At 43.8% G+C, this 57,671-nt stretch carries 27 protein-coding genes (2 of these 27 cut by a window edge); 15 read left to right on the top strand and 12 right to left on the bottom strand.

Features of this window, described 5'->3' with window-relative positions; all coding sequences use genetic code 11:
• On the top strand, positions 1-16,879 hold the 3' portion of the coding sequence (locus A136_RS18500) for a retention module-containing protein (RefSeq protein ID WP_017063611.1). Its footprint begins 1,046 nt before the window's first position; only the last 16,879 of its 17,925 coding nucleotides appear in the window; its start codon lies beyond the left edge, outside the window; the stop codon is at positions 16,877-16,879.
• A 74-nt stretch (positions 16,880-16,953) separates the two neighbouring features.
• Here the strand turns inward: A136_RS18500 and A136_RS18505 are convergent, their stop codons facing one another.
• The 5 genes from A136_RS18505 to A136_RS18525 all read right to left on the bottom strand — a co-directional run bounded on the left by A136_RS18505 (position 16,954) and on the right by A136_RS18525 (position 22,596).
• On the bottom strand, positions 16,954-17,718 hold the full coding sequence (locus A136_RS18505) for a transporter substrate-binding domain-containing protein (RefSeq protein ID WP_029235150.1): 765 nt from the start codon (positions 17,716-17,718) through the stop codon (positions 16,954-16,956).
• A 247-nt stretch (positions 17,719-17,965) separates the two neighbouring features.
• Positions 17,966-19,732, bottom strand: a complete 1,767-nt coding sequence (locus A136_RS18510) for a sodium:solute symporter family protein (RefSeq protein WP_017061487.1) — start codon at positions 19,730-19,732, stop codon at positions 17,966-17,968.
• 861 nt (positions 19,733-20,593) lie between these two features.
• Entirely contained in the window at positions 20,594-21,220 is a 627-nt protein-coding gene (locus A136_RS18515; protein WP_017061486.1) for a bifunctional 4-hydroxy-2-oxoglutarate aldolase/2-dehydro-3-deoxy-phosphogluconate aldolase, read from the bottom strand.
• Between the two features lie 73 nt (positions 21,221-21,293).
• Positions 21,294-22,226 carry a sugar kinase gene (locus tag A136_RS18520; protein ID WP_017061485.1) on the bottom strand — a complete coding sequence of 311 codons (933 nt, stop codon included), beginning with the start codon at positions 22,224-22,226 and terminating at the stop codon, positions 21,294-21,296.
• A gap of 34 nt (positions 22,227-22,260) precedes the next feature.
• Positions 22,261-22,596, bottom strand: a complete 336-nt coding sequence (locus A136_RS18525; protein WP_009846518.1) for a cupin domain-containing protein — start codon at positions 22,594-22,596, stop codon at positions 22,261-22,263.
• Positions 22,597-22,929: 333 nt separating this feature from the next.
• On the opposite strand from A136_RS18525, the gene A136_RS18530 reads away from it, so the two are divergent.
• The 9 genes from A136_RS18530 (at position 22,930) to A136_RS18570 (ending at position 41,626) form a co-directional block, all read left to right on the top strand.
• Positions 22,930-25,128, top strand: coding sequence for a heparinase II/III domain-containing protein (locus A136_RS18530; protein ID WP_017063613.1), 2,199 nt, complete (start codon positions 22,930-22,932; stop codon positions 25,126-25,128).
• A 2-nt stretch (positions 25,129-25,130) separates the two neighbouring features.
• Entirely contained in the window at positions 25,131-27,284 is a 2,154-nt protein-coding gene (locus A136_RS18535; RefSeq protein ID WP_017063614.1) for a heparinase II/III domain-containing protein, read from the top strand.
• A gap of 525 nt (positions 27,285-27,809) precedes the next feature.
• The gene (locus tag A136_RS18540) at positions 27,810-28,529 is read left to right on the top strand and encodes a FadR/GntR family transcriptional regulator (protein ID WP_017063615.1); all 720 of its coding nucleotides are present in this window, start codon (positions 27,810-27,812) and stop codon (positions 28,527-28,529) included.
• A 724-nt stretch (positions 28,530-29,253) separates the two neighbouring features.
• Positions 29,254-31,032: a sodium:solute symporter family transporter gene (locus A136_RS18545; protein WP_017061477.1), complete on the top strand. Its 1,779-nt coding sequence runs from the start codon at positions 29,254-29,256 to the stop codon at positions 31,030-31,032.
• A 218-nt stretch (positions 31,033-31,250) separates the two neighbouring features.
• The gene (locus A136_RS18550) at positions 31,251-33,329 is read left to right on the top strand and encodes a DUF4962 domain-containing protein (RefSeq protein ID WP_017063616.1); all 2,079 of its coding nucleotides are present in this window, start codon (positions 31,251-31,253) and stop codon (positions 33,327-33,329) included.
• Between the two features lie 541 nt (positions 33,330-33,870).
• On the top strand, positions 33,871-34,752 hold the full coding sequence (locus tag A136_RS18555; protein ID WP_004733521.1) for an NAD(P)-dependent oxidoreductase: 882 nt from the start codon (positions 33,871-33,873) through the stop codon (positions 34,750-34,752).
• A 1,032-nt stretch (positions 34,753-35,784) separates the two neighbouring features.
• Positions 35,785-37,656, top strand: a complete 1,872-nt coding sequence (locus A136_RS18560; RefSeq protein WP_017063617.1) for a methyl-accepting chemotaxis protein — start codon at positions 35,785-35,787, stop codon at positions 37,654-37,656.
• A 237-nt stretch (positions 37,657-37,893) separates the two neighbouring features.
• A complete protein-coding gene (locus tag A136_RS18565) occupies positions 37,894-39,636 on the top strand; it encodes a polysaccharide lyase family 7 protein (RefSeq protein ID WP_017063618.1) in 1,743 nt (580 codons plus the stop codon).
• A 421-nt stretch (positions 39,637-40,057) separates the two neighbouring features.
• The gene (locus A136_RS18570) at positions 40,058-41,626 is read left to right on the top strand and encodes a polysaccharide lyase family 7 protein (RefSeq protein WP_017063619.1); all 1,569 of its coding nucleotides are present in this window, start codon (positions 40,058-40,060) and stop codon (positions 41,624-41,626) included.
• Between the two features lie 932 nt (positions 41,627-42,558).
• Here the strand turns inward: A136_RS18570 and A136_RS18575 are convergent.
• Entirely contained in the window at positions 42,559-44,391 is a 1,833-nt protein-coding gene (locus tag A136_RS18575) for a hypothetical protein (RefSeq protein WP_017063620.1), read from the bottom strand.
• Positions 44,392-44,583: 192 nt separating this feature from the next.
• On the bottom strand, positions 44,584-45,444 hold the full coding sequence (locus A136_RS18580) for an oligogalacturonate-specific porin KdgM family protein (protein ID WP_017063621.1): 861 nt from the start codon (positions 45,442-45,444) through the stop codon (positions 44,584-44,586).
• Positions 45,445-45,982: 538 nt separating this feature from the next.
• Between A136_RS18580 and A136_RS18585 the strand changes: the two genes are divergently transcribed.
• Positions 45,983-47,020 carry a polysaccharide lyase family 7 protein gene (locus A136_RS18585; protein ID WP_017063622.1) on the top strand — a complete coding sequence of 346 codons (1,038 nt, stop codon included), beginning with the start codon at positions 45,983-45,985 and terminating at the stop codon, positions 47,018-47,020.
• A 258-nt stretch (positions 47,021-47,278) separates the two neighbouring features.
• Here A136_RS18585 and A136_RS18590 read toward each other — a convergent pair whose 3' ends face one another.
• The 3 genes from A136_RS18590 to A136_RS18600 all read right to left on the bottom strand — a co-directional run bounded on the left by A136_RS18590 (position 47,279) and on the right by A136_RS18600 (position 50,468).
• Positions 47,279-48,646: an MATE family efflux transporter gene (locus A136_RS18590; protein WP_081326300.1), complete on the bottom strand. Its 1,368-nt coding sequence runs from the start codon at positions 48,644-48,646 to the stop codon at positions 47,279-47,281.
• A 148-nt stretch (positions 48,647-48,794) separates the two neighbouring features.
• Positions 48,795-49,517, bottom strand: a complete 723-nt coding sequence (locus tag A136_RS18595) for a FadR/GntR family transcriptional regulator (protein WP_017063624.1) — start codon at positions 49,515-49,517, stop codon at positions 48,795-48,797.
• A gap of 174 nt (positions 49,518-49,691) precedes the next feature.
• Positions 49,692-50,468: an SDR family NAD(P)-dependent oxidoreductase gene (locus A136_RS18600; protein ID WP_017063625.1), complete on the bottom strand. Its 777-nt coding sequence runs from the start codon at positions 50,466-50,468 to the stop codon at positions 49,692-49,694.
• A 342-nt stretch (positions 50,469-50,810) separates the two neighbouring features.
• Here A136_RS18600 and A136_RS18605 point away from each other — a divergent pair, with 342 nt between their 5' ends.
• From A136_RS18605 to A136_RS18615, 3 genes are all read left to right on the top strand, one after another.
• Entirely contained in the window at positions 50,811-51,530 is a 720-nt protein-coding gene (locus tag A136_RS18605; RefSeq protein WP_010438385.1) for a FadR/GntR family transcriptional regulator, read from the top strand.
• Positions 51,531-51,806: 276 nt separating this feature from the next.
• Positions 51,807-53,669 carry a DUF294 nucleotidyltransferase-like domain-containing protein gene (locus A136_RS18610; RefSeq protein ID WP_017063626.1) on the top strand — a complete coding sequence of 621 codons (1,863 nt, stop codon included), beginning with the start codon at positions 51,807-51,809 and terminating at the stop codon, positions 53,667-53,669.
• Positions 53,669-54,385 (top strand): 3'-5' exonuclease, encoded by a 717-nt coding sequence (locus tag A136_RS18615; RefSeq protein ID WP_017063627.1) that lies wholly within the window; start codon positions 53,669-53,671, stop codon positions 54,383-54,385. The genes A136_RS18610 and A136_RS18615 overlap by 1 nt, the downstream gene beginning before the upstream one ends.
• 134 nt (positions 54,386-54,519) lie before the next feature.
• On the opposite strand, the gene A136_RS18620 is transcribed toward A136_RS18615, so the two are convergent.
• Together A136_RS18620 and A136_RS18625 are read right to left on the bottom strand one after the other, a co-directional pair.
• The gene (locus A136_RS18620) at positions 54,520-55,245 is read right to left on the bottom strand and encodes an oligogalacturonate-specific porin KdgM family protein (RefSeq protein WP_017063628.1); all 726 of its coding nucleotides are present in this window, start codon (positions 55,243-55,245) and stop codon (positions 54,520-54,522) included.
• A 1,051-nt stretch (positions 55,246-56,296) separates the two neighbouring features.
• Positions 56,297-56,908 (bottom strand): toxin-antitoxin system YwqK family antitoxin, encoded by a 612-nt coding sequence (locus A136_RS18625; protein WP_017063629.1) that lies wholly within the window; start codon positions 56,906-56,908, stop codon positions 56,297-56,299.
• Positions 56,909-57,417: 509 nt separating this feature from the next.
• Between A136_RS18625 and A136_RS18630 the strand changes: the two genes are divergently transcribed.
• Positions 57,418-57,671, top strand: the start of a protein-coding gene (locus A136_RS18630; protein WP_017063630.1) for a sodium:solute symporter family transporter. Its footprint extends 1,519 nt past the window's final position; 254 of the gene's 1,773 nt are visible here — the first part of the coding sequence; it begins with the start codon at positions 57,418-57,420; its stop codon lies off the right edge, out of view.

The following is a 57,671-nucleotide window of genomic DNA, read 5'->3' on the forward strand; positions in this document are numbered from 1 at the left end:
TAGCAGTGCAGCAATTGAAGGAACGTTCTCCAATATTGGTAGTGATAATCTTCAATCAGCTGTATTTGATGCTGGTGCACTGGACCAGTTTGATGGGTTGCTCAGTGATAATCAAAATACGCTTGCAAGGCTATCTGATGATGGGACAACGATCACTTTGTCCATTCAAGGTCGAGGTGAGGTTGTTCTCACTATCTCACTAGATACCGATGGTACTTATAAATTCGAGCAGTTTAATCCAATAGAACAAGTGGGCACCGATTCACTGACGTTCGATTTACCGATCACGATTACCGATTTCGACCAAGATGTTGTAACCAATAACATCAACATTGTTATCACTGATGGCGATAGCCCAGTCATTACTAATGTCGACAGTATTAGTGTCGATGAAGCAGGCATCATTGGTGGCTCACAAGAGGGAACCGCGCCTGTAGCGGGGAGCGGAAGTATCACTGCCGATATTTTCGAAAGCGACATCATCGACCATTATGAACTGGAGCCGACGGAATTTAATACGGGTGGCAGCTTGGTTTCAAATGGTGAGGCTGTGCTACTTGAGCTGATTGGTGAGATCGGTGGTGTAAGAACTTATGAAGGTTACGTTGAGGTCAATGGAACGAGAATTACGGTCTTTGATGTTAAAATTGATAGCCCTTCATTGGGCAACTATGAGTTTAATCTTTATGAAGAACTTTCTCATCAAGGCGCTGAAGATGCGCTGCTAACTTTTGCATTGCCAATTTATGCTGTTGATGCAGATGGCGACCGTTCTGCACTGTCTGGAGGTTCGAACACACCAGAAGCTGCTGAGATCCTCGTTAATGTTAAAGACGATGTCGTTGAATTAGTTGATAAGGTTGAATCAGTCACCGAGCCGACCTTAGCGGGCGATACTATTGTTTCGTATAACCTGTTCAATTTTGAAGGCGCAGATGGTTCTACAATTCAATCGTTTAACTACGACGGTGTTGATTACTCACTCGATCAAAGCCTGCTCCCCGATGCTACCCAGATTTTCAGTTTTACTGAAGGTGTCGTCACTATCTCATTAAACGGTGACTTCAGTTTTGAAGTCGCTCGTGATATCGACCACTCAAGCAGTGAAACTATCGTCAAACAGTTCTCATTTTTAGCCGAAGATGGTGATGGGGATACTGATAGTTCGACGCTTGAGTTAAGTATTACCGATGGCCAAGATCCGATCATTGATTTTATCCCGCCTGTGACTCTCTCTGAAACCAACCTTAATGACGGCTCTGCTCCCAGCGGAAGTACAGTTAGCGCAACCGAGACGATTACCTTTACCGCAGGCAGCGACGATGTAGCAAGTTTCCGTATTGAACCAACAGAGTTTAATGTGGGCGGTGCACTTAAATCGAATGGATTTTCGGTTGAGATAAAAGAAGATTCGGCTAATCCGGGTACTTACATTGGCTTTATTACCAACGGTTCGGGCGCTGAAATCCCAGTGTTTACGATTGCTTTCTCTACGAGCACATTGGGTGAATACACCTTTACTCTGCTTGAAGCGTTAGACCATGTAGATGGTTTAGATAAGAACGATCTGAGCTTTGATCTGCCTATTTATGCGGTTGATACGGACGGCGACGATTCATTGGTGTCTCAGCTTAATGTGACTATCGGTGATGATGTTCAAATCATGCAAGACGGTACGTTAGATATCATCGAGCCAAATCTTGCTGACGGCACTGTAACAACCAACACCATTGACGTGATGCCCGATCAAAGTGCAGATGGCGCGACCATCACTCAGTTCAATTATGACGGTGTCGTAAATACACTGGATCAAAGTATTTCAGGCGAGCAGCAGTTTAACTTCGCAGAAGGTCGCTTGTTCATCACCCTTGAAGGTGAAATGCGTTTCGAGCCAAACCGTAACCTAGACCACTCTGCGAGTGAAGACATTGTTAAGTCGATAGTCGTGACGTCGAATGACTTTGATAACGACCCGGTGACATCAACCGTTACTTTGACCATTACTGATGGTGATAACCCTACTATCGATGCTGTTCCGAGTGTTGCTCTTGAAGAATCGGATCTCGCTGATGGCTCATCACCAAGCGGCAGTGCGGTTAGCCAAACAGAAACCATCACTTTCACCAACCAAAGTGACGATGTTGAGAAATTCCGTTTAGAGCCTAGTGAATTTAACGTTGGCGATTCTCTCACGTCCGATGGTCTGGTGATCGAGATTAGAGAAGAACCTGCAGGTTCGGGTAATTATATCGGTTTCACGACTGATATTTCGAATACTGAAACTACCGTTTTCACTCTTGATTTCAGCAGTACTAATTTGGGTGAATACACCTTTACGCTTATCGAAGCGATTGACCACACGCCGATTCAAGGCAATAACGACCTCACATTCAACTTGCCTGTTTACGCCGTCGATAGCGACGGTGACGACTCTCTGATGTCTCCGTTGGCGGTGACGATCACCGATGACGTTCAAGTGATGGTCAATAGCTCACTCGATATTGAAGAGCCAACGGTCTCGGATTTAGCGGCAGGTACGCCGACCACGACAACGGTTAATGTTCTTGATGAAGAAGGCGCTGATGGAACGACCATTACTCAGTTGACCTACGATGGTGGAGCGGTACTAACACTTGACCAAAGCGATACGGGTGAACAGAAATTTGATGTTCCTGAGGGTTCGCTGTATATCACCCTACAGGGCGACGTGCGTTTCGAGCCTAATCGCAATCTCGACCACACAGGTGGAGACATTGTTAAATCGATAGTGGTGACCTCAAGTGATTCTGATAACGATCTTGTTTCCTCAACGGTTACGCTGACCATTACCGATGGCGATATTCCAACGATTGATAATGTACCAAGTGTTACGCTATCTGAATCCAACCTGAGTGATGGCTCTACTCCAAGCGGCAGTGCGGTCAGTCAAACTGAGACGATTACCTTCACCAACCAAAGTGATGATGTGACGAGTTTCCGTATTGAACCTACTGAGTTCAATATTGGCGGCCTTCTAAAATCGAATGGACTGACGGTTGAGTTGAAAGTCGACCCAAGTACGCCGGGTGGCTACATCGGCTTTGTGACGACGGCGCCTAATGTTGAAACGAACGTGTTCACGATTAGTTTTTCGGATACCAATATCGGTCAATACACCTTCACACTGTTGGAAGCGTTAGATCACGTTGATGGGCTAGGAAATAACAACCTAAGCTTTGACCTGCCGGTTTACGCTGTTGATAAAGATGGTGATGATTCACTGGTGTCTCAACTCAATGTGACTATCGGTGATGATGTCCAAATCATGCAAAACGGCACATTAGATATCGTTGAACCGAATGTTGCTGATTTGGCTGGTGGTACTGTAACGACCAATACCATCGATGTGATGCCAACGCAAAGTGCTGACGGCGCGACAATCATTCAGTTCACCTACGATGGTCAACTTCGAACACTTGATCAAACTGACAATGGCGAGCAAAAGTTCAGCTTCACGGAAGGAGAGTTATTCATTACTCTTCAAGGTGAAGTGCGTTTTGAGCCAAATCGTAATTTAGACCACACAACGAGCGAAGACATCGTCAAATCGATTGTCGTGACCTCAAGTGATTTAGATAACGATGTGGTGACGTCAACGGTCACACTGACGATTACTGATGGCGATATTCCAACCATCGAATCCGTACCAAGCGTGACGCTATCAGAAACACAGCTTGCCGATGGCTCGACACCAAGCGGTAGCGCAGTACGTCAAACCGAGACGATTACTTTCACTAACCAAAGTGATGATGTGACGAGTTTCCGCATTGAACCAACTGAGTTTAATGTCGGTGGTGTACTGAAATCGAATGGGTTTGCGGTCGAGATAAAAGAAGATTCTGCTAATCCGGGCACTTACATAGGCTTTATTACCAACGGTTCGAGCGCTGAAGTCCCCGTGTTTACCATTAGCTTCTCTTCAGCCACGTTAGGTGAATACACTTTCACTCTACTTGAAGCGCTAGACCATGTTGCTGGCCTAGCGAACAATGATCTGAGCTTTGATCTGCCTGTTTATGCGGTAGACAGTGATGGTGATGATTCACTGGTATCGCAGCTTAATGTAACGATTGATGATGATGTTCAAATCATGCAAGGTGGTGCGCTCAATATTACCGAGCCGACCGTCGCTGATTTAGCGGCTGGTACACCGACCACGGCTACTTTTGATGTCATGCCAAACCAAAGTGCTGACGGCGCGACCATCACTCAGTTCACTTATGATGGCGTCGTAAACACCCTCGATCAAAATATTGCAGGCGAACAGCAGTTTATCTTCGCAGAAGGCAAACTGTACATTACCCTCGAAGGTGAAGTTCGCTTTGAGCCTAATCGAGATCTTGACCATACGGCCGGCGATATTGTTAAGTCGATAGTGGTGACCTCAAGCGATTTCGACAAAGACTCAGTCACGTCAACCGTTACGTTAACGATCACCGATGGTGATATTCCAACCATTGATGTTATTCCAACGGTTAGCTTATCTGAAACGAACCTGACGGATGGTTCAGCCCCAAGTGGCAGTGCGGTAAGTCAAACCGAAACCATCACCTTCACTAATCAAAGTGATGATGTGGTCCGCTTCCGCCTTGAACCAACAGAGTTCAATACCAATGATGCACTCACATCGAATGGTTTAGCTGTTGAATTACGTGAAGATCCGCAAGGGTCGGGCAACTACATCGGATTTACAACCAGCTCGTCGAATGCGGTAACCACAGTATTTACGTTGAGTTTTTCTGGGACAACCTTAGGTGAATACACCTTTACCTTAATCGAAGCCTTGGATCATCAAGATGCACGTGGCAACAACGACCTGAGTTTTGATCTGCCTGTGTATGCGGTGGATAGTGACGGCGACGATTCGTTAGTCTCTCAGCTTGGCGTGACTATTGGTGATGATGTGCAGTTGATGCAAGGCGGCACAATAACCAGTCGTGAGCCTGCTGGAGTCGTCGAAACATCGAATACTCTGGACGTGATGCCAAATCAGAGCGCAGATGGAGCAAAAATCACTTCATTTGTGTTTGATGGAAACAGTGCAGAAAGCCTTGATCTCAATGTGAATGGCGAGCAAGAGTTTGTGTTCACTGAAGGTTCTGTATTTATTACCACAGAAGGTGAGATACGATTCGAGCCTGTGCGAAATCAAGATCACACGAGTGGTGATATTACTAAGACGATTGTTGTTACATCTACTGACCTTGATGGTGATATCGTCTCATCTACCGTGACATTGAAGATTACCGATGGTGATCTTCCAACGATCGATTTGGTCCCTGGAATTACGCTCTCAGAAGTGGATCTCGCTGATGGTTCTTCGCCAACCGGCAATCCAGTGGCGATGACTCAAGTTATTACCTACTCAGAGGGTAGTGACGATGTTAGTTATTTCAGAATTGACCCTGCTCAGTTCAATACTTCGGGGGCTTTGAAGTCGAATGGATTAGAGGTTGAGATTAAAGAGCAGCCAGCGAATTCTGGTAATTACATTGGCTTCGTCAAGGACGGTTCTAACGTCGAAACCAACGTCTTCACGATCAGTTTCTCGACAACCAATCTAGGGCAATATACGTTCACACTGCTTGAAGCGTTAGACCATACAGATGGATTACAAAACAATACTCTAAGTTTCGATGTCCCTGTTTTAGCGGTTGATACCGATGGTGATGATTCTGCAATGTCGCCAATGACCGTGGTGATCACCGATGATGTACAAGGCGTTCAAGATGGGGCGTTAAGTATCACTGAGCCTTCACTTGCTGATATAGCAGCAGGTACGCCAACCACGCCAACAATCGACGTTATGCCGACACAGAGTGCTGATGGCGCGAAAGTGACTCAGTTTATCTACGATGGTGGCACGGCTGTTATGTTAGACCCAACTGTGTCTACAGAACAAGTTTTTACCGTAACCGATGGCTTACTGTACATCACGATTGAAGGTGAGGTGCGCTTTGAACCAAGTAGAAATCTAGACCATTCATCTGGCGATATCGTGAGAACGATAGTCGTGACGACCAGTGATTTTGATAACGATACCGATACCGCGGATGTCACGTTGACGATCAAAGACGGAATTGATCCGGTTATCGATGTAGTGCCAGATATTAACCTATCGGAAGTTGGTCTTGCTGATGGCTCTATGCCGAGTGGTTCAGCGGTTAGCTCGACACAAACGATCACTTATACCGTGGGTAGTGATGATTTAAGCCACTTTAGAATTGCAACCAACGAGTTCAATCCTGGCGACCTACTCAAATCAAATGGTCTTGTTGTTCAGTTAAAAGAAGATCCTGCTTCACCTGGCGACTACATCGGGTTTACTGATGACGGGGCCGGTAACGTAACTAATGTATTCACCATTGATTTTGATAGCGTTAATAAAGGGCAGTTCACCTTCACTTTGATTGAGGCGTTAGATCACCTTGATGGTGATCTTAATAACAGCCTCAACTTCAACCTGCCTGTTTACGCCGTTGATACCGATGGTGATGATTCGGTTAAACGCGATGTCATGGTAACGATACAAGATGACATTCAACAGATGCAAGATGGCACGTTAAGCATCACAGAGCCAAATACTGGCACACCAACCACTGCTACTGTTGATGTAATGCCTACACCAAGTGCTGATGGGGCGACCATTACTCAGTTTACTTTTGGTGGCGGTTCAGCGATCACCTTGGATCAAACTAACAATGGCGAGCAAGAGTTTACCTTCACTGAAGGCTCATTGTTTGTCACGCTAAGCGGTGATGTAAGGTTCGAACCAAACCGAAATCTAGATCATTCTGCGGGCGACATTGTTAAGTCGATTGTGTTTACGTCTTCTGACTTTGATAAAGATACCTTTTCATCAACAGTCACGCTTACGATTGTTGATGGCGATGGACCAACAATCAACGTTGTGCCAAGTGTCAGCTTGTCGGAAAGCTTACTTGCGGATGGTTCGACACCTAGCGGAACGCCTGTCAGTGTGACTCAGACTATCACCTCGCTAGCGAGCAGTGATGACATTGGAAAAATAGTCGTTGAAGCTGGGCTGTTCAATACCAACGGCGTGTTGAAGTCTGATGGCCTTGAATTGAGTTTACGTGAGGAGCCTGCGGGTTCTGGCGACTACATTGCGTTTACGACGGATGGTTCGGGTGGTGAGAAAATCATATTCACCCTAGATTTTGATGATACTAATCCTAGCCAGTATACCTTTACGCTGCTTGAGCGTTTGGATCACGTTGATGGCTTAGGAAGCAACGATCTGAGTTTTGATCTTTCTGTTTACGCGCAAGACACCGATGGCGATATTTCAGCGTCTAAACCGCTTTCAGTAACCATCACCGATGATGTCCAGTTAATGAAGTCTGGTGCGCTTAGCATCACTGAACCAAGCACGGGCACACCTACCACAACGACATTTGATGTGATGCCTGCGCAAAGTGCTGATGGCGCCACCATAACCAAATTTACTTATGGTAGTCAGCCTGAAGAGTCTCTGGTGCAAACCAACACTGGTGAGCAAGAGTTTGTATTTACGGAAGGTTCGTTGTTTATCACGCTTGAAGGTGATGTGCGCTTTGAGCCTAATCGAAACCTGAATCATTCTGGTGGTGATATCGTTAAGACGATTACCGTGACATCAGAAGATAAAGACGGTGATATTGTTACTTCGACCGTGACATTGACGATTTCAGATGGTGCTCCACCGGTAATTGATACTGTACCAACGGTTGCATTGGAAGAAGCGAATCTCGTGGATGGTTCATCTCCGAGCTTACCTGTGAGCCAAACTGAAACCATTGCTTTCACAGCGGGAAGTGATGATGTGAGCTATTTCCGTATTGATACCACTCAGTTCAACACGTCTGGTGATTTGAAATCGGATGGCCTAGTGGTTCAGCTTAAAGAAGATCCAGCCAACAGCGGAACCTATATTGGTTTCGTTGAGAGTGGGGGTGTTCAAACGGATATCTTTACCATCACTTTTAATAGTGTAGTGCTAGGCGAATACACCTTCACTTTGTTGGAAGAGCTCGATCATCTGCCTGTGCAAGGCAACAACGATCAAGTATTCACTCTGCCAGTGATCGCGGTCGACCAAGACAATACCGACTCTGTGATGAAACCTTTGACCGTTACTATCACCGATGATGTGCCTGTCATTACCGATACGACAGCGACCAGCACATTTGTGGTTGATGAAGATGATCTCGGCTCTGCGATTTCTCAAGCAACAGGTGCATTTGTTACCACAGAAGGTGCAGACCAAGTAGAGGTTTACGAACTGCGTAATATCTCTGCGCTTGAAGCGACATTGACCTCTGGAACTGAAGCGATTTCTATTACAGAAGTCACAGGTGCCGCCAACACAACGACCTATCAAGGTACGACGACAAGTGGAACTCCTATCTTCACGCTCGCGCTAGCGAATGACGGCTCTTATACGTTTACGTTGCTAGGTCCTCTAAACCATCCAACAAGCCCGAATTCCAATACCTTAACGATTCCATTTGATGTCGTTGCGGTTGATGGTGACGGCGATGATTCTAACCAATATGTATTGCCAATCGAGGTGCTAGACGATGCGCCAGTAATGAGTGCGCCGACGGGTGAAACGGTTGTCGATGAAGACGATCTTACTGGTATTGGTTCCGATCAATCTGAAGACACCATTATTAATGGCCTGTTCACTGTCGATGAAGGCGCGGATGGTGTTGTGAAGTATGAACTGGTTGATGAAGATTTGGTTCTGACTGGCTTAACCTCCAACGGAGAAAGTTTAGAGTGGCTTGCTGTTTCACAAAGCGGCACAACATTTACTTACGTTGCTCAAACTGCAACGAGTAATGAAGCTGTGTTTGAGATTATTTTCGATACCTCGGATAACAGCTATCAGTTTGAATTGTTTAAACCACTTAAGCACCCTGATGGCGCGAATGAAAACGCAATTGACCTTAACTTTTCTGTTGTTGCAGAAGATTTTGATCAAGACCAATCAAACGCGATCGATTTGAAAATCACGGTGACTGATGATGTTCCATTGGTGACAACTCAATCGATCACACGAATTGAAGGCCAGGGCTATGGTAATTCCAAAGTTGACATGTTTGCTAATGCGACGGATGTCGGCGCGGATGGCGCGGTACTGAGTCGAATTGAGGGCATTACCAGTAATGGTGCAGATATTGTTTTCCGTACAGGAAACAGCGGGCCGTACAGCAGCAGTTTCGATTTAAATAGCGGTAGTCAACAAGTACGAGTGTACGAACAAACCGACGATGGTAGTGGTGGCGTGGACACCCGTGAGCTAGGGCGTTTGCGTATCAACTCAAATGGCGAGGTTGAATTTAGAGCTAACGGCTATCTCGATCATGACGGCCTAGACACCATCGATTTTTCGATTAATGTGATTGCGACGGATGGCGATTTAGATACCTCTGAAACACCGTTAGATATAACGATTACTGATAGGGACTCTACAAGAATCGCTCTGAAAGTGACGACCTTCGAGGATGCGGGTAGAGACTCAACCATACCTTATGCAACAGGCGATGAGCCGGCTCTTGAGAATATTCAAGATAACCAAAATGGTTTGCCTAATGCGCCAGCTCAAGTTGCGCTGCAAGTTAGTCTGTATGACCAAGATAACGCTGAATCTATTGGCCAGTTGACGATTAAAAGCCCGAACGGAGGTGATAGTCATCAAGGTACTTTTTATTACTTTGATGGTGTTGACTACATTGAATTAGTGCCTGAGTCAAATGGGAGCATTATATTTGGTCCTCCTCAACTCGAACAAAGCTTTGCTCCAAATCCGAATGAGCCAAGACAAACTATTGCGACGATAGACAACTTGTTCTTTGTTCCGGACCAACACGCTAGTTCGGATGAAACTGGTGGGCGCGTTCGTTATGAGCTAGAAATTGAGAAAAATGGCAATACGGATCACACCGTTAACTCAAACTTCAGAATCGAGATTGAAGCGGTAGCGGATATTGCAACGTGGGATGACGCCAACAGTACTTATCAGTATCAAGTGAATGAAGATGAAGACAATGTTACGTTGCAGCTGAATGCTGAATCGCAAGATAACAGTAATACTGAGACGATTACCTATGAACTTGAAGCGATTCAGGGTGATGGGAAGTTTGAGTTACTTGATCAAAATGGCAATGTGTTAACGCCTGTTAATGGTGTTTATATCATCGCATCTGCTGATATCAATAGCACAGTCGTTAACCCAATCGGCAACTTCTCTGGACAAATTGAGTTCAAAGCGACGGCAATTACGGAAGAGACGCTTAACCCATACGATGACTCAGCGAACGGCGGGTTAGACAAAACGACCGCTCGCTCTGTTGAGCAAAATATTATCATTGATGTGACTGCCGACGCGGATCCTGGTTCATTCAGTGTTAACAGGATTCGTATTAACGAAGACAATATTGATGCCCCAGACTACCTAGGTCCTCTGGACAACAAAGATGCCTTCACGCTAGACGAAGTCATCACAATGAACGGCTCAGTGGACACTGATGGTTCAGAAGAGCTATTTGTTCGTATCAGTAATATTACCGAAGGGGCGGTGCTTTATTTCCTTGGAACTACGACCCCAGTTCCTACAATCACCATTAACGGTATTGATTATCAGGAAGTGGCGTATTCCGATCTCGCCAACGTAGAGATTGTTCCGACTAAACACAGCAATGTCGATTTTACTTTTGATGTAACCGGTGTGGTTAAAGACACTGCGAACCTCTCTACTGGTGCACAAGTTGATGAAGAAATCCTAGGAACTAAAACGGTTAACGTTGAGGTTAAAGGGGTTGCAGATATTCCTTATGGCGGTACAAACGGTTCGGCTTGGACAGCAATCACCGATGGCACAACACCTGGTGTTCAAACCACGATCCAAGAGAGCCAGAATGGAGACAGCTACGCCGAGCTTGATTTCACCGTGTTGTCGGGAGAGAGAAGACCTGATCCTGCAGCAGTAGATCAAACCCCATTACCTGACGATGGTTCAGAATCCATAACCGTTATCCTCTCGGGTATTCCTGATGGCGTTATTCTGGAAGACGGTGACGGTACCATTATTGACCTTAACTTTGTCGGTTACGAAACCGGTCCGGGTGGTAGCCCCGATCTTTCTAAACCTATCTACGAAGCGAACATCACTGACGCAGGTAAAACCTCAGGAATCCGCATCAGACCTGTCGATTCTTCAACAGAGAACATTCACATTCAGGGTAAAGTGATCGTGACTGAGAATGACGGTCATACGCTTACGTTTGACCAAGAAGTGCGAGTGTTGGTCGAACCTAGAATCGATACCTCAGCGACGTACAGCACAGTCACTAATGGCGATGAAGATACGGCGATCAGTATTGATTGGCACCCAGAGGGTACTGATTATATTGATGATGATGAGCATTTCACTTCTATTGTGATCAGTGCCATTCCGACAGATGTTGAAAGTGTTGTGGTTAATGGCGATGTAACTTGGGTTTACGATGCTTCAGCAGGCACTTTAACCATTACGCCGAAGAGTGGACAGACGGCAGAAGAGTTTACTCAAATTGCACTGAACAATAATTTTATTCAGATCACACCTGAACAAGACTCGAGCACCGACTTTACGCTTAATACGGTTGTCATGATCGAAGAGCGAGATCATGAGTATGTTGATGCGACTGATCCTGGTCAGGGCATCGCTACCGCGACAATCACGGGCTCGATTGATGTTATCGTACGTCCAGTCGTTGAGCCGAAAGACGCTAGCAACAAGCTTATCGTCGATGATGTGCTGGGTACTGGAGCACTAGCAACCGTAGTTGCTGATGCAAACACTGGCGTGCTTAAGTTCACAACCAACAGCGATAATACATCGGTTACGGATGAGTTCGTCATTCGATATCAAGAAACAGATGCTTCGTCCGCTATCGAAGAAGTTGACCAGTTAGTTATTGAATTAACAAACGTGGACGGTTCGGAGCTATCAGATGCTGTACTCAATCAACTGCTCGTTATTGGCGCTGCTTATGAAGGCAATGGGCGCTGGGTTGTAACGAATGAAGACATATTTAGCATCAGTGCATCGAACGGCCTTGTTCTTCCTTCAGGAAACAGCGGGGCTGGAGGGTTCAATGACATCAAGATGGACATCTTTAGTACGGTGATAGACCGAGGTGATGGTGCTGAGGTTGAGTCATCTACGGCCGCTCGTAGGGACGGAGAAGTCACTCTGTCATTTCCTCAAGTGGTGGTTGGGAGTAACAAGGTTGCTGCCGATATTGATATTACACCAAACAGTGTTGTTGATGCGATTGAGGACACCCAGTTAGATCTGGGGACGGCATTGAATGGTCTAATTACGTTCTCGGGCGAAGACGACTCAACTGATCAAGTGACCATCATTATTGATGACAGTGTGACCATTAATCCAGGAGCGGCGAACGAAGTCACCTTCCCAATTAGTTTATCGGGAAGCAGCGACCTCGACTTTGTTAACGGCAAATATGTATTCCAGACTACCGTTGATCAAGGGGTCTCGACTGACTTCTCTGGACTACTACTTAACTTACCAGCCGACTACTCCGGCGACTTTAGGTTGCCGTTGACGATAGTAACTAAAGACGTATTGTCGGGTGATGAGAAAACTTTAGTGACAGAAGTAGTCATTAAAGTTGCTCCTGATGTTGAAGGTAACCCAGATATTGACGTTACTGTCGTTGGTTCGCTTGACGATTCGTTTAACCCTGTCGATACCGACGGTCAAACAGGGCAAGATCCAGTCGGCTACGAAGATACCTATATCCAACTTGATTTCAGCTCGACCATTGATGACCAAGTAAGCGGAGTTGAAGGTGGTGACGAAAAATTCACCTCTATCACACTGACGTTAAATGACACGAGTGTTGGGGCTTTCTATACCAGCGCAGGGGTATCGCTTGGCACATCGGTGACCTTTAATGAAGCTGAGATTAATGCAGGCGCGTTGGATAATGTACTATTCCGACCGGCGTTAAATTACCCAACAGATAATGACGTAAATCAGGTGCAAGTGAATGTCAGCGGGACGATTACCGATACTGCTACATACAATGATGCAGCTTCGCCAACTGGCAGCGCGACTGATACCGATACTTTCTCTACCAATGTCAGTTTTGAAGTCGTTCCTGTGGTGGATGACGTGTCTGTCACTGGCCCGGGTAGCGATCCTGATGTTATCGAGATTACGGGTACTGAGGACCAGCTGATTTCTTTGTCGGGCACAGGGCCTGTATCGATTGCACTGACTGACCTTGATGGCTCAGAACAGTTTGTGTCGATTAAGTTTACAGATGTACCTGATGGCTTCCAGATGCGTGCAGATGCTGGTTCGGCATACACGGTGAAGAATAATGGTGGTGGTGAGTGGAGTGTTCAACTACCTCAAGCATCAGGGTTATCGTTCGACTTGAGTGAGATTTCGATTTTACCGCCTAAGGACTTCAGTGGTACGGCTGAATTTGGTGTTGCCGTATTTACTCAAGAATCTTTGTTGGGTGTGCCTACTGCAGCATCAAATCTGCCAAGCTTTAAGCTGCATGTGGTACCTGTGGGTGATGATGTTGATACTAATCCAACAGATTCTGTGACAGGTAACGAAGGTCAAAACATTGATATCGAAATCAATGCGACGATTTTGGATAAAGAGCTATCTGCAACGGGCAACGGCACTTATACCGAGAATGCACCAGAGACACTTCGAGTAGAAGTTGCGGGCGTTCCTCAAGATGCCTCTATCTATTATCCAGACGGCACAACCTTGGCTAGTTATGATCCAGTTACGCAGCTTTGGACACTTGATGTTCCTGCACAGTCGCTCGATAAGATCGTATTCAATTCAGGTGAACACAATAGCGATACGGGTAATGTATTAGGCATTAATGGCCCGCTGCAGATTACCGTTCGCTCTGTGGATACTGACGCTGATAACACCGAATATTTGGGGACGCCAACCAGCTTCGATGTTGATCTGGTGATTGATCCTATTAACGATCAACCGATCTTTGTGAACGTAACGAATATTGAAACATCGGAAGACATTAGTGTTGCTATCGACAACTTTAGTATCTACGACGTTGATGCTAACTTTGATAATCCAGACGCTCCGTATGTTCTTACGTTGCAAGTCGATCAAACACTTTCGGGAGCGCAAGGTGTGTTTGAGTTTACGAGCTCACCTGACGTGACGTTTGTATTGCAACCTGGTGGCTCATTGGTGATTACCGGTAAAGAAGCCGACATCAATACCGCATTGACTAATGGAGCCGTGACTTTCAAACCAGACCCAGACCAGAACTATCTCAACCAGAGTGGTTTAGTCACGATTAATGCAACACTCGATGACGGCGGTAATAATGGCTTGATTGATGCGGGTGATCCGAATACAGCACAGACCAACCAAACTACTTTCACCATTAAAGTAACGGAAGTGAATGACGCTCCTGTGGCAACTGATGTTGATTTAGGTTCGATTGCTGAAGATGGTCAAATAGTGATTGTGGAAGGAGACTTGATTTCAGTAAGTTCTGACATTGAAAACCATAACCTGACGGTTACGGGTGTAACCCTGACTCAAGGACAAGGCCAATTAACGCGCTTTGAAAACGCAGGTGGCGCCGATAACGCGGCGATTACCGGACCATTCTGGCTGTTCGTTGCAGATAATGATTTCAACGGTGATGTGAAATTCAACTATTCCATTATCGATGATGGCACAACCAATGGTGTGGATGATTTCTTGACCGATAGCGCTGAAATTAGCCTCATCGTAACGGAAGTGAATGATGCACCTGTCGCGACAGACGTTGATTTAGGTTCGATTGCAGAAGATGGTCAAATCGTCATTGTTGAAGGGGATTTAATTGCAGCAAGCTCTGACCCAGAAAACCACAACTTAACAGTAACTGGTGTAACTCTGACTCAGGGACAAGGCCAACTAACCCGCTTTGAAAATGCAGGTGGCGCCGATGACGCGGCGATTACCGGACCATTCTGGCTATTTGTAGCGGACAACGACTTTAACGGTGACGTTAAATTCAATTACTCAATTACTGATGACGGTACAACTAATGGCGCGGATGACTTCCTAACCGACAGTGCTGAAATTAGTCTTGAAGTAACGGAAGTGAATGACGCCCCTGTAGCAACGGACATCGACTTAGGCAACATCCTTGAAGAAGGTCAGTTGATCATCAAAGAGGGCGATTTAATTGCTGCGACGAGCGATCCGGAAAACGACACGATTACCGTGACTAATCTGGCGCTCGATGAAGGCCAAGGTCAACTACAACGCTTCGAGAACGTAGGTGGTGCTGATGATGCTACGATCACTGGCCCATACTGGGTATTTACGGCAGCTGATGAATACAACGGCAACGTTAAGTTTACCTATACCGTAGAGGATGATGGTACAACCAACGGCGCTAATGACTTCCTAACGGATACAGCGGAGATCACCGCGATTGTCGATGGAGTGAACGATACACCGGTCGTTAATGGTGACAGTGTCACTACGGTTATTGACGAGGATGCTGGTCAACTGTTGAGTGGTATCAATGTCAGTGACCCTGATTATGTAGATACATTTTCTGATGATCTGATGACCGTCACGCTGACGGTGGATTACGGTACATTGAATGTATCACTTCCAGCAGTGACGACGGTTGTTGTTAACGGCAACAACACGGGTTCAGTCATCTTAGTGGGGACATTGAGTGACCTGAATGCGTTGATTGATACGCCAACCAGTCCAAATGGTGTTTTCCTTGATGCGAGCCTGTCTCCAACCAATAGCATTGGATTAGAAGTTGTTGCCAAAGACAGCGGCAACCCTTCAGGTATTGCGATAGAGACAGCACCTGTGGTTTACAACATCGCGGTGACGCCAGTGGCGAATGCACCAACCCTGTCTATCGATAGTGCGACTAACTACGTGAGAAACATTACTGCGAGTCAGTCTGTGAGTGCGAGTGGCATTCCTTTAGTTGGGATTATCGCAGCCTTAACGGACATTACAGAAGAGCTAACGCTGCATATCAGTGATGTACCTGCTGGCGCTCAAATCACCAGTGCTGCGGGTTCTGTGACGGATCTTGGCGGTGGTGTTTGGGTAGCAACGGCAGATGCAATTGAAAGCTTGCAAGCGGTTGGGCTTTCTCAAACTCCAGGTAACTACACACTGAAAGTCGAGGCGGTTTCTGAAGAGACTGACAACAACGATACAGCAACCTCTGCATCGATTGACCTTAACTTGAACATTGTGTCTAACGCAGTTGATATTAACTTGGCTTCGGAAACCGATGATGTTCAGTTACTGGCTGGTGCTAATGCGACTGACTTAACGGGTGGTTCAGGGAATGATCGACTTGAAGGTGGCGCAGGTGACGATACGCTTGTTGGCGGTGACGGTAACGACACCCTGATTGGCGGCGGAGGCTCAGACATTCTGACTGGTGGTGATGGTATGGACTCGTTCGTATGGCTTAACATCGAAGATGGTGTTGAAGATACGATTACCGACTTTGATTTGTCGGAAGGGGACAGCATTGACTTGAGAGAAGTGTTGCCGGAGCTTAAAAATACATCTCCAGACATGACCGCGTTGCTACAACAAATAGACGCGAAAGTGGACGGGGATGATATTGAGCTTACGATCAACCCGGATGGCTTAGGTACTACGGAACAGGTGATTGTGGTTGAAGACCTTGCGGCACAGCTAACCTTAAGTAGCACCATGCCTTCGGACATTCTGGATGCATTGGTACAGCAGAATGTGATAACTCACGGTTAAAGCGAACCATTGAACCATAACGAAAGAGGCCAGCATTGCTGGCTCTTTTTTGTTACGGTATAAATTGAAAAGAGTTACTTAAGGGAGTTGTGGATCAGGAACTCTTCTTCAACACCTTTCAATTTCATCTCATCCATAATGAAGTTCACCGTGTTCAACAAACGTTGTTCACCTTTAGGAATCAGATAGCCGAACTGACTGTTGGTGAATGGAGTTTCGCAGCGTGCCGCTTCAAGACGTTCGTCAGTTACTTGATAGAATAGACCTTCAGGCGTTTCTGTCACCATCACATCAACTTTGCCTTCTGCTACTGCTTTCGGTACGTCGAGGTTGTTCTCGTAGCGTGTGAAGCTTGCGTTCTGCAAGTTCGCGTCGGCAAAGATCTCGTTAGTGCCGCCAATGTTCACGCCCACACGAACAGAAGAAAGGTTCACTTTCTCAATGCTGTCGTACTGTTCTGCGGTGCCTTTCGCAACCAAGAAACACTTACCAAAGGTCATGTAGCCTTGAGTTTGTTCCGCGTTTAACTGACGCTGCATTTTACGCGTAATGCCGCCCATCGCGATGTCGTACTTATCGTCGTCTAGGTCGGTCAGTAGAGCTTTCCATGTGGTACGAACAATCTTCAATTCAACGCCTAATTGTTCCGCGATGTGCTGTGCAACATCGATATCGTAGCCAGAGTAGCTTTTACCATCGAAGTAAGAGAAAGGCTTGTAGTCGCCAGTAGTGCCCACACGCAAAGTGCCTGATTTTTGAATGTCTTCTAGCTGGTCAGCTTGTGCGACACCAGAAAGTGCCAGAGCAATGGAGGCAAGTAATAGTGATGTTTTTTTCATTGTAATTGTCTGTTGTGTTTGTGTTGTCATTCAAAGTAACAGAAACAATCAGAGAAAGAGATCAAACCATTGGAAAGGTTGGAAAAGAAGATAAAACGAGGGCAGGAGATAGGTATTTCTATGGTTTGTGAGCATTGATCGAGGTGCGTTTCATATTCCGTTTTGATAAACCGAAGACAAACAAAAAGCCCATGTTATCGAATAACATGGGCTTCATTTTGGTTTAACTTGTTAGCTGCTTATTTAGCTATTTAGCAACTGACTCGTTGTTCATCTTAGCCGGAGCTTTAGATGCGTTAACCAATAGGATACCAACGGTTAGTACCATTGAACCACATAGTAGGAACAACAAGCGTCCTGTTGGTTCGTTTGGAATCAGAGCCATTGCTAGGATACCGAAACCTGCTGTGCTGATAAGCTTACCAAGCATTGAACGCTGTTTAGTATCTAGGTTTTGTTGCTCTTCACCTTCCGCTACAAGCGGCGTGTTCCAGTTAGTGAATAGTTGGTCAACTTCTTTCTCACGCTCTGGCGATAGGCCTTTGTAGAAGCGAGAAGTCATGATGAAGTAACCACCTGTGAACACTACGTGAGCAGCTAAGCTAAGACCTACTTTCAAGTCGCTCCATTCACGGCCTGTAAGCGCTGTTTCTAGACCAAATAGGTTCTCGATGTCTTCTGCTTGCAGAGAGATACCGAAGATGTAAGAAACGAAACCACCAACCACTAGAGTAGACCAACCAGCCCAGTCAGGTGTCTTACGAATCCACATACCTAGTAGGACAGGGATAAGCATTGGGAAGCCAATCAACGCACCTACGTTCATTACGATATCGAACAAGCTTAAGTGACGCAGAGAGTTAATGAATAGACCAATCGCAATGATGAAAATACCCATCATGATAGTCGTTATCTTACTTACAATAACCAGCTCTTTCTGAGTCGCATTTTTACGAAGAATCGGGCTGTAGAAGTTCATTACAAAGATACCAGCGTTACGGTTCAAACCTGAATCCATAGAAGACATCGTTGCAGCGAACATTGCTGACATAAGAAGACCAACCATACCTGCTGGCATTACGTTTTGTACGAATGCTAGGTAAGCAGCATCACCGGCTTTGTCGCCCATTGATGTGTATTGCTCAGCGAACTCAGGCATGAATGCACTAACGTACCAAGGTGGTAGGAACCAAATTAGTGGACCAACAACCATAAGGATACATGCTAGGCCTGCCGCTTTACGTGCGTTTTCACTGTCTTTTGCACATAGGTAACGGTATGCGTTGATGCTGTTGTTCATTACACCGAACTGCTTCACGAAGATGAATACAACCCAAAGGATGAAGATGCTCATGTAGTTTAGGTTGTTACCTAACATGAAGTCGCCGTCGAAGTTAGCAACAATGTTAGTTAAGCCGCCACCGTGGAAGTAAGCTGCTACCGCACAAGTGATTGTCACGGCCATGATTACAAGCATTTGCATGAAGTCAGAAGCAACAACCGCCCAAGAGCCGCCGGTTACTGCCATCAATACTAGAACCATACCCGTTACCACAATGGTCGCTTCCATTGGGATGTTGAATACCGCTGCTACAAAGATAGCTAGACCGTTTAGCCAGATACCTGCAGAGATAAGGCTGTCCGGCATACCTGCCCATGTGAAGAACTGTTCAGACGTTTTACCAAAGCGCTGACGAATAGCTTCGATCGCCGTTACCACACGAAGTTGGCGGAACTTTGGAGCGAAGTACATATAGTTCATGAAGTAGCCAAAAGCATTGGCTAAGAATAGGATTACAATAACGAAACCGTCATTGAATGCGCGTCCTGCGGCACCTGTAAACGTCCATGCTGAAAATTGTGTCATGAAGGCAGTTGCACCAACCATCCACCACAACATTTTGCCGCCCCCTCTGAAGTAATCACTTGTAGAGGTGGTGAACTTACGGAACATCCAACCAATCGCGATTAAAAAGAAGAAGTAGGCGAGAACAACAAAAGTATCAATAGTCATCTTTTCAGCCTTTTAAATATCATAATTAACTGGGCTTAGATTAACGCGTCCCAAGGTTTATTTGTACTACAATATGTCTTTAGTATGATCTAGGTCGCATTGATTTTTCGGCCTCTAACACGTGGTTATATAAGTATTTGTTTTAATTGAATTTAAATGTGAGTGTATTTTGTTTGAGATCTAAAATAAATTGAGGGTTAAATGTTTATATGTATTACAATATATACAAAAGCGCTTACTTTGCCGTATCTATAAGATTTTAATTATAACCGTAACAAATGTGCTACAAATTGGTGTGTTGTGCGACGACATTCACGTTAATTTGGAACTCTATACTGAAAAATTCTGTATTGGGATTTCAAGTGTAGCTCATTGTTTTCACTTCGCTATTTTGTATTTGTCTGCGGCTCTGTAGCCTTTCTATGCTATTTATTCATTTTTTCGTGCCATAGAGGTGCATATTTGGAATTTTTGTCACTGAGTGGGCGTTAAACTGGACGGACGGGACACATTTTGCGGCTCACTTTGTCTATTGTGACCTTCATTAGATGCCACGAGAGATGTTTGATGACGTATCGAAAAGGAACATTGCTGGATAAGGGGCTGGATAAGAAACTGGATAGGCGATAGGGGGCACCAGTAACGCTTCGCTAGATGCATACTGACGTAGATTGAAAGCCTTACATTACTCGTTCTTGCCTGTCTTAGTCACGGATCTTTACGAGCCCATAGGGAGAAAGGCGATAGGGTATAGGGGAAACAGAACGTTGATTGAGCGTGTTTACGGTTAGTCAGCGCAATAAATGACAGATAACAAAAAGCCCCACCGAGGTGAGGCTTCATCACTCAATCTAAAACAGATTAAGCGTTAACGTGATCAACTGCGTCACGAACAAGCTTGCCTAGTTCTTCCCACTTACCTTCGTCGATAAGGTTAGTTGGAACCATCCAAGTACCGCCACACGCAAGTACAGAAGGGATCGATAGGTATTCATCTACATTCTTCAAGCTTACACCACCAGTAGGCATAAATTTAACAGGGTAAACCGCTGTTAGTGCTTTAAGCATGCCAGTACCGCCAGAAGGCTCAGCAGGGAAGAACTTCAACGTGCGAAGGCCCATTTCCATTGCTTGTTCCACTAGGCTTGGGTTGTTAACACCCGGTACGATTGCAACGCCTTTATCGATACAGTATTGAACAGTGCGCGGGTTGAAACCTGGGCTTACGATGAAATCAACGCCAGCTTCGATAGATGCGTCAACTTGCTCGTTAGTCAGTACAGTACCTGAACCAATTAACATGTCTGGGAATTCTTTACGCATGATGCGAATCGCTTCGATTGCACATTCTGTACGTAGCGTGATTTCTGCACATGGCATGCCGTTTTCAACAAGTGCTTTACCTAGAGGGATAGCGTCTTCAGCACGGTTGATAGCGATTACAGGAATTACTTTTAGGTTTGCTAGTTGTTCATTTAATGTCGTCATGAATTCTTTCTCACGTTAAATGTGGGCTTGCTTTCAACTAAGCAAACCCTTGATTAATAGTTAAAGTGCGTAATTATAGAGACAGATCAGGCGTCGCTTCTAGAGGAATGATAGCACCTGGATGCTGAATCACAGTCCCTGCCACAATGTGACCTGCTAACGCTGCATCACGTGCATTGCCACCGCTTAAGCGCTTAGCTAGGAAGCCCGCGCTGAACGAATCGCCAGCCGCTGTTGTATCAACAATGTTGTCTACTGGATTTGGAGCAACGTACTGAGCGCTTTGGCTTTCAACTACTAAGCAGTCTTTAGCACCACGTTTAATGATGATCTCTTTCACACCAGATTCAGACGTACGTGCAATACACTGTTCAATGCTTTCGTCGCCGTACAACTCTTGCTCGTCATCGAACGTCAGTAGAGCCGTGTCAGTGTACTTAAGCATCTTCAAGTACCAAGAAATCGCTTCTTGTTGACTTTCCCAAAGTTTTGGACGGAAGTTATTGTCGAAGAATACTTGGCCGCCTTGCGCTTTAAATTTGTCTAAGAAGTTGAATAGCTGCGTGCGTCCATTCTCTGTCAAGATAGCAAGCGTAATACCACTTAGGTAAACCGCATCAAAAGAGAATAACTTATCAAGTAGAGCAGGCGTGTCTTCCTGGTCAAACATGAACTTTGCTGCAGCATCATTACGCCAGTAGTGGAAACTGCGTTCACCAGTTTCATCGGTCTCGATGTAGTAAAGCCCTGGTTGTTTGTGATCAAGCTGAGCAATTAAGCTAGTGTCGATACCTTCCGCTTGCCACTTTTCTAACATGTCGGTACTGAATGGGTCAGTGCCTAGCGCTGTTACGTAGCTCGTGTTGATATCTTGCTCTTTTGTTAAGCGAGACAAGTAAAGTGCAGTATTTAGTGTATCGCCACCGAAACTTTGCTTAAGCCCGTCTTGTTTCTTTTGTAGCTCAACCATGCACTCGCCAATGACCGCGATGTTTAATGATTTCATATGCTTACCTTAGCAACTGAGGTTGCGCTGTTTATTATTTTAGGAAATCTTCACGCGCAGGGTTGAAGATATCAAGAAGGATGCTGTCTTGCTCTAGTGCAACTGCACCGTGCATCATGTGTTTACGAGCGAAGTAAGCATCGCCTTCTTTAAGGACTTTCTTTTCGCCTTCAATCTCAGCTTCGAAGCTACCACGAACTACGTAACCGATTTGGTCATGGATTTCGTGAGTATGAGGGTGGCCAATCGCGCCCTTATCAAAACATAGGTGTACTGCCATTAGATCGTCAGTGTAAGCAACGATTTTACGCTTAATGCCGCCACCAAGTTCTTCCCATGGGTTTTCATCTAGGATAAAGAAAGAGTTCATTGTGTATCTCCTAATCTGTTTAAATCTTTTAAGTGTTACTTAACTTGCATCCATCATAAGGGAATGAGCCTAATTGTAATACAATATATCTAAATTTGTGTGATATTGATCAAGCGATACTTTATATAGCGTAAATAAATCAACAACTTAATAAATGGCTAATATTTACCATTAGCCAGCTACATCAATGACTTATGGCTAATTATGTGACTCTACTCATCATTTAGCGACGAATAGGTATAATTAAAGCTCATATTGTATTACTTTATATGGAGTTTGAAAATTTAATCAAAGTTTAAGCAGATAAACTCTTTATTGAGGGTGACAAAGAATATGACGACTAAACCAGTATTGTTGACTGAAGCAGAAATCGAGCAGCTTCATCTTGAAGTGGGCCGTTCTAGCTTAATGGGCAAAACCATTGCAGCGAACGCGAAAGATCTAGAAGCATTCATGCGTTTACCTATTGATGTCCCAGGTCATGGTGAAGCTGGGGGTTACGAACATAACCGCCATAAGCAAAATTACACGTACATGAATCTAGCTGGTCGCATGTTCTTGATCACTAAAGAGCAAAAGTACGCTGACTTTGTTACAGAATTACTAGAAGAGTACGCAGATAAATACCTAACGTTTGATTACCACGTACAGAAAAACACTAACCCTACAGGTCGTTTGTTCCACCAAATCCTGAACGAACACTGCTGGTTAATGTTCTCAAGCTTAGCTTACTCTTGTGTTGCTTCAACCCTGACACAAGAACAACGCGACAATATTGAGTCTCGTATTTTTGAACCAATGTTAGAAATGTTCACGGTTAAATACGCACACGACTTCGACCGAATTCACAATCACGGTATTTGGGCAGTAGCGGCTGTCGGTATTTGTGGTCTTGCTCTTGGCAAGCGTGAGTACCTTGAAATGTCGGTGTACGGCATTGACCGTAACGACACTGGCGGCTTCCTAGCGCAAGTTTCTCAGCTGTTTGCACCGTCTGGCTACTACATGGAAGGTCCTTACTACCACCGTTATGCGATTCGTCCAACGTGTGTGTTCGCTGAAGTGATTCACCGTCATATGCCTGAAGTGGATATCTACAACTACAAAGGCGGCGTGATTGGTAACACAGTACAAGCGATGCTTGCGACGGCTTACCCGAACGGCGAATTCCCAGCTCTGAACGATGCATCTCGCACAATGGGTATTACAGACATGGGTGTTCAGGTTGCAGTGAGCGTTTACAGCAAACATTACTCATCTGAAAACGGCGTTGACCAAAACATTCTTGGTATGGCGAAGATTCAAGACGCAGTTTGGATGCACCCATGTGGTCTTGAGCTATCTAAAGCTTATGAAGCGGCGTCTGCTGAGCAAGAAATCGGCATGCCTTTCTGGCCAAGTGTTGAATTGAACGAAGGCCCTCAAGGTCACAACGGCGCGCAAGGCTTTATCCGTATGCAGGATAAGAAAGGCGACGTTTCTCAGTTAGTGATGAACTACGGCCAACACGGCATGGGTCACGGTAACTTTGATACGCTGGGTATTTCTTTCTTCAACCGTGGTCAAGAAGTACTGCGTGAATACGGCTTCTGTCGTTGGGTGAACGTTGAGCCTAAATTCGGCGGCCGTTACCTAGACGAAAACAAATCTTACGCTCGTCAAACAATTGCACATAACGCAGTAACGATTGATGAAAAATGTCAGAACAACTTTGACGTTGAACGTGCAGATGCAGTACACGGCTTGCCGCACTTCTTCAAAGTAGAAGACGAGCAAATCAATGGCATGAGCGCATTTGCTAACGATCATTACGAAGGTTTTGACATGCAACGCAGCGTGTTCATGCTAAACCTTGAAGAATTAGAATCTCCGCTACTATTAGATCTTTACCGTTTAGATTCTGAGAAAGGCGGTGAAGGTGAGCATCAGTACGACTACTCACACCAATATCAAGGTCAGATTGTTCGCACTAACTTTGAATACCAAGCAAACAAAGAGCTAAACACTCTAGGTGACGATTTCGGTTACCAACACCTATGGAACGTGGCAAGCGGTGAAGTGAAGGGCACAGCACTTGTAAGCTGGCTACAAAACAACACCTACTACACTTGGCTAGGTGCAACGTCTAACGACAATGCTGAAGTGATCTTTACTCGCACTGGCGCTAACGACCCAAGCTTCAACCTACGTTCAGAGCCTGCATTCATTCTACGCAGCAAAGGCGAAACAACACTGTTTGCTTCTGTTGTTGAAACGCACGGTTACTTCAACGAAGAATTCGAGCAATCTGTAAGTGCACGTGGTGTTGTGAAAGACATCAAAGTAGTGGCTCACACCAATATCGGTTCAGTAGTAGAAATTACGACAGAGAAATCAAACGTGACAGTGATGATCAGCAACCAACTTGGCGCGACTGACAGCACTGAACACAAAGTAGAACTGAACGGCAAAGTATACAGCTGGACAGGCTTCTACTCAGTAGAAATAATTTTAAACCCAGAATTAGCAAGCACAGCAGAGCAGGGGAAATAATAATGAGCTATCAACCACTTTTACTTAACTTTGATGAAGCAGCAGAGCTTCGTAAAGAACTTGGCAAGGATAGCCTTTTAGGTAACGCACTGACTCGCGATATTAAACAAACTGACGCTTACATGGTTGAAGTTGGCATTGAAGTTCCAGGTCACGGTGAAGGCGGCGGTTACGAACATAACCGTCACAAGCAAAACTACATCCACATGGATCTAGCCGGCCGTTTGTTCCTTATCACTGAGGAAACAAAATACCGTGACTACATCGTTGATATGTTAACTGCGTACGCGACGGTATACCCAACGCTTGAAAGCAACGTAAGCCGTGACTCTAACCCTCCGGGTAAGTTGTTCCACCAAACGTTGAACGAGAACATGTGGATGCTTTACGCTTCTTGTGCGTACAGCTGTATTTACCACACGATCTCTGAAGAGCAAAAGCGTCTGATCGAAGACGATCTTCTTAAGCAAATGATCGAAATGTTCGTTGTGACTTACGCACACGACTTCGATATCGTACACAACCACGGCTTATGGGCTGTGGCAGCGGTAGGTATCTGTGGTTACGCAATCAACGACCAAGAGTCTGTAGACAAAGCGCTTTACGGCCTGAAACTAGACAAAGTAAGCGGCGGTTTCTTAGCACAACTTGACCAACTGTTTTCGCCAGACGGCTACTACATGGAAGGTCCTTACTACCACCGTTTCTCGCTACGTCCAATCTACCTGTTCGCAGAAGCAATTGAACGTCGTCAGCCTGAAGTTGGTATCTATGAATTCAACGACTCAGTGATCAAGACAACGTCGTACTCTGTATTCAAAACAGCATTCCCAGACGGTACATTGCCAGCTCTGAACGATTCATCGAAGACAATCTCTATCAACGATGAAGGCGTTATCATGGCAACGTCTGTGTGTTACCACCGTTACGAGCAGACTGAAACTCTGCTTGGCATGGCTGATCACCAACAAAACGTTTGGGTTCATGCTTCGGGTAAAACACTGTCTGACGCGGTTGATGCAGCAGCCGACATCAAAGCATTTAACTGGGGTAGCCTGTTTGTAACGGACGGCCCTGAAGGCGAAAAAGGTGGCGTAAGCATCCTTCGTCACCGTGATGAGCAAGACGACGACACAATGGCGTTGATCTGGTTTGGTCAGCACGGCTCTGATCACCAGTACCACTCTGCGCTAGACCATGGTCACTACGATGGCTTGCACCTAAGCGTATTCAACCGTGGCCACGAAGTGCTGCACGATTACGGCTTCGGTCGTTGGGTAAACGTTGAGCCTAAGTTTGGCGGTCGTTACATCCCGGAGAACAAGTCTTACTGTAAGCAGACGGTTGCTCACAACACAGTAACGGTTGATCAGAAAACGCAGAACAACTTCAACACAGCATTGGCTGAGTCTAAGTTTGGTCAGAAGCACTTCTTCGTAGCAGACGACCAGTCGCTACAAGGTATGAGCGGCACAATTTCTGAGTACTACACTGGCGTAGACATGCAACGCAGCGTGATTCTTGCTGAACTACCTGAGTTCGAAAAACCGCTAGTAATTGATGTGTACCGCATCGAAGCTGACGCTGAGCACCAGTACGACTTACCAGTTCACCACTCGGGTCAAATCATTCGCACTGACTTCGATTACAACATGGAAACAACGCTTAAGCCATTAGGTGAAGACAACGGTTACCAACATTTATGGAACGTTGCTTCAGGCAAAGTGAACGAAGAAGGTTCTCTAGTAAGCTGGCTACATGACAGCAGCTACTACAGCCTAGTAACCAGCGCTAATGCGGGCAGCGAAGTGATTTTTGCTCGCACTGGTGCTAACGATCCAGACTTCAACCTTAAGAGTGAGCCTGCGTTCATCTTACGTCAGTCTGGTCAAAACCACGTGTTTGCTTCTGTACTAGAAACGCATGGTTACTTTAACGAGTCTATCGAAGCCTCTGTAGGCGCTCGTGGTCTAGTTAAATCAGTATCTGTTGTGGGCCATAACAGTGTCGGGACTGTTGTTCGCATTCAGACTACTTCTGGCAACACTTACCACTACGGTATCTCAAACCAAGCTGAAGACACGCAGCAAGCAACTCACACTGTTGAGTTCGCGGGTGAGACATACTCGTGGCAAGGATCATTTGCTCAACTGTAAATGATCAACACACATACCGTTTAACGATGGTGTGTGCTGATGTGGTGCTTTGCGGGAACGAAGCGCCATATCATGTTCGATTGTAAGGGTGTTCGCATCTAAGTAACTGAACGAAATTAATGTCGATGACAAAGAATATCGGAAATAAGTCAAACCGAGTAACTCGTTGTGAGTTGCTCGGTTTTTTTATGCGTGTAGGACAGAGGCTGATGTAATTTGGGAAGGGGATCTCATTTAATAATCTCTGGCGGTTAATGAATTGCGCTTCTAAAGGTGTACCTTTTTCCCATGGTTTTTCGAGGCTGTGCTGGTGGTTTTCATACTGATACAAAGAGGGTTAGTTTTGAGTACGGATTTATGAGTGATTTAAGATAACGTTTCTCACAGGATGTTTTTTAAATCTCTGATTATAAAAATTTGCAGGTTGTGATTCGTTTGGATTTTACTCAATTGGCTGTAGGTTGAAATACTGTTATAGTAATCCTTAAATAATACATAAACATAACATATAAAATAAGTGAACTTATGATTAGCACTTTTAATTCAATTTCGGGCTCGAAGCGTAGCCTGCACGTGCAAGTAGCGCGTGAAATCGCTCGTGGAATCTTGTCTGGCGATCTGCCGCAAGGTTCTATTATTCCTGGTGAAATGGCGCTGTGTGAACAGTTTGGTATCAGCCGTACGGCACTTCGTGAAGCAGTTAAACTACTGACTTCTAAAGGCCTGTTAGAGTCCCGCCCGAAAATCGGTACTCGTGTAGTGGATCGCGCATACTGGAACTTTCTTGATCCTCAACTGATTGAATGGATGGATGGTCTAACCGACATAGACCAATTCTGTTCTCAGTTTTTAGGCCTTCGCCGTGCGATTGAACCTGAAGCGTGTGCATTAGCTGCAAAATTTGCGACTGCTGAGCAACGTATCGAGCTTTCAGAGATCTTCCAGAAGATGGTAGAAGTGGATGCTGCTGAAGTATTTGACCAAGAAAGTTGGACAGACATCGATATTCGTTTCCATAGCTTGATCTTTAATGCGACAGGTAACGATTTCTCCCTGCCATTCGGCAATATTCTGACTACCATGTTCGTTAACTTCATCGTGCACTCTTCTGAAGAGGGCAGCACATGTATCAATGAACACCGTAGAATCTATGAAGCGATTATGGCTGGCGACAGTGAAAAAGCTCGTACAATGTCAGCCGCTCACTTGCAAGACGCTAACCACCGTTTAGCCACTGCAAGCTAAACACGGTTTTCAACTTCATTTGAACCAATCAAAAAGGTATGCCAAGTGCATGCTTTTTTGTTTTTAGAAAGCGTGTTGCACCATGTGTGGCACTGTTTTGGTTCATCCTCGCTTAACTCCTTCTTAAGCCAGTTCCTTCTTGTATACGCCTAGCGGTCGTTCTCTTTACCATCATAATAAAAATAATATTACGCTCGATATTCGTTTTAGACACTCTCGACCCCCAAATAATTATGCGTCATCCATGATTTTTCATTTTTGTATATTTTGAATCTACCATCGTTTGAACTGGATATGCCTCTTCTATATTGATTAATTTAAGTAGAATTCTAATGAAATTATCCACTCTCAATAGATAAAAAACGCTGGTTTATTGTGTGATAAATGAGGGTGATTTAGCTCTGATTTGGCTTTTATTATTTTTGAGGATTTTATATTTATATGTGTTTGGTTGTATTTGTTAATAAGTGTGCAAAGTCTCACTTTATCATAAGTCTTTGATTTTAATGGGTGTGATGTTCTTTGGCCTTGTTTTTTGAGTTTTTACCTCAAACACCAGTAATTGCCTTGATGGATTGGCCATATTCCATCCTATGTCATATATATAATTAACTTAATCAATCAAAATAAGATCGCCATCACTTATTTGGATTATTGTACTACAAATAAAGTTTGAGATTTCCTATAGTCCTCGTAACAAAATACAACGGACAAAGGATACACGATGGAACTCAACACGATTATTGTCGGCATTTATTTCCTATTCTTGATTGCGATAGGTTGGATGTTTAGAACATTTACAAGTACCACCAGTGACTACTTCCGCGGGGGCGGTAACATGTTGTGGTGGATGGTTGGTGCAACCGCCTTTATGACCCAGTTTAGTGCATGGACATTCACCGGTGCGGCAGGTAAAGCGTATAACGATGGTTTTGCAGTAGCGGTCATCTTCGTAGCCAACGCATTTGGTTACTTCATGAACTTCGCATATTTTGCTCCAAAGTTCCGTCAACTACGTGTAGTAACGGTAATCGAAGCAATTCGTATGCGTTTCGGTGCGACTAACGAACAAGTGTTCACTTGGTCTTCAATGCCAAACAGTGTTGTTTCTGCCGGTGTATGGTTAAACGCACTAGCAATCATCGCTTCTGGTATCTTCGGTTTCGACATGACAGCAACTATCTGGATTACCGGTTTGGTTGTATTGGCAATGTCTGTAACGGGTGGTTCATGGGCGGTAATTGCATCTGACTTTATGCAGATGGTTATCATCATGGCAGTAACCGTGACATGTGCTGTTGTTGCTGTTGTTCAAGGTGGCGGTGTTGGTGAAATCGTGAATAACTTCCCTGTAGCGGAAGGCGGTTCTTTCCTTTCTGGTAACAACATTAACTACTTAAGCATCTTCAGCATTTGGGCATTCTTCATCTTCGTGAAGCAGTTCTCTATTACTAACAACATGCTTAACTCTTACCGTTACCTAGCGGCTAAAGACTCAAAGAACGCGAAGAAAGCGGCGCTACTAGCGTGTGTGCTAATGCTTTGTGGTGTATTTATCTGGTTCATGCCTTCTTGGTACATTGCAGGTCAAGGTGTCGACCTAGCAGCAGCTTACCCAGAAGCAGGTAAGAAAGCGGGTGACTTTGCCTACCTATACTTCGTACAAGAGTACATGCCAGCAGGTATGGTTGGCCTTCTAGTTGCGGCGATGTTTGCAGCGACAATGTCTTCAATGGATTCTGGTCTAAACCGTAACTCGGGTATCTTTGTTAAGAACTTCTATGAACCAATCGTTCGTAAAGGTACGGCTAGCGAAAAAGAACTAGTAACGGTTTCTAAGATTACTTCTGCCGTGTTTGGTATTGCTATCATCCTTATTGCACAGTTCATCAACTCGCTTAAAGGTTTGAGCCTGTTCGATACCATGATGTATGTAGGCGCACTGATCGGCTTCCCAATGACAATTCCTGCATTCCTTGGCTTCTTTATTAAGAAGACTCCGGACTGGGCTGGTTGGGGTACGCTAGTGGTTGGTGGTTTTGTTTCTTACTACGTGGGTTTCGTTGTTAACGCTGAAATGGTGTCTTCAATCTTCGGTCTAGAAGAGCTAACAAGCCGTGAATGGTCTGATGTTAAGGTAGCTATCGGTCTGATTGCTCACATTACGCTGACAGGTGGTTTCTTCATCCTATCAACTCTGTTCTACAAGCCATTAACTGAGAAGCGTCAAGCAGACGTTGATAAGTTCTTCGGCAATCTGTCTACTCCATTGGTTGCGGAGTCAGCAGAACAGAAAGTACTGGATAACAAACAGCGTGAAATGCTTGGTAAACTGATTGCGGTAGCGGGTGTCGGTATCATGCTAATGGCTCTACTTACTAACCCAATGTGGGGACGTCTAGTCTTTATCCTTTGTGGTGTGATTGTTGGTGGTGTTGGTGTGCTATTGGTTAAAGCGGTCGATGACGGCGGCAAGCAAGCGAAAGCAGTAACCGAAAGCTAATATAGAGAAAACGTTTATAATAGAATGCGACGACTCGAAAGGGCGTCGCATTTTTTGTTCTGCGAAACGGAAAAACTGTCAGGTGGAAGATATCTGACCTAAATCACGAAAACTGTACAAAATGGTTCAATCGAACCGAAATAGATTCAATTGTCCTACAATAAGACGTATATTATTGCTAATTCCTTTCAATCAACTTGAAAAATAAGTGAGTTAGAATGAGCGACCAAAAATCTCTTGATGCAATCAGGAAGATGAAGCTGGAGAATGATACTTCAGCAGGTAATCTTGTAGACCTACTCCCTATCGAAGTACAGAAACGTGACTTCGACCTATCATTCCTAGACAACTTGAGCGAAGCACGTCCACGTCTTCTTGTTCAAGCAGATCAGTTAGAAGAATTCAAAGCGAAAGTGAAAGCTGATGAAGCTCACTGCATGTTTGATGATTTCTATAACAACTCGACAGTTAAGTTCCTTGAGACTGCTCCTTTCGAAGAGCCTCAAGCGTACCCAGCTGAGACGGTAGGTAAAGCTTCTCTATGGCGTCCTTACTGGCGTCAAATGTACGTTGATTGCCAAATGGCACTGAACGCGACACGTAACCTAGCAATTGCTGGTGTTGTGAAAGAAGACGAAGCGCTAATTGCTAAAGCAAAAGCTTGGACTCTAAAACTGTCTACGTACGATCCAGAAGGCGTGACTTCTCGTGGCTATAACGATGAAGCAGCTTTCCGTGTTATCGCGGCTATGGCTTGGGGTTACGACTGGCTACACGGTTACTTTACAGATGAAGAACGTCAGCAAGTTCAAGATGCTTTGATTGAGCGTCTAGACGAAATCATGCACCACCTGAAAGTGACGGTTGATCTATTGAACAACCCACTGAACAGCCACGGTGTTCGTTCTATCTCTTCTGCTATCATCCCAACGTGTATCGCGCTTTACCACGATCACCCGAAAGCAGGCGAGTACATTGCATACGCTCTAGAATACTACGCAGTACACTACCCACCATGGGGCGGTGTAGACGGCGGTTGGGCTGAAGGTCCGGACTACTGGAACACACAAACTGCATTCCTAGGCGAAGCATTCGATCTATTGAAAGCATACTGTGGCGTAGACATGTTCAACAAAACATTCTACGAAAACACAGGTGATTTCCCGCTTTACTGCATGCCTGTTCACTCTAAGCGCGCGAGCTTCTGTGACCAGTCTTCAATCGGTGATTTCCCAGGTCTAAAACTGGCTTACAACATTAAGCACTACGCAGGTGTTAACCAGAAGCCTGAGTATGTTTGGTACTACAACCAACTGAAAGGCCGTGATACTGAAGCGCACACAAAATTCTACAACTTCGGTTGGTGGGACTTCGGTTACGATGATCTTCGCTTTAACTTCCTTTGGGATGCACCTGAAGAGAAAGCACCATCGAATGACCCACTGTTGAAAGTATTCCCAATCACGGGTTGGGCTGCATTCCACAACAAGATGACTGAGCGTGATAACCATATTCACATGGTATTCAAATGTTCTCCGTTTGGCTCAATCAGCCACTCTCACGGTGACCAAAACGCATTCACGTTGCATGCATTCGGTGAAACGCTAGCGTCAATCACTGGCTACTACGGTGGTTTCGGTGTTGATATGCACACTAAATGGCGTCGTCAAACGTTCTCTAAGAACCTTCCACTATTTGGCGGTAAAGGTCAGTACGGCGAGAACAAGAACACGGGCTACGAAAACCACCAAGATCGCTTCTGTATCGAAGCGGGCGGCAACATCTCTGATTTCGACACTGAATCTGATGTGAAGATGGTTGAGGGTGATGCAACGGCATCTTACAAGTACTTCGTTCCTGAAATTGAATCTTACAAGCGTAAGGTCTGGTTTGTTCAAGGTAAAGTATTCGTAATGCAAGACAAGGCAACGCTTTCTGAAGAGAAAGACATGACTTGGCTAATGCACACAACTTTCGCAAACGACGTGGCAGACAAGTCTTTCACTATCCGTGGCGAAGTTGCGCACCTAGACGTAAACTTCATCAACGAGTCTGCTGATAACATCACGTCAGTTAAGAACGTTGAAGGTTTTGGCGAAGTTGACCCATACGAGTTCAAAGATCTTGAAATCCACCGTCACGTTGAAGTGGAATTCAAGCCATCAAAAGAGCACAACATCCTTACGCTTCTTGTTCCTAATAAGAACGAAGGCGAGCAAGTTGAAGTGTCTCACAAGCTTGAAGGCAACACGCTAATGCTAAATGTTGATGGTGAAACGGTTTCAATCGAACTGTAATTCGCTGAAGCAACAGAAGCTAGATACTAAAAACTCCGAGTGAAAGCTCGGAGTTTTTTTGTTTGCACAGAACAGGCAGTAGCCTACGAGGTGGGAAGAGGTTGCGTTGGTTAGTTAGAGGCTAAGTAGCAAGAGTGCCAGGCTTAGTAAGTGGCGACAAAACTTGGTTTAAAACCCGTGTTCAGTAAACCTTACTAAGGCTAGGGCAGTGACTGTCTTCCAATAATTTGTCAACTACTGACAGTGGGCAGCCTTAATCTTGTCTGAAAAAAGGGACGGCAGGTTAATAATCGTTATTGGAGTGGCTTATTCTCATTAATCGTATGACATTTAGAGTGCATTATTTCATCAATAGGTTTTTTTTTGATTGGGATATCGCTCTTGTAAGTACAAAGCGTGACCATATTTTCTCGTAAAGTGAATCCCCGTCACAACTTGCGTCTAAGCATTGAAGGATTACCCTAAAACTATTGCGTAACGGAAAAGACGTCGTTATTATAATGACCATATAATCATACAATACTATATTTGGAGTTTGAACATGACTAAACCTGTAATCGGTTTCATTGGCCTAGGTCTTATGGGCGGCAACATGGTTGAAAACCTACAAAAGCGTGGCTACCACGTAAACGTAATGGATCTAAGCGCTGAAGCTGTTGCTCGCGTTACAGATCGCGGCAACGCAACTGCATTCACTTCTGCTAAAGAACTAGCTGCTGCAAGTGACATCGTTCAGTTTTGTCTTACAACTTCAGCTGTTGTTGAAAAAATCGTTTACGGCGAAGACGGCGTTCTAGCTGGCATCAAAGAAGGCGCAGTATTAGTAGACTTCGGTACTTCTATCCCTGCTTCTACTAAGAAAATCGGCGCAGCTCTAGCTGAAAAAGGCGCGGGCATGATCGACGCACCTCTAGGCCGTACTCCTGCACACGCTAAAGATGGTCTTCTGAACATCATGGCTGCTGGCGACATGGAAACTTTCAACAAAGTTAAACCTGTTCTTGAAGAGCAAGGCGAAAACGTATTCCACCTAGGTGCTCTAGGTTCTGGTCACGTTACTAAGCTTGTAAACAACTTCATGGGTATGACGACTGTTGCGACTATGTCTCAAGCTTTCGCTGTTGCTCAACGCGCTGGTGTTGATGGCCAACAACTGTTTGACATCATGTCTGCAGGTCCATCTAACTCACCATTCATGCAATTCTGTAAGTTCTACGCAGTAGACGGCGAAGAGAAGCTAGGTTTCTCTGTTGCTAACGCTAACAAAGATCTTGGTTACTTCCTTGCTCTTTGTGAAGAGCTAGGTACTGAGTCTCTAATTGCTCAAGGTACTGCAACTAGCCTACAAGCTGCTGTTGACGCAGGAATGGGTAACAACGACGTACCAGTAATCTTCGACTACTTCGCTAAACTAGAGAAGTAATCGACGTACGACCTCGCTAGGGTATTGCCTGTCTTTTTAGGCGGCGATACCTCAGCGAGGTTCGTTTTTATCTGCCATACCCAACCCTTTGTTCCCTCGTTAAACTCTTCTACTTCCTCAGCTACACCTACTCAAAACTCTGTTCAACTTTGTTACTGCCTCAATTCCTATTTTTGTTTCTATATCTATATCTATTTGTAAATTCAAAGCCTTCTAGCACCAACTCACTCACTTTTCCTCGCAAGCTTAAACCAGTGCACTTAACTGATTGTTGGCGATGGCTTAACACCGCTCGTATATCGGGTCTGAAAAGAAAGTAAAAAAAACCCACACAGCTGGTGACTGTATGGGCATGTTCGGACGAGCCGTCTGGAAAAACAAATGATCAATAGAAAGTGAAAAAACGAATAACGAGATCCCCCGACAGTTTCTACGTTAAACGAGTTCAATGACCTTAAAGCGGCTGCTTCAATTATCACTTTGAACTGAACAAAAGCATCCAGAAAGAACTTAAGTTATGATTCAAATACACCATAACTTAAGGCTTATTGTATTACAAATAAATTTTAAGATTGAATGCCTTGAGTGAATGGTTGGTTAGTGAAAATGTGACCTAAGGCTCACTTTCCTAGTCAGGTGACCGAAAGTGATATGAATAATTTGAGTGGAGGCATTATCGGCGAAGTTGTGAGGTAATCATCTGAAAGTTGATCATTTTTAATTGGTTAATTATTCCTTTCTAATCATGTTAAAAGTTCAAACTCATAAATGATACCTATGTCACAGGGTGATTTTAACCAGTTTTGATATGTCAAGATTGCTCACAGAAAGTGTAGTCAATTAAACATACAATATTAATTAAATTGATGGTTGTGACGATGAAACGGCATGAACAAGTTTTGCTTCCCGTATCTTTGAATATCTAAAAAATGACCATTTCATTCGGATAAAAATAATAGACATAGGTTGATATGGATTATGAGTTTTATGAATTCAAAATTGTCTCTAGGGTTTAAAGGAAAATTGATTTTAATGGTGGCGATCGTCAGTTCCAGTGCCTTGGCATTTACGAACTGGTTCACGCTTAACTTGGCGACTGATCAAGTAAACCAAACGATTTATAACGAGATTGATCACTCGTTAACGATAGAAATTAATCAGATTGAAAGCACCGTCCAGCGCACCATCGATACGGTCAATTCCGTTGCACAAGAGTTCATGAAATCCCCATACCAAGTACCAAACGAAGCGCTGATGCATTTTGCCGCTAAGCTCGGTGGTATTGACAAGATTGTAGTGGGTTTTGATGATGGTCGTTCTTACACTTCTCGTCCTTCAGAGTCTTTCCCAAACGGTGTTGGAATCAAAGAAAAATACAACCCAACGACTCGTCCTTGGTATCAACAAGCGAAATTGAAATCAGGTTTATCTTTTAGTGATCTGTTTTTCACCAAGAGTACTCAAGTACCTATGATTGGTGTGACCTACTCATACCAAGATCGTGTCATCATGGCCGACATACGTTTTGACGATTTGGAAACTCAGCTTAAACAGCTGGACAGTATCTACGAAGCCAAAGGCATTATTATCGACGAGAAAGGGATGGTGGTCGCTTCAACAGTCGAAAACGTACTTCCGCAAAGCAATATATCTTCTGCAGATACTCAGATGAGACTCAATAGTGCCATTGAACAGCCTGACCAATTCATTGAGGGTGTGATTGATGGCAACCAGAGAATTTTGATGGCCAAGAAAGTGGATATTGGCAGCCAGAAAGAATGGTACATGATATCTAGTATTGATCCTGAACTCGCGCTCAATCAGTTGAATGGCGTGATGTCGAGTGCGCGTATCCTTATCGTGGCATGTGTGCTTGGCTCGGTGATATTGATGATTTTACTGCTGAATCGCTTCTACCGCCCAATCGTGTCACTGAGAAAAATCGTCCACGATCTATCTCAAGGTAACGGAGACCTGACTCAAAGGCTTGTTGAGAAGGGGAATGATGACTTAGGGCATATCGCCAAAGACATCAACTTGTTCATCATTGGTCTGCAAGAGATGGTTAAGGACGTCAAATTTAAGAACTCGGATCTCGATACTAAGGTACTGAGTATTCGTGAAGGTTGTAAAGAAACTAGCGATGTACTGAAAGTTCACACTGATGAAACGGTTCAAGTGGTCTCTGCAATTAACGGCTTATCTGAAGCATCAAACGAAGTCGAGAAGAGTTCTCAGTCGGCGGCAGAAGCAGCAAGAGAGGCCGCTGTGTTCAGTGATGAGACGAAACAAATTAACACCGTGACGGAAACCTATATCAGTGATCTTGAGAAGCAAGTCTGCACCACCTCTGATGATATTCGCTCAATGGCGAATGAAACGCAGAGCATCCAGTCTATCGTGTCTGTGATTGGAGGAATTGCGGAACAAACTAATTTGCTGGCATTGAATGCGTCTATTGAAGCGGCGAGAGCGGGTGAGCATGGCCGAGGTTTCGCGGTGGTTGCTGATGAAGTCCGTGCGTTAGCCAACCGAACTCAAATCAGTACTTCTGAAATTGATGAAGCGCTGTCTGGCTTGCAGTCTAAATCAGATGGTTTGGTTAAATCGATTGAGTTGACCAAAAGTAACTGTGAAATGACGCGTGCCCAAGTGGTTCAAGCGGTAAATATGTTGGCCAAGCTAACGGAACAGATGGAAACGGTAAGTCGTTTTAATAACGATATTTCGGGTTCGTCTGTTGAGCAGAACGCCCTTATTCAGAGCATTGCTAAGAACATGCATAAGATTGAAAGCTTTGTTGAGGAGCTTAATAAGCTAAGCCAAGATCAGTTGATTGAATCAGCAGAAATCAAAACACTTAACGGCAGCGTTAGTGACTTGATGAGCAGCTTTAAGGTTTAACTTTTCTAATATTTATATTTAAAAATCAACATACTAAGTTTAGTTGTTGATCTGAGAGCCACTCAATAGCTTGCGAGTTTAGAGTGGCCTTTCTGCGTTTTTCTTGAGTCTAACTCTACGCAATACTCATTCATCCCACTTCATTTGCCGCATCTCACATTCTGATAAATATATAATTGACATAAAATAGTACAAATATACATTGTCACTCTATTCTTATGGATAAGTGAGATAAATGTGAATAAGCCAATCTTCGTCGTAGTACTCGCTTCGCTTACGTATGGCTGCGGTGGAAGCAGCTCCAGTGACAGCAGTGATCCTTCCGATACCAATAACCCAGGAATGCCCGCTGGTGTTGTTGCTCCCTATGATATTACCAAGTATCAAAACATCCTTTCCAGCTCAGATCTTCAGGTCTCTGATCCTAATGGAGAGGAGGGCAATAAAACCTCTGAAGTCAAAGATGGTAACTTCGATGGTTATGTCAGTGATTATTTTTATGCTGATGAAGAGACGGAAAATCTTATCTTCAAAATGACGAACTACAAGATGCGCTCTGAAGTTCGTGAGGGAGAAAACTTCGATATCAACGAAGCGGGCGTAAGGCGCAGTCTGTATGCGGAAATAAGTTTGCCTGATATTGAGCATGCCATGGCGAGTTCTCCCGCTGATCATGATGAAGTGACGTTGCTGCAGATACACAATAAGGGGACTGATGAGAGTGGTACGGGTTATATCCCTCATCCGCTATTGCGTGTGGTTTGGGAGCAAGAACGAGATGGCCTCACAGGTCACTACTGGGCAGTCATGAAAAACAATGCCATTGATTGTAGCAGCGCTGCTGACTCTTCGGATTGTTATGCCACGTCATACAATCGCTACGATTTAGGTGAGGCGGAATTGGACAGTTTTACCAAATTTGATCTTTCTGTTTATGAGAACACACTGTCGCTCAAAGTGAATGATGAAGTAAAAGTGAATCAAGACATCGCTTACTGGCAGCATTTATTGAGCTACTTCAAAGCGGGTATCTATAACCAATTTGAGAATGGTGAAGCGATTGCTTACTATCAGGCGTTGAGATACACCACGACTCAAATCGATGGATCAAACGATTGGGACATTAATGATTGGAAGCTGACTATTCCACCGAGTAAGAATGATTGGTATGGAAGCGGTGGTGACAGTGCTGCTGAGTTAGAACCAGAACGTTGTGAATCGAGTAAAGATCTTCTTTCAAATGACAGCGATGTGTACGACAGTGATATTGATCTTTCTTACTTCAATACTGATGAAGGAAGAATGCACTTTAGAGCGGATATGGGATACGGCACCTCTACCCAAAACTCTAGCTATATTCGCTCTGAGCTCAGGGAGTTGTATCAAAGCAGTGTTCAACCGGATTGTAGCACCAGCGATGAAGATACAAGTTGGTATTTGGACGACACTAGAACGAACGCTACCAGTCACGAGTTAACCGCAAGCTTGCGAATTGAAGATTACCCGAACATCAACAATCAAGATCCAAAAGTGGTACTTGGACAAATCCATGGTTGGAAGATCAATCAAGCATTGGTGAAACTATTATGGGAAGGCGAGAGTAAGCCAGTAAGAGTGATACTGAACTCTGATTTTGAGCGCAACAACCAAGACTGTAATCATTGTGACCCGTTCAGTGTCGAGTTAGGGACTTATTCGGCAAGTGAAGAGTGGCGATATACGATTCGTGCCAATCAAGACGGTATCTACTTGGCGACTCATGATTTAGATGGAACCAACACCGTTTCTCATTTAATCCCTTGGGGACAAGATTACACAGATAAAGATGGGGACACGGTTTCGTTAACATCAGATTGGACATCGACAGACATCGCTTTCTATTTCAAAGCGGGCATCTATCCGCAGTTTAAGCCTGATAGCGACTATGTGGGTGAAGTGTTTGATGTGAGCTTTAGTTCTCTAAGAGCAGAGCATAACTGAGTTCTCTGATGTTTGATGAGCCATGTCGGTAATGAGGAAGACCATATTGATACCTACAATGTGGTCATTTTTGTTTTTGGACACTTACAGTGATGTGTTTGGAAGGACAAATATTTTGCCCGAACCCTGAAAATACACACGATTACAGCTCGCTTGTTCTGGCCTTGCTATCTCATTTCGTATTCTCAATTCTTATATATTGTCTTTTATCAATAGGAAGTGTGATCCAGTTAAAGTATGGAAAAAGCGAAAAGTGTTCCCAGTCTCATTTATCCAACGAAGTGTTTTATTTGTATTATAAGATTACGTAATATTTTTGTGTTATCGCAAATACTGAGAGAGAAAACGCCTTATAGCTCGTGTTTGCCAATTTATCTTTCACTTATGAACGCTGTCTTTGTATTATAATAATGGATTAGATATGAAACAAATTACTCTAAAAACCTTACTCGCTTCTTCTATTTTACTTGCAGTTGGTTGTGCGAGCACGAGCACACCGACTGTTGATTTCCCAAATAACAAAGAAACTGGTGAAGCGCTTCTGACGCCAGTTGCTGTTGCCGCTAGTAGCCATGATGGTAACGGACCTGATCGTCTCATTGACCAAGACCTAACAACACGTTGGTCATCTGCGGGTGACGGTGAGTGGGCAACACTAGACTATGGTTCAGTACAAGAATTTGATGCGGTTCAAGCATCTTTCAGCAAAGGTAACGAGCGCCAGTCTAAATTTGATATTCAAGTAAGTGTCGATGGCGAAAACTGGACAACCGTACTTGAAAACCAACTGAGCTCAGGTAAAGCGATCGGCCTAGAGCGTTTCCAATTCGAGCCAGCAGTGCAAGCGCGCTACGTAAGATACGTTGGTCACGGTAACACCAAAAATGGTTGGAACAGTGTGACAGGGTTAGCTGCGGTTAACTGTAACATTAACGCTTGTCCCGCTAGCCATATCATTACTTCAGACGTAGTAGCTGCAGAAGCGGCAATGATCGCTGAAATGAAAGCAGTGGAAAAAGCACGTAAAGATGCGCGCAAAGATCTTCGTTCAGGTAACTTTGGTGTAGCAGCGGTTTACCCTTGTGAGACTTCAGTTAAATGTGACACTCGCAGCGCGCTACCTGTTCCGACAGGCCTACCAGCAACACCAGTTGCAGGTAATGCACCGAGCGAAAACTTCGACATGACTCATTGGTACCTATCTCAACCATTCGACCATGACAAAAACGGTAAGCCTGATGATGTTTCTGAGTGGAACCTTGCAAACGGTTACCAACACCCAGAGATCTTCTACACAGCTGACGATGGTGGTCTAGTCTTCAAGTCTTACGTGAAAGGTGTTCGTACCTCTAAAAATACTAAGTATGCGCGTACAGAGCTTCGCGAAATGATGCGCCGTGGTGACCAGTCTATTAGCACTAAAGGTGTTAACAAGAACAACTGGGTATTCTCAAGCGCACCTGAGTCTGACTTAGAAGCTGCTGCTGGTATTGATGGCGTTTTAGAAGCAACGTTGAAAATCGATCACGCAACAACAACAGGTAATGCGAACGAAGTAGGCCGCTTTATCATTGGTCAGATTCACGATCAAAACGATGAACCAATTCGTTTGTACTACCGTAAACTGCCAAACCAAGCAACGGGTGCGGTTTACTTCGCACACGAAAGCCAAGATGCAACTAAAGAGGACTTCTACCCTCTAGTGGGCGACATGACGGCTGAAGTGGGTGACGATGGTATCGCACTTGGCGAAGTGTTCAGCTACCGTATTGACGTTAAAGGCAACACGATGACTGTAACGTTAATGCGTGAAGGCAAAGACGACGTTGTACAAGTGGTTGATATGAGCAACAGCGGTTACGACGTAGGCGGCAAGTACATGTACTTCAAAGCCGGTGTTTACAACCAAAACATCAGCGGCGACCTAGACGATTACTCACAAGCGACTTTCTACCAACTAGACGTATCGCACGATCAATACAAAAAGTAATCTAACCGAATAACACTTAATATTAAGCTATCGCAATAGCCTCCAGCCTCAGGGTTTGGAGGCTTTTTTGTGCCTGTCGTTTAAGTTGAAGTTATCAGTTACACATAGTTTAAGACAATATCATTAAGCTCATTCAGTATTAACTGTAGTCATTATCAGTTTCAGTTACTATCCTCTCCCCAATCGCCGATCACCATTAACCTCAGTCATGATTAATCTCAGCTGACAACAGGTCATATTGGCTCTCATTCAAAGCTAAACAATGCCAATATTATTTTGGAATCGCCAGAGCTAGAAAACTTCGACTTCGTTCTCAAGGTATGTACTAATGCGACGTCTACACATGAACGTATTGTTGTGCGTGGTCTACTAATAAGCATTAACTCGGCTGATTACTCCCGTACTGTTTTTGAAACCTCCACTTTTGGGTTGTTTAGCAAGACTCCTAGCAACAGCAATAAGTAGTGTTTCAACTCTTTCATAACTAGAAGGGCAGGGTTAGCCATCATTCTATTAGCGCCAATGCTTCATGAAATACTCAGGCGGGTTCAAGTCGATGGTTAAACGAATCCAGTGCTCAAGGGGATGCGCTTGAGGGTTAGTTGCTTACAGGCCGTAAATACCTTGATTGTATGGTACGGTGATGTTGAATAATAATTTGTGGGTTGAGTGCTGAGCTGAGGGGTTTTGTTTATCTATGATAGATACAGGGCTTTTGAGAGGGTTAAATAATTAGAGAGGCAAGGGGTGTTCTTTACTAGCAGCATCGGTGCTTATTCAACGCTGAAGCAAAGTTCCGCTGAGTCAGAGAGCTTAACTGAATCGCCAGTCTGCTTTTATTCTTGAGCTAACAATAAAAAATCCCTATCTAATTACTTTGATAGGGATTTGTTTTATCTAGCAATCAAGTCAAACCGACTTTCTAGTGAGAACTAGAATAGGTCTGAATCTAGGTTGTCGAAGTAGGTGTATGTCCCTTTTGAACCATTGTCACCATTGTATAGCGCAATAGCGGTCGGGGAACCACCTGCACTTTCAGCTTTTAACCCAGTGTAGTCTGTTCCATCAACATTGACGGTAATGTCTGTATCTACCCATGAAATGGTCACATCTACCCATGTGTCTTTTGAGTATGAAGCAAGGTCAACTTGGCTGCCTGATTCGTTGCGGAATTTAATCATACTAGATGTAAATACAACTTCAGTGAAGCGACCACTAGATGATGCATCGTTATTAGAACCTAAGAAAATGTATGATGCTTTTACATAGCCATCGCTAGGGATGTATACAGATGTAGAAACAGAGCCAGTTTCTGCTGCGCCACTAGCAAAGTCGCGGCCAACGATAGCTTTGTTATTATCAGTGGTTGAGTCCGCACCATCTTCAATTCGTAAAGAGTTAGAACCCGACTTGGCAAAGTCACTACTGATCACTGCTGTATTTAAAACCCCATCAACACCTTTTGTCTGGTACGCAGGGTTAGCCACATCGATCTGCGTACCTACAGTATAAGAATCGAAGTTGTCTGTTACTTCGCCGGGCTCTGGATCTGGATCTGGTTCAGGTTCTGGCTCTGGCTCAGTACTACCGCCATCCACAACAACAGTCGCTTCCGCAGTATTGTTGTTATACGGATTGCCTGACAAAAGTTGCCCATTCGGATAGTTATTAAAGTTATCTTCAAATACTAACTCGTCAGTAGTCGTGTCATTTGAATAAACTTTAAAGTTATCAGCGTTCAATTCGTAATGTGTTGTGTTGGAAGTATCACCAAGCTTCAATGACACGATAGTAACGGCAGCTTTGTCGAAAGCCTCAAAACCGTTGCCGCTATTGTCGTATACAGTGTCATTGACTTTGAATGTGTAGTAACCGCTCGCCCAACTGATTTCAACCGCGAGATCTTCACCTAAAGTGTAAGTGCCTACAGGCTCATCAGGAATTTGAGGTTTACCGCTACTATCGGTAACCGTGGAACGGTAGAAAATTTCTCCAGCATTAAAAATAACTTCGCCGTGTAAATTAGTGTTAGAAGTACCAGAAGCGTAGAGACTAATATAAGCGTTATTACCTGAACCATTCGCTTCTTGCTCGGTGTTTTCATCTACTTGGTAGATTAAGTCAACGGTTACCTTTCCTGATGCGATACTGTCTACTGTTGCCCCTGTGCTGCTGTCAGACAATTTCAAACGTAGTTCACCCACATCATTCTTTACACCACCATTGTTGGTGTCCAAGATTTGAACGTAGCCATTGATACCATTTGCTTCATTGGCTTCACGGATAGCTTCTTGTACGGCGTCAGTCGCAGTTTGGTCTGAACCAGAGTAGTCTATGCCAGTGGTGTTATCTGAAATATTCAGAGCACCAGCGTCATCGAAAGAAAAAACACCATCTAGAATTTCGATCGTTGATGTGCCTGTTTCATAATATGTGAAAGAGACCGTACCGGCTTCTTCATCATAATTATTAGTAGAAGCACTTGCATCTTTAATCGTGTAAGTACCTAAGTCATCATCATCGTCATAGTATTTATGATTGCCATCTTCTTGGAAAACATAAACATTTGGTAGATCAGCGTTTGATGACGCGGATATTGAAGCGGAGTTACCATCACTGATTTGCCAGTAACCCGTAGTTAATGCTGAAGGTTGGTTACCTGGTTCAGTAGAACCATCGGTCGGGATAGGTAAACCGTCACTGTTACAACCAAATAATAAACCTGTCGAAAGAGCAACAGCTGTAGCGACTTTAGAAATCTGCATAAAATATTCTCTTTATGATATTAAATCCATATGTAAATCACATAAGAAATAGATAATGAATAGTCGTTAAATATTTATTAGGATGAAGCTAATTCTGATTAGAACATCCTATTATTTAAAATAAAGTAATTAAAATATGCCCAAATAAATTACAAGAGGAGAGGGCTATTTTATATTCTGACTATTTTATTATTAGAATGAGTAAGCAACACCAACGCGGTATTTAGCTTCACGATCTTTAGAAGACGAGCTGATATCAGATGACCAGATTTCTGCAAAAGGTTTCCATGAACCAAACTTGTAGTTTACTTTTAAACCTGCGTCCCACTCCCAATCATCACTATTATATAGAAGTACGTTATCTAGCGATTTTACATAGTTAGCTTCGTAAGAAAGGCCAAGTTTAGGTAGAGATTGAATTTTGTAAGAACCCGTTAGTGTGACTTTTGATTTCTGTGCTGACTCTAAACGCTCACCAGTCTCTGAATCTTTGTCACCAAATTGAGTGTGGTTGCGGAAATCAGCATACTCGTGACGGTAACGAATGGCAGTCGTTAATCCCATATCCGCATTATAACCAACACGGAATTGAGGTTTGTAAGTGACTTTTTTCATCTTCCAGTCACCGCCGTTGTAGTTCGGCTCATCCCAGTCCCAAGCGATCGGCATACCAACTTGTAGATACCAGTTGTTATCGACTTTGTAAGTTGCTGTATTTTCTACTTCCATACCGTAAATATACCAATTGCCGTCATAGAAGCTTCTACTGTTTGCTGATTTAACTTCGCCAGAATCTGCGTCGTAGTAAGAATCGTCAGTATGGAATTTAACTTCAAGGCCCGTTGAGTGCTTCCACTTATCTGACAGTTTAAAGCTTTCACCTAGCTTCACTCGGTGTTGATGGCGAGCATCTACGTGAGCCGTGTCGCCATTTGTTTTTGTATAATCCGTCGCAGCACGATACTCGTAACGATAATCAAGAGATGCACCAGTAGCTGTGCCCGCTAAAAGAGTACATGCAACAGCTGCAGAAATTTTTGTAACAGAATTCATACCTTTGTCTCACTATTATTTTTTTATTCTGGATACATCCAATGTACCCGTGGCTCACAAACCAATACCTTACATGGTATTAAATTAATGTATGACAAATATGGTATTTACTATTGAGTCAGATTTCTGTGAGATCTATCAAAAAGTTCTGACTAATGGCCCAAATATATAGCTAAATGTTATGAATATCTCAATTTAGGGCTTGTGTATTAAATCAATCATGACGTACTTCTCATATTCACAAACCTTAGAAACTCACTTTTTTGCATGTGTTAAAATAATACAAATATTAAGTGTTTCTATATGTTAATAATGATGATTTTAACCATCGTGGCTTAAACATAGGGAGCATGTTGAGAGGCATAAATATAAACCATAGCCAGATGTTTAATAAAAGTTACAAAATGGCTAAATGTAAATTCTATTTATCGGTTGGCTTATTTAAGTCGAAGAGAAAATATTTAGTACTAATTCGTGTTCAAAAGTGGTTTCTGTACTGAGTGTGTACTCGGTATCTGTTAACAATAAAGGATGAGTCATGTTTAAGAAAAACATATTAGCAGTGGCGCTATTAGCGACTGTACCAATGGTTACTTTCGCAAATAACGGTGTTTCTTACCCCGTACCTGCCGATAAATTCGATATGCATAATTGGAAAATAACCATACCTTCAGATATTAATGAAGATGGTCGTGTTGATGAAATAGAAGGGGTAGCCATGATGAGCTACTCACATAGTGATTTCTTCCATCTTGATAAAGACGGCAACCTTGTATTTGAAGTGCAGAACCAAGCGATTACGACGAAAAACTCGAAGAATGCGCGTTCTGAATTACGACAAATGCCAAGAGGCGCAGATTTCTCTATCGATACGGCTGATAAAGGAAACCAGTGGGCACTGTCGAGTCACCCAGCGGCTAGTGAATACAGTGCTGTTGGCGGAACATTAGAAGCGACATTAAAAGTTAATCACGTCTCAGTTAACGCTAAGTTCCCAGAAAAGTACCCAGCTCACTCGGTGGTTGTTGGTCAGATTCACGCTAAAAAACATAATGAGCTAATCAAAGCTGGAACCGGTTATGGGCATGGTAATGAACCACTAAAGATCTTCTATAAGAAGTTTCCTGACCAAGAAATGGGTTCAGTATTCTGGAACTATGAACGTAACCTAGAGAAAAAAGATCCTAACCGTGCCGATATCGCTTATCCAGTGTGGGGTAACACGTGGGAAAACCCTGCAGAGCCGGGTGAAGCGGGTATTGCTCTTGGTGAAGAGTTTAGTTACAAAGTGGAAGTGAAAGGCACCATGATGTACCTAACGTTTGAAACCGAGCGTCACGATACCGTTAAGTATGAAATCGACCTGAGTAAGGGCATCGATGAACTTGATTCACCAACGGGTTATGCTGAAGATGATTTTTACTACAAAGCGGGCGCATATGGCCAATGTAGCGTGAGCGATTCTCACCCTGTATGGGGACCTGGTTGTGGCGGTACTGGCGATTTCGCTATCGATAAAAAGAATGGCGATTACAACAGTGTGACTTTCTCAGCGCTTAAGTTGAACGGTAAATAGCACATAGCATAACCAATAGGCTAGCTAGACGCAGTCCTTAAGGAATATTTTCGAAGACCACTTAACCGAATGTTGAGTGGTCTTTTTGTTTTATATGAGTTTTAAGATGACCTTGGTATTAATGTGACCTTGGTATCAATGAGGGTGTGCTGAAGCCTACCAATGAATGGTACAGCTAAAACAATACAACCTTGTCAAAAGACAAGGTTGTATTCAGAACGCGTGGGAAGATTTTAGGACGGCAACTCGATACGGAGTTTAGTCATACATCAACTCTTTAGCTTTGTCGGCATCAAACTCTTTAAGAGACTTTCGAGCCAAATGACGGAATGGGAAAGCTTTAACGACTTCTTCGAATGGTTGGATAGCGAAAGCCCAAAAGATAGAACCGTCTAATCCAAAGATGATCAATGCACACAATGGAATTGAAATTACCCATTGACCAGTAAAGTTGATTTTGAAGACTGCGGTCGTTTTTCCTAGTGCTCTTAATACATTCCCATGAACCGTGTTGTAGCCACGGACAATCGGCAAGAAGATGTAGAGTGGGGCGATAACGGCCAATGCTTGATAGGTAGATTCATCCAAGTTCGGGTAAATGTCACCAATAACCAGACTTAATCCTGCGAACAAGATTGCACACACAAAAGAAATGACGACCGCAATATCAATACTGGTATCGACGTTTTTGACTAGGTCATCCATCTTTTTAGAGCCAATCGCTTGGCTGATAGTAATTGCGGAAGAGTGAGCCCAAGCAGTAATAAATTGAGAGACAGCCCTGATCCAAGGCATCACCAAAGTAATCGCAACATACGCGTTGATGTTAAGTTGCGAATACAGTAACTGATAAATCGTTGCGCCAATCAATAGCATGGTTACATTTGCTGCGACAGGGAATATCTCGATAAAGTGACGACGAACGTTTGTCATGAACTCAGATCGCTGGGCGTCTAATTTGAGTGAAATTGCTGAGCTCAAATACACGCAAAGAACCAGATACACAAGGCGAAGGGTGATAGCAATAACACTGCCTAGCGCGGCGCCTTGAACACCAATCCCTTCAAAATTAGAAAAACCATGAATCAGCACATATGAGAGTACAGCATTGATAGGCAGTTCAATTAAGTAACCTTTGAATGGGACTTTAGTTCTGCCTAGCGCATTAAATAAAGCAATGATCACCTGCGTTAACGCGGTAAAAATAACGATGTATTTCGAGATGTCTAGATAGCGGCTGATTTCTAAGTGAAGGGAAGCGTCATCTGTTAAAGCTTGAATCAAGGGTTGTTCGAAAAAAGTAAGTAGAAGCCAAAATAGTGTTGCTACGCCAAGGTTGATAAATAACCCTGCCCAAAATGCTTTAGATAATGATGCGGCGATGCCAGAGCCCACTGCGCGGCTTAATACTAACTGAGTACCGTTTGCCAGCGCCATTTGAATTCCCAGTACAAAGGCAACGATAGTCGTCGCAATCCCCATTGCAGCTAAAGGGATTTCACCAAGAGGAGAGACAAGCAGTGTGTCGATCATCAACATCGACTGCATCAAGATACCGTTTAAGGCGAGGGGCCAGGCGAGAGAGAAATTTTTCCTTACGTACGATTGTGAAGACACAAACAACACCTTATGTGTATAACCGTAAGCTTTCTCTGAGGTGGCGGAGTAGAGCGTTTAAAGAAGAAAACACTACGGTAGTTGATGGTTAAAAAATGGGTGCTAAAACAAGACTGACTTGTGTCTTTGAAAAACAAGTCAGTTTGGTTAATCTCGGTTATGCGATGGCTAATTCAACCCTAGAGAGCTTTTGGTTCTCATCGTCTAGCAGGACTTGAGAAGCAATTCGAGCTTGCTTGGCATCGCCAGACATTATTGCGTCGTAAATCGCTTTGTGTTCTTCTAAACAGAAGCGACCGCCTTCAGCGGAGTGGTCGATAAACTGCTTGAAGATAGTCGACAGAATGTTCGCGAATGGAATGTAAAATTGATTACCTGTCGATAAGAAAATCGTTTGGTGAAACAGGTGATCGTTGGTCGTCCACTCTTCATAATCGAAGCTATTTGCTGCGATGGTCATTTTCTGGAAAAGAATCGAAAGCTCTTTGCGTTGCTCTACAGTTGCATTGGTTGCAGCGAGCGCACACGCTTCCGGGTCAATCGCTTTTCTTAAGCCTAAAAATTGAGACAAGAAGGGTTTAGTATCTTCTAAATCTTGGATCCAGTACAGCAATTGCGGGTCCAAGAAGTGCCACTGTGTTCTCGGTTTGATACGAGTGCCCACTTTTGGCTTCGACTCGATTAAACCTTTTGCCGAAAGTAGCTTAGTTGATTCTCGAAGGGCAGTTCTGCTCACTCCAAAGATTTCGCACAGCTCCATTTCGCTGGGTAACTTTTGATTTTCTTCTAACTCGCCTGACAAGATCTTGCGAGCAATTTGTCTCGCCACTTGAACATGAATTCGGCGGCTTGAATCTTCCACCAATGTAAATATTGACATTTAAACCACCTGAAATTGAAACTTTGAAAACACCAAAAACCAGACGAATCTGGCGTTTAGTGTCAGTGTATACGTCGAATTTAGTGTGAGGTTTTCCCTCATCTACTCGGGTCTTTTGACCTTATATAGTGTGGCGAACTTAAATCGCTGAGATAGCTTATATAAATCAGCTAACTAAGGCGTTATTTGTCCGCCATTAACATCTAGGATTTGACCTGTGATGTAACCGCTGCAAGCGTGCGATGCAAAGAAAGCAAATGAAGGAGCAACTTCATCAATATTGCCAAAGCGTCCCATTGGAATGTTGTTAGCAATGGTCGCTTTCAAATCGTCGCTTTTACCATCGTGAAATGCGGTATCGATAGTGCCTGGTGAAACAATGTTGAAACGGATATTGTCTTGTGCGAACTCTTTCACCCAATTACGGTGAATGTCGTGTAACCAAGCTTTAGATGCGGCATAGATGCCAGCACCAACACCACCGCCTTCGCGAGCGGCAATAGATCCTGTGCTAATCACACAAGATGTTTGCCCGGACTCAGCAGCAGAGGCGCGTAAGTGCGGGATAGAGAACTTAGTTGTCATCAGTGCAGAGCGAACATTAAGGTTCATTACGCGCTCATAAAACTCATCATCGATATTTTCTAGATTGGCGCGACCACCAAGGCCACCGGCGTTGTTAATCAACACGTCCATGCCACCAAAATGATCAGTAAACTCTTTGACTAACCTTTCGCACTCTAATGTGTCCATTAGGTTTGCAGGGAAAAAGGCAACATCGCCACCCAGTGCGGTAAGTTCAGATAGAACGTCATCGACTTTTGGGCTAGAAGCACGACTATTGATGCCGATTTTTGCGCCGTATTTTGCAAAGACACGTGCGGTAGCTAAACCCATACCAGCAGTAGAGCCCGTAATTAGAATGCGTTTGCCTTTTAAATCGTTAAACATAAGAGCGGCCTATATTGTAGATTATTTACACCAATAAATCATACAATAACACTTGCCATATTCAAGGGTGTTCATCTAAAAACGGGTTATTACCGACATAAATAGTGAGAGTAAGGGTGGTTTTGTGAGTTCACGCATACATTGAAATTGTAAATGAGAACTATTTGTATGAATTAATGGGTTGAATTGGTTTTATAAACCTAAAGATGAGCAGGTTTGTGAAATATTGCTCCAGCCTTTATTGGTAGTGACCTCACGTTATTCTGATGCTGTGTTGGTGAAGATATAAATCAGTGCTATAGTCCGGGTTAAATAATACATATCTAATAAGTAAGTAGACACATGGCTGGCTCTTTCAATTCGATTTCAGGCTCTAAGCGAAGCCTTCATGTGCAAGTTGCACGTGAAATCGCACGTGGTATTTTGTCGGGCAATTTGCCTCAAGGCTCTATCATTCCTGGTGAAATGGCTCTGTGTGAGCAATTTGGAATTAGTAGGACTGCATTAAGAGAAGCGGTTAAGCTTCTTACTTCAAAAGGCCTACTAGAATCTCGACCAAAGATCGGTACTCGCGTTGTTGACCGTGCGTTCTGGAACTTTTTAGACCCGCAATTGATCGAATGGATGGATGGTTTGGCAGATACAGACCAATTCTGTCATCAGTTTTTGGGCTTACGTCGCGCGATTGAACCAGAAGCATGTGCATTGGCTGCTCAGTTCGCGAGCGCTGAACAACGCATTGAACTGTCGGGCATTTTCCAACAGATGGTAGAAATATCAGGTGCTGAAGAGTTTAACCAAGACAGTTGGCTAGATATTGATATGAAATTCCATAGCCTCATCTTCAATGCAACAGGTAATGACTTTTACCTTCCATTTGGCAATATCTTAACGACAATGTTTGTTAACTTTATTTCTCATTCTTCAGAAGAGGGAAGTACGTGTATTAATGAACACCGTCAAATTTATGAAGCAATCATGGCGGGTAACAGTGATAAAGCACGCCAAGCTTCTGCAAGTCATCTATTAGATACTAACCACAGATTGCCAGTAGCAAGCTAGCTTAGTGTTTTGGGTGAGGTTTCAACTCTAAGGTCTTAGCCGTTTCTATCGAGCGTTGCTCTGGATACCTAGTGGAGTCAACCTAAAATTGCTGTTACTACAGACAGTTATCTATTGAAAGCACGTTTAATACGTGCTTTTTTTACATCCAAAATTGATGAAAACTTGACCGATGTCCAATATTTAGTCTTATGTGCGTTGTTTTGCTAAAACCGCTAGTAACCAGCATTGTTAGTTATATAATAATACTAATCAAATTAATGCGAGTGTGATTATATGCCTCAGTCTCTATTGCCAAATATTCTTCAGTTCATCGGTCAGATAGACCCTTTCGATAAGATCCCTAAAGAAGCGCTTCGTGACCTCGCTTTTAATGTTCAGATTACCTATCTAGCCAAAGGGGATGTCGTCGATCTATGCGAGTCAGGAAAAGAAAAGTCGCTCTATATCATTCGAACAGGATCTATGGAGCAAAGAAAATCGGACGGTGTGCTTCGTGCCCGTCTAGGCAGTGAAGATTTGTTTGGCTTTACGTTCTTAGATTCTGAAGTCAACGACGAAAAAGGCTATAGAGCTGTCGCAATCGAAAACACCTTACTTTATGTGATTCCACACTCGGCACTTCAAACGCTTTTCAAAGCCTTTCCAAGTTGCGCAGAACACTTTGCTTCACAGGCGCAGGTTCGCTTGAAGTCGGCACTGGATGTGGTCTGGTCGAATAAAGAGAAAGGCCTGTTCATTCGTAAAGTTGAGGAAGTGGCAAGCGGGCAGGTGGCAATTGTTAAGTCTGAGCAAACCATCCAGTCGGTTGCGGTTGAAATGCTTCATCAACGCTCACCGTGTGCCGTGATCTATGAAGGTGAAACCATTGTTGGTTTGATCACCGACCGAGACATGACTAAGCGAGTGATTGCCCACGGCGTGAGTACTGATAGCCTGATCTCAGAGGTAATGACGCACTCTCCACTTACTGTAAAACCGGATGATCTGGTGCTGCATGCGGCCTCTATCATGATGCAATTTAATATCCGTAACTTGCCCGTTGTGAAAGAGAATAAGGTCGTTGGTCTTCTTACTACGTCTCATTTGGTTCAAAACCACCGTGTTCAAGCGATATTCTTGATCGAGAAAATCAAATACGCGGGCAGCGTGAAAACCATGTCTTCGTTCACCTCAGAGCGACAAGCTATTTTTGAAGCGCTGGTGGAAGGTAAAGTGGCGCCTGAAACCGTCGGCAAGGTAATGACCATGATTATGGACGCCTACACCCGTCGATTGATTCAAATAGCGATTGATAAGTTAGGCCCACCACCGTGTGATTTCTCTTGGATCGTAGCCGGATCGCACGCACGTAATGAAGTGCACATGTTGTCGGACCAAGACAGCGCGATTGTTCTTGCTGACGATGCAACTGACAGTGACCGTATTTATTTCAAGCATTTAGCGATGATGGTAACAAATGGATTGGCAAGTTGTGACTATCCGTTATGCCCAGGAAAATTCATGGCTGCGACGCCAAAGTGGTGTCAGCCACTGGGTGTTTGGAAGCACTACTACAAGAAGTGGGTAGCAAACCCTGAATATGAGCGTCTACTCAATATCAGTGTTTTCCTTGAAATTCGCACTATTTACGGCAACAGTGAATTTGAGGGCATTCTTCGTGATGAGTTGCACTCCAATATTCGCAATAATCGAGAATTTTTGAGCACGTTGGTGAAAGATGCGGTGAACACTAATCCACCATTGGGCATTTTTAACAGCTTGGTGTTAGAGAAGTCGGGAGAGAACAAGAAAACGCTCAATGTGAAGAAATACGCGATTAACCTGATTATCGATCTCGCACGTATATACGGGCTAGCCGTTGAATGTGATTTGTCTGCAACCGACGAGCGTTTTGCAGCTGCGAACGAGAAAGGTATGCTCAGTGATGACGCGTTCAAGAACATTCTGGGTGCGTATCAGTTCATTTTATCTTTCCGATTTGGTCATCAACTTGAAGCTTTGAAGAATGGGGAGGTACCAGACAACAACATCAACCCTGATAGCTTTGGTAGCTTTGAACGTAAGCACTTGAAAGATGCCTTTAGGATCATAGCTGATCTCCAAGAGGCGGCGAAGATTCGTTTTGGAGCGCGCTAATGAGAGCATTGTTAAATTATTTTCATCCGCTTGAGCGAGTCAAGCGCAAGCGAAAGCAATACCTAAATACGGTTAAACTGCCTGAAGCATTACACGATCTTGTTGAACAGCCGTGTCCAGAGATGGCGGATTTGGCTAAAGATAGTGAGTATATTGTGTTAGATCTTGAAACGACGGGCTTAGACAGTGAACAAGATCTGATTTTATCGATGGGGTGGGTTGATGTGGTTAAGGGGCGAATTGATTTGGCATCTGCCAAACACATCTATCTTAACAACGACTCTCAGATCAACGCAGAAACCGCGGTTATTAATCACATTACGCCGCAAATGTTGGAAGAGGGCGCGTCAATTCATGATGCCATGCTGACCTTTTTTGAAGCCGCAAAAGGTAAAATCATTGTTGCGCACGCTTGTGTTGTAGAAGAGAAGTTCATTAGTCAATATCTACTTCGATGTTACGGATTGAGAACGGTGCCTTTGCTTTGGTTAGATACATTGTGTATTGAAAAATCTATGGAGAAAGCGATCAGTAATCATGAAGAGGTAGATTTAACTTTGGCAGGCACACGTGAAAGGTATGGTCTTCCTGAGTATAACAGCCACAATGCGTTAGCTGATGCAGTTTCGACAGCGGAATTGTTTTTGGCTCAGCAGAAGCGAGTTGTGCCTAACGATAATGTGACCGTTGCCTTTCTCTATCGGATTAGTCACTAGGAAAAAGAGCTGCAAGTGCGCGGCTCTTATTTTACTGATTTTAAAGGAAAAAAAGCCAGCGATTAAGCTGGCTTTTGTTTAGGTCTTAGAAAATTAGGACAGTAATTATCTTAGATTATTCATGTAGCTATCGATTAGAAGCTGTAAGTTAGACCAACACGGCTACGCAGTTCACGAGTCGCTTTAGTTGATGAAGTGCTCACATCACCAAACTCTACATATGGTGCCCATTGACCCATAATATGGCGAATGCTTGCGTTCAACTCGTAGTTGGTATCGTCGTTGTCGTAGATGTCATAGCCATCAGCTTTGTAGTAGTTACCTTCTAGGCCAAAGCGCCAGTTGTCCATTGAGTAGTTAACGTTTGCCGTTAGACGGTGACGGCGTTGGTTTTCAATATTTTTCTCAACACCGACAATGTCACCATTATCGTCGACCTGGTACTCAGTTGTGCTAGTGTTCTGTCTCATATCGTAACGGTAACGAGCACTTAGGCTTAGGCCATCAACGCTATCCACTTTGTATGTTGCACGAACTTGAGGCTTGTATGTAACGCCAGATTCACGACCTTCAATTGGCATACCGTAAGTCATTGTCCAGTTATCGTTTAGTACATGACGGTAGTTTAGACCAAGCTCCCAACCATTGTTCTTCAAATCTTCCATGAATTTACCGTCTTCTCCCTTGAATTTCGCTTCGATATCTACAAGGAAGTTGCCAATGCTATCGCCAAGTTTTACACGAGTAGCGTGTTGTTCTGTATGACTCTTGTATTCGTGTCTCATATCGAAAGACGCAGCAGATACAGAGCCAGCAGCGAGTACAGATGCCACAGCAATCACGATTTTAGTTTTATTCATGGTATTAATTCCATATTTATAGGTTGAGTATTGGCCATAATTACAAGCCCAATAGAGTAGTTCGTGTCTTCAATGCATTTTGTTTTTGAAATTATTTCTTGGTTATTTCAAATTTGTTTTGCATTTAAATAATACAAATATACTAACGATTTGAAGGCGCATGATCTGTGAATTGGATCGTGTTGTGAGGACAAAACCACTATTTACAAAGGGTTACAAAGTTAGTTTGTATTGGTAAGTTTATGATTTTTAGTGTTTTGTTTGGCTGTTGATAATGGTTTTGAAGAGTTTTGTTCATCAATAAATGTGCGCTACAGCAAAAAATTGAACCTTTAGATATCATTTTTATTTGTAATACATTATTATTTACTAACTTTCTGTAGCAACACATAACTTTGCTGTGTTGATTGCATGAACAGACGGTGTGAAGCCGAATAAGTAAGAGTGGTCTTGAAGCTAAATGGATTAAATCCACCGCTTTAAGAACATGAGACATTTACTTGAGGTGATTTAAAGCTCAATCAGAGAAGGTTTGAAATGTAGTAGGCAAGGTAGTGACATAGCCTGCTATATAAGTATGAACTTGATAGGAATGAACTGGGTTCGAATCGTTACCCGTTGTTCTCATCAGCGACAAAGAAGAAATCGTTGAAGTGCTTGCGAAAGCATTTTGATTATTGCTCCCAACTATTCTAATTATAACTTCTGCTTTCATCTAGAAAGGTAGGAGATGGTAGTCGAAGATCTACCCTTGCGCTCATGTTGATACAGGCAACATGAGCGTTTTTTTATTTGAAATTTGAGTAGAGAGTCGTGTGCGGCTCAATAAGCGTGTAAACCGCGGCTTAAGAATAGGCTTTGAGGTTGATGACAACACGCTCAAGTGAGTCTGTTACAGCATCAAAGCCACGAACATTCACGCTTAATCACATGAATGTTCGTTTCCCTTCTCTTCTCTTCTCTTGTCTCTTAGTTGCAGACGTGTAGCTGCAAACTTTAACAGCAGGCGTTTAGTTATATCAAAGAGCTCCGTGAGAGCTGTTCTTGAGGCTTAGCTTTCTGTAGGCATCCACACCTGTTTAGAGGTGACTTTGTGATCTTTAAAGGTCAGTTCTTCAACTTTGTCACCGTTAGTATTCCAGCGAGTAAGTTTTCCGTTCGCGACTTCACCTTCATCAAACTTCGCTTGGCTGGCCTTATTACCGTTCGGGTAGTAGTCCGTTACCAATCCATCTTTTTGTCCGTCGCTGTATTCAGCTGTCAAGCTTTGTTCCCCATTGGGATACCAGCGAGAGGCGGTGCCTGATAGTTCATTGTCTTTATAATTGAGTTCTGCTTTTTTCTGTCCGTTTGGATACCAGGTTTCAGCTTTGCCTTGCAGTTCACCTTTTACGTAATTCACTTTAGAAGCGACTTGGCCATTCGGATACCAGTTAGTTTCTAGCCCAAGTTCTAAGCCATCGGCAAACTGAGCTTGGGTCGCGACTTGGCCGTTATCGAACTTCTCTTCAAATTGACCAGAGAAAGGTTTTGAATGGTTTACTTGGTAAGCCACGCCTTTACGCATCTGTAAGTAGTCAACAGCATCTTCACGCGGTGTTGCTGCATAGCTCATAGAAGATACCGTACTAAGAGCAATTAAGATTGGAACGTATTTCTTCATAATGACACCTTTTTATTGGACGGGGAAAGTGTAACGGGTGTGTTAAAAGCATTTCACTTCCGTGTATCCCTGTCAGTATCTAATAGTGGTTTTCAAGTTTTCATTATTGGCTGCCTAATATAGGGAACTTTTAAAAGCAAATTATCGATCTTATTTGTACTACAAATATATTGGTTTAATTCATTTTTATAAATTATATCTAACGATATTTTTGCTGCTCTTCTTTAAGCTTTGATCGTCAAGAATAATAGTTTTTAACGATGAATCTTCGATTTTTAGAGACTTTGTTCATGTTTTTCGGGGTTTTGGTCGAAATTTAGTGCGGATAACTGCACTGACTTGAGGAATTGCGCTCCTAGGTGGTGCAACTTTGAACTCGATCACTTGTATGATTAATTGAGTGTCAGACTGTAAGATCATTGTCACGCATTTGGATTATTGTAGTACAAATATACTTGCCGTTTATTTATAGTGACCTCAACAAAAAAACATAAATAAAAGGTCTAACGATGGAACTCAATACCCTGATAGTTGGCATCTACTTCCTATTCTTAATTGCGATAGGGTGGATGTTTCGAACGTTTACAAGTACGACAAGTGATTACTTCCGTGGGGGGGGTAATATGCTGTGGTGGATGGTAGGTGCAACCGCATTTATGACCCAGTTCAGTGCTTGGACATTTACTGGTGCAGCAGGTAAAGCCTTTACCGATGGCTTTGCCGTAGCGATTATCTTCATCGCGAACGCATTCGGTTACCTAAT

It is taken from the genome of Vibrio crassostreae 9ZC13 (assembly GCF_000272045.2).
Classification (GTDB): domain Bacteria; phylum Pseudomonadota; class Gammaproteobacteria; order Enterobacterales; family Vibrionaceae; genus Vibrio; species Vibrio crassostreae_C.

Coding starts and splice junctions, on each gene's coding strand:
- A136_RS18525 (WP_009846518.1), bottom strand. CDS start 22,596: ATGAACTCTTTCTTTATCCTAGATGAAAACCCATGGGAAGAACTTGGT.
- A136_RS18620 (WP_017063628.1), bottom strand. CDS start 55,245: ATGAATAAAACTAAAATCGTGATTGCTGTGGCATCTGTACTCGCTGCT.
- A136_RS18515 (WP_017061486.1), bottom strand. CDS start 21,220: ATGACGACATTAAATGAACAACTAGCAAACCTAAAAGTAATTCCTGTA.
- A136_RS18570 (WP_017063619.1), top strand. CDS start 40,058: ATGAAACAAATTACTCTAAAAACCTTACTCGCTTCTTCTATTTTACTT.
- A136_RS18540 (WP_017063615.1), top strand. CDS start 27,810: ATGATTAGCACTTTTAATTCAATTTCGGGCTCGAAGCGTAGCCTGCAC.
- A136_RS18505 (WP_029235150.1), bottom strand. CDS start 17,718: ATGAAAAAAACATCACTATTACTTGCCTCCATTGCTCTGGCACTTTCT.
- A136_RS18585 (WP_017063622.1), top strand. CDS start 45,983: ATGTTTAAGAAAAACATATTAGCAGTGGCGCTATTAGCGACTGTACCA.
- A136_RS18605 (WP_010438385.1), top strand. CDS start 50,811: ATGGCTGGCTCTTTCAATTCGATTTCAGGCTCTAAGCGAAGCCTTCAT.
- A136_RS18545 (WP_017061477.1), top strand. CDS start 29,254: ATGGAACTCAACACGATTATTGTCGGCATTTATTTCCTATTCTTGATT.
- A136_RS18600 (WP_017063625.1), bottom strand. CDS start 50,468: ATGTTTAACGATTTAAAAGGCAAACGCATTCTAATTACGGGCTCTACT.
- A136_RS18615 (WP_017063627.1), top strand. CDS start 53,669: ATGAGAGCATTGTTAAATTATTTTCATCCGCTTGAGCGAGTCAAGCGC.
- A136_RS18535 (WP_017063614.1), top strand. CDS start 25,131: ATGAGCTATCAACCACTTTTACTTAACTTTGATGAAGCAGCAGAGCTT.
- A136_RS18560 (WP_017063617.1), top strand. CDS start 35,785: ATGGTGGCGATCGTCAGTTCCAGTGCCTTGGCATTTACGAACTGGTTC.
- A136_RS18625 (WP_017063629.1), bottom strand. CDS start 56,908: ATGAAGAAATACGTTCCAATCTTAATTGCTCTTAGTACGGTATCTTCT.
- A136_RS18595 (WP_017063624.1), bottom strand. CDS start 49,517: ATGTCAATATTTACATTGGTGGAAGATTCAAGCCGCCGAATTCATGTT.
- A136_RS18575 (WP_017063620.1), bottom strand. CDS start 44,391: ATGCAGATTTCTAAAGTCGCTACAGCTGTTGCTCTTTCGACAGGTTTA.
- A136_RS18530 (WP_017063613.1), top strand. CDS start 22,930: ATGACGACTAAACCAGTATTGTTGACTGAAGCAGAAATCGAGCAGCTT.
- A136_RS18555 (WP_004733521.1), top strand. CDS start 33,871: ATGACTAAACCTGTAATCGGTTTCATTGGCCTAGGTCTTATGGGCGGC.
- A136_RS18580 (WP_017063621.1), bottom strand. CDS start 45,444: ATGAATTCTGTTACAAAAATTTCTGCAGCTGTTGCATGTACTCTTTTA.
- A136_RS18550 (WP_017063616.1), top strand. CDS start 31,251: ATGAGCGACCAAAAATCTCTTGATGCAATCAGGAAGATGAAGCTGGAG.
- A136_RS18510 (WP_017061487.1), bottom strand. CDS start 19,732: ATGACTATTGATACTTTTGTTGTTCTCGCCTACTTCTTCTTTTTAATC.
- A136_RS18610 (WP_017063626.1), top strand. CDS start 51,807: ATGCCTCAGTCTCTATTGCCAAATATTCTTCAGTTCATCGGTCAGATA.
- A136_RS18520 (WP_017061485.1), bottom strand. CDS start 22,226: ATGAAATCATTAAACATCGCGGTCATTGGCGAGTGCATGGTTGAGCTA.